We start from the raw sequence: 57,671 nt of genomic DNA, 5'->3' as shown, positions 1-57,671 counted from the left end.
CTCATCATCGTAATATACGCTTTGAATTCTGGCGTTTCATATTGATTGACAACCTTACTTCCATCTTTTAGATACAAATCTCCCGGGGTCTTCGAATCGCCTAATGTTTCAAGTCCGAACATCGGYGGAGCCGTTAGGAAAGGATCGACCGGTTGGGAATATGCCCACGGTATCAGATYAGGCTCGTTCTTCTTCACCGTTTCCAAGAAAGGCGTCAGGTCAGATAACTTGGTCACGGACTTCCAATCTAGTTTGTACTTATCTGCTAMCGTTTTCTGTATGAGATAGCCGTATCCTGCGGTCGATTGTTGGAAGACAGGTACGCCATATGTTTTTCCTTTCACCTTAACTGCATTCCAGAACATATCTGGAATCCCTTTCTTCATATCCGGATATTTGGCAATTAAATCATCCAACGGTGCATAAGCGCCATTCGCGACATTTTGAAAGTAATTGTTGAAGCCTGCTGCTGTCCAAACGAGATCGTAAGGTTCACCAGAAGCCATGCTAACTTTCATTTTTTCTTCGTAAACCCCCCAATCAATGCCCTTAAGGTGAACCGTCGCATTAATTTTCGGCTTAACGAGCTTATTCAGGGCATCTTCTACGGTCTGCATATCTTTCTGAGGCCCAGCCGGGAAATAGTACGTAAGTTCAACTGGCGCTAATGGGGTTGCTGTTGGTTGAGCTGTTTGAGCTGCCGCCGTACTCGGCGCAGGAGTTGCAGATGGCGTTGACTCAGCCTTTGGTGAGCTGCACCCCGTAATTGCGACAGAGATACCAATACTCAACATAACAAGGGAACGTTTCATTTTCTTTGATTTGTTCATTGTTTGACCTCCATATTTGTTTTTATATGCTTAACGGGTTGAAACCCGGCAAAGCCAATCTTTAAGATTTCACTGCGCCTAAAGTAAGGCCTTTAACGAAGAATTTCTGTAAGAAAGGGTAAGCGAGAATAATCGGCCCAACGGATAGGACGCATGTTGCCATTCTGGCTGTCTCGTCTGGTTGGGCAAGTGCGGCTTTCGCTGTTAACGTATTGGCTTGAAGGAACGCGATGTTGTTCATGATCGATTGAAGGAGAAACTGCAGCGTATACAGCTTGCCGCTCTCGACGAATAAGGCGGCAGTAAACCAATCGTTCCAAAAAAATACAGCTGTGAAAAGACCGATGGTTGCGAGCACTGGCGTCGATAAGGGGAGTACCAGCCTTAAGAAGGTATGAAACTCTCCTGAACCGTCAATTCTAGCAGATTCTATAATCGATTCAGGGATTGTATGCGTAAAGAAATTTCTCATAATCAACACATTTACTGAAGACACCAAGTACGGTATGAAAAGCACATAGATCGTATCTTTCAGATGAAGGTATTTCGAGAGCAGTATATACCACGGCACTAATCCTCCACTGAACAGTAGGCAGAATACGACCATGAAGGACACGATGTTTCTATACTTCACTTCTTTTCTTGAAAGACTATAGGCAAACAAGGACGAGATCATAAGATGCAATATCGTACCGACGAGTGTTACGATGATAGTAACGGCATAGGCTCTTAGTATGGGAGAATTACCGTTCAGAATATATTCGTAAGCGTTTAAACTAAATTTCAAGGGAATCAACCTATAGCCAGACTGGAAAATCGACTGCTCATCGGATAGAGAAACAGAAAGTACAACCAGCAATGGAATCAGGCATAGTGCGCAATACACCATGAAAATACTATTAAGAATAAAATTAGGTAACGTAAGCCGTTTGGTCATCTTGTCATCCCCCTAGAACAATGCACTGTCACGATCATAAAGTCTTATCAAAAAGTTGGATACAAGTACGAGGATAAATCCAACACAAGATTGGTACAGCCCTACAGCGGACGACATGCCGAAGTCACTCATACTTTTCAAAGATCTGTAAACGTACGTATCGATGACATTCGTGGCACTGAACAACACGCCTGACTCCTTAGGCAGATTATAGAACATTCCCCAATCCCCAAAGGCGGCGTAAAAAATTTTCCCCGCTTGCAGCAGCAGCAATGTGAGCGTGATCGGAGCCAGCATCGGAATCGTAATCTTGATGGCTTGCTGGAACTTGTTTGCCCCATCCATTTTGGCAGCCTCATAATACTCCGTGGAAATCCCTGCTATTCCTGCTGCAAAAATGACCGAGAAATAACCAACATTTTTCCATACATAGCTTGCTGGTAATATAAACCACCAATAGAACGGTTCGGAATACCATTGAATAGGATCAACACCAAACTGTGCTAGCAGACTGTTAATTAGGCCTTTGTCCATACTTAGGAATKAGTAAAGCAAATATTCAGCTACTACCCAGGACAAGAGAAAAGGAAGGAGCAAAATGCTTTTGTAAGCTCCTGCTAGAAAGCGATTGCCGATTTCATTGATGAGAATCGCAATGACAAGCGATAAACCAAGACCAAATACAATGAAGATCAGGTTGTAGACGATTGTATTGAATGTAATTTGAAATAGGGCATCGGATTGGAAGAGAAACTTGAAATTCTCGAAACCAATCCATTTACTCTTTAGAAGCCCTTTAATCGGGTTATATTGTTGAAACGCAATGACAACCCCGAGCATGGGTAGGTAATACATGACAATGATGAAGATCAATCCGGGAAGCATCATGAGATAAAAGATTTTGTTTTTAATTAGTTCGCTTATGACGGGTATGACAGGCGCTCTCTTATTTATGGTTGTTTTCGATTCCACAAGCATTCTCCTTTGCGTGACGGCCATGATTTGATGTTCCTATCATAAGTCGGATATGAACGATCTGAATACAGAAAAAAACCATCAAAACACCGATTTTTAATAAAAATAGGACTACAATAACTGATCAAATCTCTGAAAAATGAACCAAGATGGGAAAATTGCACTTTAAATGCGAAAAAAAGCCGATCCCTTACAACCAAGGATCGGCCTGTTCCAGTCTAGCTATGTGATTTCAACTCCTCCATATAGTCAGACAGATGAATGACCTTGCTTTCCAAACGCGACTTCTCTGCAGCGAACGCCATCAGATGGCTTTGCACTGAAATCCGCGCGCCCGTAAGTCCGGCTACTTTGCCGTCATTTTCCACCAGCCGTACAAAGTCACGCATAATGCCGTCGTCGCCGCCCCCATGCCCTTCGATTATCGAATCGATTTCGATGATCTTGGTCTCTCCGGTAATAAAACTGCTCAGTTCAATCATGTTTTTTTCCATTGAAGCGCGAATTTGTCCTCGTGTGCCCATTAGCTTCATCGTTCGGCCGCCTTCTTTCGTGAACGCGCACATCGTGAAGGCTACCGTTACTTCATTGGCAAACTCCAAGTTGACCACCTGATGATCCACGACGTTGTTGTCGCAATGAAACACGCATCGGCCATACGGACCGTCCTTCAACACTTTTAGCACGCCTTCATAGCTGTCGTCGTTGCTGATGATCCGACGCCGGAACATCGTTTCCCAGTCATCTTTTTCCAAATAAATTTTGGGCGCATAGTACGGACATTCATCTTGCACGGGACAGCCGTCCAAACAAAACTTCGGCGCTCCCTCCGGCGCACTCTCGGAACGAAAATGCGTCAGCGATCCGAACGAGGATACCTTCGTGCAATCAGCCCCCGCCAGCCAGAGCAAAATATCCATATCGTGGCAGCTTTTCGCTAAGATCATCGGACTGGAAGTTTCAGAGTTACGCCAGTTGCCACGTACAAAACTGTGCGATTGATGCCGATACTCGACATTTTCGGTATGCTGAATCGAAACAAGCCGTCCTATCTCGCCATCTTCCAGCAGTTGCTTCATTCTTTGGTAAAAAGGTGTGTACCGCAGCACGTGGCAAATGGAAAACACACGGTCGTATTTCTCTGCATATTGGCCCATAATGACACATTCTTGCGGATCAGGAGACATTGGCTTTTCCAACAGTACGTGATAGCCTTTCTCCAACGCTTTAATAGCTGGCTCAAAGTGCATTTGGTCCTGCGTGCAAATGAGAATGGCATCGGCCAGCTTCGGCCCAGAGAGCAGTTGCTCCCAGCTTTCGAACGCATGCGAATTTTCTATGCCGTGCGCTTGCTGGAATCGTTCTTTTCGCACCGGATCCATCTCGGCCACCGCTACGAACTTCACTTCTTGCGGATGTTTCAATGCATAAGTAGCGTACGAATCCGCGCCTCGTTGTCCGGCGCCGATCAAAGCTGCAGTAATCGATGTCATTTTGAATTATTCTCCTTTTGCATGTATGTTTTAACGATTCGGTATAACCAGCAAATGCATGAATTGTTTCGCCGCCAGCACAACATTTAGCGTGCTTTGCCCAACATCGGCCAGTTCCTCTTGAATTTCTTCCAATACGTTGGTGCGATAAGCGGATTTAATAGAGGAAGATGGGAAATGAACCTTAGCTTCTACCTTCTCTTGCTTGCAATTGCTCAGCCGCAGCACGACCCCTGTTCCGTCACTCGACAGCCCCACATGAAACACTTGAATGCCTTCACCGTTGACTTGCAACAGCTGATCGGCTTCCTCTTCGCTGCAGTGAACAGCAGGTACAGTGTACATCTGCGACACTCCCTTTACGGCGGTTTCCAGAACAGCCGCAGCGTCGAACTTTTGGAACGTAGAAAGTCTATAAGTAAAAGTCGAGAATCCTGGCTGACGCGCCCGGAAATTGGTTTCCCAGTAGTTGTTCATTGGCCACGCCAGCAGAAGAGGGTGCGGTTTCTTCAAAATACTTTTTTGTTCTTTGCCAAAATTAAAGTCTCCCACCTGAACGAGAGGCGCATCCGGACAAACTAACGTAACGCCATGCTCGCCGTCATAAACCGAAACACTTTTATCGATGGTTATATAATCACGGCTGACGCCAGGCAATTGCTCGGCATCCAATTCGACGAGTGTTCCGGCCGTATCATAATGACAGCGCCACGCTTTGACGTTTAGCGGAATGGCAAAATAAGTGCCTTCCGGCGTCGTGATGTCCTGCTTGTAGAAAGAAGCTTTCATCTCGATATCCGGCCGATAGCTGAAAAACGTGAATCTTTGCTCGAATTGGTCGACGCCAGGCGCTTCGAACGCAACGATTAGCGAGGCGGAATGTGCGCTTCGTTCGATACGGCAAGAAGTCATCGCTGTATAGCTTCGTCTTATCGCCTTCCATTCGTGATTCCAACAGCTGATGCTGTTGTGCACTTTCTCCTGATCGGCTTGAAAGAAAACACTGCGGTGATTGGGCTGGTCTGTGGTATCAATCGTTTCCTGCACATATTGAAATAGACTCCACGGACTGCTTTGATCAACGACTTCCCAGTTTTGCACTTTGTCATATAAACTCGTGATTTGCCCTGTCGACCGATCGAAAGTACACCTGTGGAACGGTGTTTCAATACAGTCAGCTTCAAGGGTTATCATGTCATCGAAAGGCGCCTCAATTAGCGTTTGAAGCGGTATTTTGCGCCAACTGAACGGAGGCAGCTCTACTACCCCATAGCTGACATCGGCATGATTGACTTCGTTATTCATAAGTACATGACGCATACGGTCTGCGCTTAGGTGCTTTCCTTTTACTCTGAAGCTGGACGGTATACGAATCGGATGCTTGACGGTAACCGAAGAAGGGTTAAAAACGAGCACGCCCTGAGGCTCTTGCGATTGTAGCGGATTATTCGCCAACTTCTCCATCCGATCGCCTAGCAAATAACCAGTCAAGCTATTGCCGAGATAAGCATAATGAGCTTTATGCATCCATTGAATATCCACGTTCTGATGATCTGGCTGCGTCACCGAGTTGAATGCGCCCCACGTATGCTCGTCGTATAAATCGATCCCTTCAAACGCTTGCTTCAGGGGCCCGGCGCCTGCGACATCTGTCTCGCTTTGAAAGGCACTCAACAACTCGACTGCTTTCATACCTTGCTTCGTATGACGATTCAACTTCGTTTCCTTGGCGGAGCTGCCTGAACCGAAGTTCCAATAATCCGTCCAATCACCGCCGTGAACCGGAAGCTGGTCGGCTTGCTTTTTGACACGGGCCATCAGCTGCTCTGGCGTGACATATGAAATCGTCAATCCGCGCTTTTCCGCGTTCCAACGTTTAATCAATTCCGGCAAATCCTGGTCGGGAGGACTGTTGTCACAAAGCGGCAAGTTGGTCGCCGACAAATAAATAAAATCAAACGGATAATCTGGATCGGCATCTATTTTATTTAAGTACTTAGTTAATCCTTCCGCCATTACATCCGTATTTCTCTCATTGACTTTGCCTATTTCACTAAACAACGCATACTGCTCGCCGTTAAATGTCAGCAGCTTACGATCATCCGGCGTTTGCCAATGAAATGCACCCGGCCTTTTGAAAGGGATGCCTCCAAAATGCGCATTAATTCCCATAATAAAAAATTCAACTCCAGCATCTAGGAGCAATTGACTATATGTCCATGGCTGACCGTTGATATCGTGATGAATCGCCGTGTTAATCGGAACCCCGAATCTGCTGCGCAACTCTCGAATAGGCTGCAACATGCGGGCAGCTTGCTCTGCAGATACGAGCGGAGACGTATGCAAGTAAGAAGCCGATACGCTTAATTGGCCTTTGCGTAAGTAATAGCTAAACTGCTGGATCTGTTTGTCACTTGCCGTTTCCAGCCAACGCAGAACCGGATAGCTGGATTCACACGTCCAGCGAAATTGATTTTCCTCAGCCCAATCCTCAGTTAACGCGCACATTTGCAGCGCCTGATCAATGTACTTTTTTTGCAACTCCAATAAAATCGGTTGTGCATGCGTATAGCCGATATCCAAGTGGCTGTGGTGCAGAACGAGTACGTCTTTGATTTTTGACATCTTCTTCTCTCCTAACAAGTCATAGAAATAATAACTAAGTTCAAATATCTTAAAAACATAATCACTGCAATTGAAAAAAAAGAGCATTCACCGAAATTTAATTTCATGGAGAATGCTCTTAGAGAACTAATCTAGTTTTGAGACAATATATATTGCGCGTCTCGAAGCAGATATGCTGCAGCTTCGATTGAAATGTGTTTCCCGGTTTGCGCCTGTACATGATTCACAAAACTATTCAAATTATTTCCCGCCAACATCGCCTGTAGACTATTTGCTATGCCGATACTATCAATCAGTATACTGTTGTCAATCTGTTCGCTGTTAGCAAAGTGTGTGACCAATGCCTTTATGGAATCGATGCTAGCGACCGTTTGGAATTGAACGGTCTTGCTTCCCACATTACCTGCTAAGTCACTGAAAGATACAATAAACGTATGCATGCCTAGAGGCAACGTATAAAGCGGGATTGAAGTTCCGATTTGGTATTGATGCGAATCGAGCTCAACCGTGGTTTTATTTCCGTCCACACCGGACAAGATATCAGCCAATGTAATTTGAAGTGCCAAAGCACCGGAGTCTTCATAGTTTTTACCATCCTCAGGCAGGGATACAACAATATCAGGAGCGGTCTTGTCGATGCTAATGGAAACCGTATGCTCTTGTTCCGCGTTACCCGCGTGATCAACACTCCAATAAACGAGTGTATGAATTCCCTCTGAATTAAACTCTATCGTTTTGCCGCTTTGTTGTTCGCCTCCATCCACCTTAAAGTAAGTTGCTGCTATTCCTGAAGTGGAGTCAATAGCGTTTAACGTGACCGTCTTATCAGTTTTGTACCATCCGGAACGGGCATCGTCTGTTGTAACCGGAGCTGTAAAATCAATGATGACATCATAGGAACCTTGTACGGCTGAACCGTCTGCAGCTGTTGCGATCACTTTCACTATTCCTTCTTGTTTAGCCGTAAGTAATCCATTGGCATCCACCGTCGCTTTATCTGTTAACGTGACGCCATCTGCTTCAAAAACGCTCCAATTTACACTTTTATTGGTGGTGTTTGGTGGAAGCACATCAGCATGCAATTGCAATGTCCCATCCTTACTGTTAATCGCATTCGCTCCACCTTCACCGCTTACTGAGATCGAAGATGCCAGTATTTGCGGAGCTGTAAACACCTGCGCTTCAACCCAACTATCAGAATTAATTTTATTGTTTCCGTTTATCCAAAATCTAGCATATCTTGCATTGACTTTAGAAAATGAAATAACTTTCCCCGAGGCTGATTCCGCATATTCGGAATCCGTACCTGCTCCTAGTCCTGCTGAATTATTCGCATCATTGTTAAACACCGTTGTAACACCATTTCTGAAAGTCGGATCATTGGATAATTGAACGATAACGTCTCGGAATATTCTCCCATCCGCGAAATAATGCCATAGCTTAATTTTATCAACATCATAGTTTTGTCCGAAGTCAATCTGCATCCAACCTAGTCCAGCCGCATTCGTACCAACCCAATTGTTAGAATTATTGCTTAAGCCGTCCGTTGCATAAGCAGCCGACTGTGAAAAGGGTCCGCTAAAGGTTGGAGTTTTCCCTAATGCAACATTAATTGGAGGCGGTGTAAAACTAATGATGATATTACTGGAGCCCTGTATGCCGGTTCCGTCAGTTGTTGTCGCAACCACTTTCACTGTCCCATTTTTTTTAGCTGTAAGTAACCCATTGGCGTCAATCACTGCTTTATCCGTTGGCGTTACGCCATTAGCTTCAAAAACACGCCAAATGATATTACTATTTGCGCCAGTTGGCTGTACTGCAGCCTGCATTTGCAGAGTGCCATCACTGACAGTGATGGTATTCGCGCCGCCCACGCCACTTACAGAGATCGATGAAGCAGGCGTTTGTGAAACAGAATAGACCTGCGCGTCAACCCAACTATTGGCATTAATTTTTGAGTTACCATTCGCCCAAAACCTTGCATATCTGGCATTTATTTTTGTAAACGTCATTGTCTTTCCTGCAGCCGATTCTGCATATTCGGAATCCGTACCCACGCCTTGACCTGCTGAATTATTCGTATCATTGTTAAACACCGTCGTAACTCCGCTGCTGAATGTCGGATCATTGGATAATTGAACAATGACGTCGTGATACGTTCTTCCATCGGCGAAATACTGCCACAACTTAATTTTATCAACATCATAGCTTTGACCGAAGTCGACCTGCATCCAACCGAGTCCTGTCGTAGTAAGACCTACCCAAGCGTTCGAATTGTTGCTCACCCCATCGGTTCCATTTTCCGCCTCTTGGGCAATCGGTGAGCTAAAAGTCGGAACTTTATCCAATGCAACATTGATTGGAAGACTGAAGTCTGGCGTATATACGGCCGTATTTCCTACGAATACGTCCTCAGGCGCACCTAGAGGAGCTCCTGAACTGTCCGTTTGCTGCAAGCGCCATTTGACACCTGGTTCCACGACATTCAATGTCCAATAAGAATTTTTGGACCGCATTCTTACGCGTTGGTCTTGCGTGAAAGCTCCTAAATTTCTAGCTGTTTCCCATTGTTTAATTTTATCTATAAACACACTTTGGTTGGCCAAACTGCCTACGCTAGTTTGGAAGCCGGCTCCTGCATTCCAGCTTGCCATTTTAGACAAATAATATTCGAGCGTTACGGTATTGTAATTGCTCAAATAAAGCCACCCGATCATCTCAGGTAATAAGTTGCGTTGCATGTATTCCATGTTCGTGTAGAGCTGCGAGATGCTAGTATTGGATTCACCCCAACTTACTCTCGTTACATAATCCCAAAGATTAGCTGACATCCCGCTGGCTTCCGTAATGAAATCATTCGGATTAGTCAAATTGTTATACATATTGGACACGATCTGACTCATGCCGTAATTATCGTAACCTGAAAGCATTGCAGCTTCTAAACCGTCAAACGACATGGCTCTAATTCCCGTATTATTATAGGCTGTTGCCATACGCTGTGAAATCGCATTAATCAATTCGGTTCCTGCTGCTAATCCGCCATATTGGTTGACCCACAATCTGGATACCTCMTGACCCGCTGAATACGACGACGCCGAAGTTCCATGAATATGACGAGCTACGCTTAGCCTCCATTCCGCCTGGCTGATCTGTGTTGTTGCAGAATAGCTAAGCAATTCATTATTGATCCGAATCTTATTTCCAAAGCCACTGACAAAAGGGTCTAGGCTGCTTACATAAATATCTGTGCTCGTTGCATCCAGGCTTCTCGTCAGTGTTGCGCTTCCTGCGGTGGCAAGTCCTGAATCTGGTGTAGGGGTCACGTAGCCGTCAGAGGTATCAATAAAATTGGACAACGTATGAACGCCGTATTTAATACCATACGTTGCAGCTGTGTTGACTGTTTGCTGCACACCCGCATCTGTTCCGCCTAATTTGGACTTAAACTGAAGATGACCATTGGTGTTCCAAGGACCCCCTGCTCCTTCAAGGGAATAAACATAATTCAAACCGGCATTTTTCGCATATTGTGCAGCCTGTGCCATATTGGACGAAGAGATGTCACCTAAGACTAAAAAGGACTGGGACGATTTTTGCGATTGTCTAGTCCACTCACCATCGAGGGTTGGATGAAACAATCCTTCTCCTGTCTGGATACTGGAAATCGTATTCAAAATATTCGACTTCGCCGTACCGTACAGGGCGATTTTCGAGCCTTGCAATTGACCGTCCGATCCTGCTAACGGCGCAACGGGTTGGTTCGGCTTCTGATATCCAACATTCCGGTATCTAACTTTCGTGTGATCATACGTATATGATTGAAGCAAGCTCCCCCAAGAGGTACGCGCAGCGCTGTTCCACATGAAAGGCATTCTGTCTGGGCCAATAGACGTATGGGTAAGGTTCATATATTCAATCGGCCACCCGCCGATTGTCTTAATGTTCAATTGTTTAATTCCAATTGCAAAATTATCGTCGTAGGCAGCGCCTAGCGATTCGCCGACCGTTTGACTGATCGTAGTAGCAATTGGTCMCCATAGTACAATTTGAACGTCTACACCGTCGGGCGCAGTGACGGAGGTAACCTCGAATGTCGCGTAATCTGATTTGGATTGAACCTTAACGACGACTTGAATGTTTTTGGGATCGAACTGGAAGGAATAACTGCTCGTTGATGATTCGTAACTCATGGAAGTAGGTAATTGCTCCGCACCATCGGCTACGAGCTTGAACAAATAAGATGGATGATTGCTTTCTCCATACTCGGCATTGTTAATCTTGCTCTTTAAGCTTGTGATTTGACCTGAGTCATTTAATGAGATGATTAATTGTCCCGCATCAATTTGATACGGCGATGAGGCAGATGCGGTAGTCGATCCGACGCCACCATAACCAATTGTTGTAAAAAGAAATACAAATATGAAGCAATATACTAAAAATTTATTTCTCATAAGTACACCTCATTATTTGAATTTGAAGATCAACTTTTAGAATATGAGCAGTTATTACCGTCTTTGCCAACCTTGTATTTTTTTAACTGAAATACTAGAATCCTCGTCCTAAGAGTAATTAGTTGCTAACCACCTTCTTTCAAGGATTGATATCGCTTACAATGATCACTTATACTTAAGATAACACCACCTATTATCGGAAGGAATGTGCTACATGCCAAAGTTTTTGGACTATATGATCAGCAACAATCCAATACGCATAGAGGATCCCAAAATTGATAAATCCAAATTACATATTTCAACTTTAACCATTACCGCAATGGGCCATTTACCAGGAAGGACTTTGCAACGAAAGAGTACCACATTCGACAGCTGGGCATTTCTATATATTGTCGGTGGAATAGGCTATTATCAGGTGAATGATGGCCCGGTGCAGCAAGTAGAAGCAGGCAGCCTGTTTTTTGTATATCCTGGTGCTGTATTTCATTATGGGCCTGAAGATCAAGGATACTGGGACGAATATCATATACGATTTGAAGGCAGTCGAATTGGGGAGTGGCTTGAGCGGTGGCTTTATGATACGGATACTGTCAAACAAGTTGGAATGACTGAAATGGTAGTCAATAAGCTTGAAGTCATTTTCTCCCTATTAGAGAGCGGAGTTCCTATAAATGTAGACCGCAGTTCATTAATGTTGGAATCACTTCTATTCGAATGTATCCTGAATGCTGACAAGCCGCAGCAAAAATTAACAAAACAAAATATTAATCAAGTAGTCGAGGATATTGCGGGAACGATTTATCAATCCTTAGATGCAAATATAATTGCCAAACGCAACCATATATCGATTCCAACATTAAGGAGAATGATTAGTCAGTATTCGGGTTATCCGTTTAATGAATATGTGCATCGTTTGAAAATTTCCGAAGCCAAACGTCTTCTGCTTAACACAGATTGGCCAATTCATGAAGTATCTGATGCTTTATGTTATAAAGATGTTTATTACTTTTCAAGAGTATTTAAGAAGTATGCAGGGATTTCCCCGCACAATTATCGCAAGAGCATTTAGGTCACCCCAATATTTACCAATAAAAGAACCCCCGAAATAATCCTACGAATCGTAGAATATTTGGGAGTTCTCAGTAATTTGAACCAGCTTATTTGTTTATCGCTTTCCAAGCATCCAATTGCTTCTGCTTCTCAGCAATAATATTATCGGAGCCTGCCTTTTTCAACTTATCCAGGAATAGTGGCAAATACTTCTCAGGGTCTACAGAACCACTCGCGATCGCATAATAAAGTTCATCGATGACAGCGTCAACATTAGCCTTCTCTGCTTTAACCGATGTAAAGTCAAATACGAATCCCAGTGCAATTGAAGGTTTTGCGTTTTTATTGAGATCTACCCACATTTGTGTATACTTCTGATCGTTTCCTTTTGGATCACCCTCTGACAAATAAGAGAGTGACATATTGCCGAACTCCCAAGGAGAACCCAATTGAAAGCCGCTGTCTCTAATCATTTCGATTCGGTTATCCGCAACTTTCTTGTAATGCTTACCCTCAACGCCCCAAACCAGTGTGTTGTAAATTTCTTTGTCGGTGTTAAGCAGATTTAGGAGCATCATGGCTCTTTCTTTGTTTGGCGAATTCGCAGAGATCGCTGTCATGGTTGCTGCAGCTTTATCGGTTGTGAGCAGCGGCTTCACGAACTGGAAGTCGTAAGACTTGGTATCTGGATTTGCGTAAGACATCCTTCCTGGCGCATCCATGCTAGCTGCTGCAAAGGCCACGGAGTCAATATCGATCTGGCCTAAAGCTAGGGCGCCATTTCCAGCTTTACTACCGGCCGTAGYATCTTTCAAGRTAGCYGCGTCTTTCCGTAAATATCCTTTCGTGAACCAGTCTCTCATCATCGTGATATAGGCTTTGAATTCTGGCGTTTCGTATTGATTTACAACCTTACTTCCATCTTTTAGATACAAATCTCCTGGGGTCTTCGAATCTCCTAAAGTTTCAAGCCCGAACATCGGCGGAGCCGAAAGGAAAGGATCGACCGGTTGGGAATATACCCAAGGTATTAAATTGGGCTCGTTTTTCTTGACCGTTTCCAGGAATGGCGTCAGGTCCGATAACTTGGTCACAGACTTCCAATCTAGTCTGTACTTATCTGCTACTGCTTTCTGTATGAGGTAGCCGTATCCTGTGGTCGATTGTTGGAAGACTGGCACTCCATAAATTTCCCCTTTCACCTTAACAGCATTCCAGAACATATCTGGAATAACTTTCTTCATGTCAGGGTATTTGGCAATCAAATCATCTAACGGCGCATAAGCGCCATTCGCCACATTTTTAAAGTAATTGTTAAAGCCCGCTCCTGTCCATACGAGATCATAGGGTTCGCCAGAAGCCATGTTGACTTTCATTTTCTCTTCATAAACACCCCAATCAATCAGTTTCAGGTGAACGGTGGCGTTGATTTTTGGCTTGATGAGCTTATTAACAGCATCTTCTACAGATTGCAAATCCTTCTGAGGCGCGTTCGGGAAGTAATACGTAAGTTCAACTGGCGCTAATGGTGTTGCTGTAAGTTGAGCTGTTTGAGCTGCCCCCGAGTTGGGTGCAGGCGTAGAAGTCGTTGGTTCAGCCTTTTGAGAGCCGCATCCAGTGAGTGCAACAGAAATACCAATACTCAGCAAAACAAGCGAACGTTTCATTTCCTCTGATTTGTACATTATTTGACCTCCATGGGTAGGTAAAAAGCAAATACTAACGATATGAGTACAGAAAAAAACAGTAAACCACCGAATTTTAATAAAAATAGGTCTACAATAACTGATCAAATCTCCAAAAAATGAACCAAGATGGAAAAATCGCACTTTTAATTTGAGTTTCTATGGGGGATATAATAAAATTGATTTGCATCGTACATCCTTAGATAGAGGTGGTAGCATGTACAAAAAATTACTAATTTCATTCGTAGCAAGTATCACTGCCTTGATTATAATCCTTTCCTCGCTTTTGTACTACAACTACACTTCTTCTTCTATTGAGACTATAAAAGAAATGAAGGGAAATATTTTATCTAATATCAGCTACAGCTCTGTATACATGGATAATATTGCAAAAAAGTTTTGCCAATCTTTAATGCTTAACAATTCCATAATGTCTTTTGCATACAGCAATGAACAGGATATTCTAAATATCAGCGGTGCTATTAAAACATTGAATAATTTAACGATCCCGAACAGCTATATTTACTCTACCTATATATACAATAAAAAAATTGATACCTTTCTCACTACGAACACGTACTATGACAGTCAAGATTTTTATGATAAAGAGATCGTTACCATGTTAAAAAGTCCTCAAGCAGCCAAATCGCCAAGTTTATATCCAATCCCAAGAAAAATTCCAGTGACAAATGGTTCAAAAGTAAGCGATATCAATGTATACACCTATCTTTTGTTTGATACAAATAATAACAAAAGCGACTTCGACAGTGCTATCGTATTGAACGTGGATGCGGACTGGCTAAGACTCACTATCTCATCCTTGGATAACAAGATGGGGAAAGATGGGAATGAAATTTTCGCCTTGGATGACAAGGGCGATATCGTAAGCCACTACTCGCCTGATATGTTCAAGCAAAACATCTCAGATCAGAGTTATATTCGCGATGTTCTTCAAACAGCAGCCCCATCTGGAACCTTTTTTAAAACATTGCATAATAAAAAGTACGTTGTTTCCTATGTTTCTTCGGCAGAATTGAAATGGAAATTTATAAGCTTAACGCCGTATGATACATTTTTTTCAAGTGTTAAAAAGAATGGTGTAATTACCCTTGCCTTCGGTCTCATCGTTCTTATACTGGGACTATTATTTGCCTTCCTGGCATCTAAGAAGCTATACCATCCTATTGAAACGCTGACGAAGGGGATCAAACAAAAGCTGGGGCAAGATAGCAAACCGGAGAAAAACGTCGATGAGGTTAGTTTTCTCTCAACTGCTTTCAATGGCATGATCGATAAAACCATCCTGTTGGAAAATATGAAACGAAATACAGCTCCCCTTCTTAAAAATGATTTCCTGAAAAATTTAATTATTGGCCAAACGTATCTACCTCTTGAAAAAATATTGGCCAAAGAAGAAGAACTTCAAATCGATCTAAATCTTGAAAACAATCTGTTCTTGTTTATGTTAAAAATTGACTTTTATAAAGATTTCGTCGACCAGCATAATGAAAAAGACCGTTCCTTATATAAAATTGGGATTTCAAATATTGCCAGGGAAATAACAAACGAGTATTTCAGAAATGAAGTTATCGAGACTGGATTCGATCAATTTACAATTTTGGTTGATATTGGAGAACTTACTGAGGAATCAGATGCATACAGGGACATCTTTCATGACATCGTGACTAGAATCCAATTCTGTGTCGCCAAGTATTTGAACATTTCATTAACTGGAACGCTTGGATATGTAATCAATTCGCCGGATCAAATCAAATACGCGTATGAAAAAACACTTAACTTGTCCATGTATCGTATTAAACTAGGCCATTATAGCGTTATTACCTCTGAGATGTTAAATGATTTGGATGACAGCACTTTCCAATTTCCAGCATCCAAAGAAAAACAGCTCATTGATTCCCTGAAGTTAGGGAACAGTGAAGCTGCGAAAGAGGCCTACAATGACATTATTAAAGCCATGGAGCACTCCTCTTACGACACGATCTTAACATCAGTTATCTATTTGTTTTTCTCCATTTACAATTCGCTAAATCGAATCGTCGAAGGCTCACAGTCTACATTCAATGCGATTTCGATCGACTTTTTCAACAAAGTAGCTGGGTTTGAGACCTTAGAAGAAATCGAAAAAACCTTTTTCACGTTATTCGATGATATTATTCTTTTAAAGGATGGTACCAAAGATAAGAAAAAGAATATGATCGTAGATACCGTCATCGACATGATCCATGCTAACTATTCAGATAAAAACCTTACGTTAACAAGCTGCGCTGAAGCGTTGTCCATTTCTTCCGTTTACCTTGGCAAGCTGTTTAAGAATGCAACCGGTAAATCAGTAGCCGAGTTCATTACGACAGTTCGCATGGAGAATATCAAAGATTTACTGGGACAAACACAAATGCCGATCAATGATATTTTAGAAAAATGTGGCATCGAAAAATCGAACTACTTTTATACTAGCTTTAAAAAATACTTTGGCGTCTCGCTTACCGAATACAGGTTACAAAATGTGAAGGTAAACAGTGAAAAAGAGATTTTATAAAACAAAATACACCCTTAACTCTAAGTTTAAGGGTGTATTTTTGTTTTTAACTTTTATGGCGTCAGCATAATACAATCAAGGTCAGGCGCATATGCAGTGTCATTGTAAAACTTCAATGTGTTACTACCTGCGTTAAGGTTTACATTAAGCGATAATTGGGTGCTACATGGTGATCGCAGGTGTTCTCATTTTTTCATGAACTAGAATACACGCTGAACCGCCCAAACCACGCCGAACGCGAATATGACGGCCGACAAGCCGATTGCAAAAGGCGAATACCATTTCCGCGAGCGCGCTAGCAGCAGTAAAGGCAGCACCACCGCGACGATCGCCAATTGCCCGATTTCAATTCCTGCATTGAAGCTTAGCAGCGAGCTGATAAAATTACGGCTCGGAAGACCGGTCTCCTGCAATGCACCGGCGAAGCCCATTCCATGCACGAGACCGAAACCGAATGTGAGCATCCATCGGTAACGGGGGGCGTTTGCCTTTCGGCGTATAAACCAATTTTCCGCAGCAACATAAGCTATGGAAAGTGCAATGACGATCTCGATCAGGCGCGAGTTGACTCGAATCGTTTCCGTTGCTGTAAGCAGCAGCGTTACACTATGTGCGGCGGTGAACGCCGTTACAATGCGCACGGCATCCCGCCAGCCGGCAGCGACAATGAGCAGGCTGAGCAAGAACAACAGATGATCATAGCCCTGCCAAATGTGCTCCATGCCAAGCCAGGCGTATTGAAGGAGCGTGACGAACGCACCTTCTTTGCCCGAACTCTCGTATCGATGCATGCGGATTCCCGTATCAAAAAAAGCATTTACCACATCGTCGTCTTTCGCAATTGTTAAAAAATTCAAATGCTCCTGATCGATATCGTCAAACATAGCCGTATAATGAACAGCAAGATTGTCAATCGCATACTTGGCAGTATACTCCAACAGCATCTGAACGCCGGGGTTTTCACCCCGGTCGGTCAGCTCCGCAGAGAGGAAGCGAAATGATAACGGTTCATCGTTCTGCTTCAGCTCTACATGCTGCTGTACGTAGTATTCGAGCCGGTCCCGGCCGCTCGCAAGGGCTGCAGACGATGATCGAACACAAAGAAATTACCCTTTATTTCCTTTTTATTAACAAAATCATAAAACATGCCATACACTTCGCTGGTTGCTTGCTTCAACTCTAGATAGGGCAACAAGCTTTCATCTGTTGATAATCGAAATGCCTCTTTCTGGTAATAACCTATAATATTCTCTACCGTTTCTGTTACTTGCGCATTGACTGAAATGTTCCGTAAAACAACCGTCTTGTAAAAGCTGTAGAACAACAGGAAATAACTGAATACCGCGATAATTATGACCGGTATAAGCGCGTAACTAATAAATGATTTCCTAATATCATCTCTATAATGCTTATAATTTGTTATCATGTTCTCAMCTTATCATTATGATATAACAATTATAGTCGATGTCATATTCAAAATACATAGAACAAAAAAAAGAACGATCCGCCTCTCGTTCTCCGTTATTGCAACGAGCATTAACATATTCAAAATTAATGATGATCATGCTGTCGGGCCATTTGCATTTCCAAGACGCGGCTTCTGGTGTCGGCGGGTCTGTAATGTTGTAAGAACCCGTGGTCATATGTAAAAAATGCGTAAGCATCTCTTCTGCCGATTTCAATGAAATGCTTCCCCTCCTCCACAAAGAGGGATGAGTAAGAAGGTTCTTCTTTAGCCGTATCAGGGAAAAGGCTGCTATCCCATTGAAGAACCATTGTTTCGAAACGATTATTTTCTGCTACCCAACGATCGATCTCCACAGCAGGCGGCACCCAATCCGTCTGATTACCGACCCATTCAGGGACACCGTCACTGTCGAGATCTATCGGAATGGCGGGATGTCTTTGAAAATCGACTACGTTCCATGCATCGGTTGTGTGATGATAGATCAGCAACACATTCAATGTACCCATCGTACCAATAGGGATTTCAATAGCCGCGCCAGACACATCCCCGGTTAGGAAACTCAAGGGATTGATCGAAGATTGGTTTTCATTAAAACCGATCAAGTCACCCAACTTCCATACCGAATTCCTCCCCTTGAGATACCCAATATATTTTGGGGTGGTATCACCACCAGTTGTATAAATTTGAACTTCCGCTTCAGAGCGAGGTAGCGTAAAGCTTTTAATAAGCTTCGCCTCAGATGGAGGCATGCCTGACTCTAATGGTTGTTCCCAACTTTTGCCAAAAGGGATGAATGTACTCTCAGGAAACAAGTCAGGTCTATAGACCAGTTGCTGGTCACTTTGTCGAGAGTTTGCTGTTGGCATATCGGCTTGATGAACTTGATCGTTGTTGCATGCGAGAACGCTAAGCAATATCGGTATCATTATGCAGGTAAGTCGGATTATTTTCTTCAAAATATTAACCCTTACTTTCCTCTGACTGACTTAAAACAGTAGTTATAAAAGAATCAACGATGCAGTGTGTTGAATTAAAGGTGGAACTTAATTGAGGAACAAATAGCGTGCCGATGAAGAACTTATGCTCAGGTAGTTCAATAATTCTTGGGTTGCCAATGGAATCTGTACCGACTATTCTTAATCCGGCATCATGAATTTGTTTTTCATATTCCGAACTGAGACCATAGTTACATCTGAACTGTTCAATTACATTTTTAAGTTGATAAATATCAAAGATTCTCGAGGGCTTCTTTACTATGACTTTACCTTTTTTACCGACTAATGAGCAAGCAAGTTTACTAATAACGATTTGATTAGCGTGTGGATCGCGTTCTTCGTGCCCTGCATTCTCCAGTTTCATTTTGTTTCTTGCATATTCCATTATGATGTATTGAAAACCACCGCATGTCCCTAGCAATGGTATATTATTTTCGCGTGCAAATTGAATAATGCTAAGTACACCGTCAACGGAATCTGGGAACCCGGGGCCTATCCAAAAACCCTGATAAGACTCCTTGATGGTATTCAGTTGATTAATTATAGTAGCAGTAGGAATCCACTCAACCTCGATAAAAATCCCTAACTTCCTAGATGAATGCATAAGCGCATCGTTAGTAGCCATCTGTGAAGGATATTCTGGACTAAAATCACCAACAATCCCGATCTTCATTTCATATGCTCCCTTCAAACTCAACTAGGAATTTATACCATAAGTTTACAAATGTTTCAATGCTTTTAGCTAGACTACTAAGCAAAACGAAAAGAAGCCCAACATTAAAAATGTAGGCTTCTCGACCACAATCAGTGAGTTATCAGCATAACCCGGCGATATTCCTCCGGTGACATGTCTACGAATTGTTTGAAATTGCGATAAAAGGTTGCCATGCTCTGAAAACCGCATTCATAGCAAATTTCGGTCACAGGGATGATCGTCGTCGCAAGCAAGCGCTTGGCGTGTTGAATCCGAAGGGTAGATAGGTAATTCTTAAACTTTCTACCTGTTGCTTCCAGAATTAAACGGGACAGATGCGATTGACTAAGATGAAATAACTGCGCTAACTGAGATAAGTTAACTTCCTTCTGATAATTCTGATCCATATACTGCAGAACCGGTCTAATATGCTCATAATTCCGCATGCCATCGATCCAGGTCGTTTTGCTGATTTCTTCTTTGGACATTCGGAGGAGCTCGACGCAGATCGACATCAGCAAGCTCTTGACCGCCGTTCGATACCCTGGAGCGCGTTGTTCCTTCTCCGTATAAATTTGCTGAATCATTAGGCGCAGCCGTTCCATAACTTCTGAGCTGCCTTGTAAGCGATTGCGAAAATGAAACGGATAATAGCGAAAGGGAACCATAAGCTCCGGCTCTTCTTTAGCAAGCAGTCCTGCATCAAAATTCAGGAATAAAAACTCACAAGGAAGACCATGGTCGGATTGGGCGATATGATTTTCTAATATATTAACGATGAAAATATCTCCAGGAGATACGGGGTAGACAGTACTTCCGAAATGGAATTGACCGCTGCCAGAAAGGCACATCCCCATCTCAAAGCTTTGATGATGATGCTGCGGTTCGAGTTCAACACTAGGCGTCCATTTGAATATATTAACCGGAAGCTCGTTATCCTCGTATGTAATGTGCAAGATCAAGTTCTGTACCTTCCTTTCGCCGAGAATCCATTTACTGCAATTCATTGTAACAGAAAAGCGCCCGAATCGGGAATAATCTCCCTACTCGGACGCAAATGGAACCTTTCAATTACGTGTTATTTCCTTGAAGCTTGCTGCTCTTTCAGTTTCTCAAAGACTTCATGACTTCTTCGTGCACATTCTGAAATCGCGATGGGATGGAATCCGACAACTTCAGAATATAATGTATCGTGCAGAGGTTCTACCCAATGGCTCGGCAACAGCTTCGCACCAAGCGAAGCCCCCATAATTGAGCCTACGGTAGCTCCATTACAATCCGTGTCCCAGCCCCCTAAAACCGATGTGGAAATGGCCTTCGTAAAATCACCTTTCGCAAATACAAGGGACGCTGCAACTAAGGCTGCGTTATTATTCGTATGAACGGGATCATAGTGTTTAAAGGCATCCCAAATCTTCTCAACTAATGTAAGCTGATCATCCGTATGTTTGGCAATATCTATAGCTTGATGGATGTCTTGTGCCAGACGGCAGTTAGCAGGAATCCCACTAAGACCTATTTCGACGATTTTAAGCGGATCGGACTCCACAAATGCAGCGGCAATCATGGCGGCAACGAACATTTCGCCATAAATGCCATTGCGGACATGCGAGAAAGAGGCATCTCGCCAAGCGAAATCGGCTGCCAGCTCCGGCTGGCCTGCTGCTCCATAAGCGAAGCCGTCTGCACGGATTTGCGCGCCGATAAATTCACGATACGGATTTAAATATGTACGCACCCACTCTTGCTTTTGATCCCAATCCGCCGGACGCCCGTTCTCGCCATAATGAAAGGTCACTTGGGCGAAATTCAAATAAGCCTGTGTTTCAGCCGTACACACCTGACTGTAGGACAAAACCTCATGCCATAGCTTGCCAATGTCCCAGGAATCCCAATCCAACCCTTTTCTCTCTAGCATCATTAAACCAAGTACCGTGTATCGAATATCATCATCCGTTTGCATGAAGGAAATACGTTCCTTCGTACTTGCCAAGCCATAATGGGCCAGATCAATGCCATATGCCTCTTTCGCCGAGGAATGAGCAGGTGTATAATCCGTAATCGGCCACGCATTGGCACCTTGAAACCAGAGAAGAACATTCTCCCAGCCAGCTCTGCCATGCGAACCCGCCATAAAGTCCGGCCATTCCAACGGTTTACCTAACGCACACCCAATGGATCTCCCCAACCAAGCACCGTAAAACTTATCAGACCACTGTTCCTGGCTCATTTCACTGTTAAGCATACGCGGACCTTGCGGACGAAGGCGGCGAATTCCCTCTAAATCATTAGGCTCGTCTACATTTGGAAGTTTGGGTGCCAACGTATTTAATTCCGCATAAATCGCCATTAATGCCGTTTGATCATCCCCTGATGCCTCAATGCGTTCCAGAAATCCATCCACTAAGCATGCTTCATCTCTACGCTGCTGTACTTCCGCAATTAACAAATCCTTTAATCCAACCCATCCAGCCATCTTCATTCCTCCACTTTGGTAAGATCTTTAATTCAAAGTCTACGCGAGCTTGACTTAAAGTGCTTCCCAAATTATGCAAATCATTCTCATTTCTTGCGAAAGGCTCCGGTGAAGAAATAAACTTTGACGAACGGAGTCAGGGCAAACTATAATTGAACATGTTAAAGGCGCTCGCCTTGACGACGGTTTAAGTCATTTTTTCCGTCCTCCGTTTCGCTTACGTTGGCGAGTGTAACATTAAAGGGATCCACCGGTTAATCCGGTAGATCCCTTCTTTTTCGTGTTTCTTCCCCTCAATGCTCACTATTCTTATACTCGCTAGGAGAGAAACCCGTATATTTTTTAAAACATTGACTGAAATATTGCGATTACTGTAGCCAACTTGCTCTGCTACTTCATAAGATTTCAATCCACTCATGCGAAGTAATTCTACCGCAGATTTCATACGCGTATTAAGTAAGAAATCACTGAATGTGATCGATTTTTCCTTTTTGAATAGAAAACTAAAGTAAATTGGGCTGATATGTACGTGACTGGCAACCTCTTGAAGGGATAGCCCTTCTGTCTCATAATTGCCTACAACGCCCGAGTCCTTCACATTGGCTTCGCTCTTCGCCAGCGTATTATCGAGTTTAGATTTTCGGTACGATCTTGTACTTGATTCCCACACAAGTTGAGAACGTCATGCAACCTGCGTGTTCCCCTAATGTAAATGCAACTTGTCCGCCGTCTTCATCCAACACCTGCACTGGCATTTGAGAATAAACCGTACACAGTTCGCCGTTCAAAGAAACAATCTCCGCTTCGATCAGACTGCCATTGTCCCACCGCATACTGACAGTGAACCCTCCGCGGGCTCGCAATCCGTTTACATGACCGGAAGTCCACGCTTCGGGGAGTGCAGGCAGCAAGTGCAGGAACCCTTTATGCGACTGCAGCAGCATTTCCGAAATGCCGGCTGTAGCGGCAAAATTACCGTCGATTTGGAAAGGCGGATGCGCACCAAACAAATTGGTGTAAACGCCGCCTTTCTGCGGTTGCCCGTCATCTGTCTTCACGAGTTGCAACATGTTAGAAATAAGCCGCAGCGCGCGATCGCCATCTTGGAAACGGGCCCATAAGCTGATTTTCCAACCGAGACTCCAGCCTGTGCCCTCGTCCCCTCGCCGCTCCAAAGACGTTCGCGCCGCCGTGAACAAATCGGGCGTGACTTCCTCATTCAATTGTCTGCCCGGATACACCCCGAACAAATGAGAGACGTGACGGTGATTCAGGTCCTCATCCTCGAAGTCCCGATACCATTCCTGAAGCTGGCCGTGCCGTCCAATTTTCAGCGGGAGCAGCTTACTTCTCGCCAATTCGAGCTCAGATCTGAAAGCCTCATCAACATGCAGAACTTCAGCAGCTTCGAGGCAATTCGTAAACAAATCCCAGATCAAGGATAAGTCCATCGTCGATGCTGTGCTTACAGAAGCTTTCTTACTTTCGCTAGTGACAAATTTATGTTCCGGCGATGTGGATGGGGCTGTGACAAGATGTCCATCCTGATCCAGAATCAGCCAATCCAAACAAAACAGAGCGGCCTCCTTCATAATCGGATACGCCTTCTCGCTAAGATATGCCTTATCTCTGCCAAACGCGTAATGTTCCCACAGGTGCTGGCAAAGCCAGACGCCGCCCATTGGCCAGTACGCCCAAACTGGGTCGCCGTGTCCATAATCACCTACAGGTGCGCTTTGAGCCCAAATGTCCGAGTTATGATGCGCCGTCCAGCCGCGAGCGCCATAATTGATCTCCGCGGTAGTCTTTCCGTTCACCGACAAATTCCCGATAAAATCGAGCAGCGGCTGATGGCATTCAGGTAAATTGCAGATCTCTGCAGGCCAATAGTTCATTTCCGTATTGATGTTCAATGTATAATTGCTGCTCCACGGTGGCCGTGTCTCCTTATTCCAAATACCCTGCAGGTTAGTTGGCTGCGTGCCCGCGCGCGAGCTGGCGATCATCAAATACCGGCCATACTGAAATAATAGCTCTACTAAGCCCGGATCCTGAGCCCCAAACTCTGAAATCCGCTTGCCAGTCGGCTGATCTGCAGGGCTGATCGTCTCCCCCAGATGAATGCTGACTCGATCGAACAAGCTGCGATAGTCGTTGACATGACTGTCGCGAAGCTCTTGATAGGCATGGTGCATTGCCTCTTTCAAATAAGCTTCTGTTATCACGCCTGGATCCTTGCCTTTTCTGCCAGGTGAACGATTAAAGCCATTAAAGCTCGTGGCGCTACTTACGTAAAGCGTCACACTCGTGGCTCCGCGAACATGCAGACCAGCTTGGTCTATATGTGTGCAGCCATCGTCCGAAACAACCGAGAGTCGACCTTCGAAAGACATCGCCTCTACATCCTCTTCCTCTTCGTATACAATCGGCTGGTCGACACAATAATAGCTGGGCGCCACCTGCACCGGCGCCTTTCCACGTATGATCCATTGACCGTTCTCATGGACCATATTAATTCGCAGCCTGCTATCCAGTCGCGCAGTAAAATTCAATGATCCGACTTGGCTGCATGCCAGACGTACAGCAATAATCTGACTGGGATAAGAAGCGAACATTTCTCGCGTATACAGCACATTACCGACCTTGTACTCGACGCGGGATACTCCTTCCTGCAAATCCAACTCTCGGCGATACGAATGCGCGATGTCCCCATGATCAAATACAATGGAAAGATCGCCTAACGGCAAGTACGATTGCGTGTACGGCCCCATCATATCCTTACACATTTGGTCGGCCTCTACATATCTGCCTTCCGCCAAGAGTCGACGCACCTCCGGCAGCACTTCTTTGGCATGAGGATTATTCCAATCCTTCGGTCCCCCTGACCAGAGCGTATCTTCATTAAGTTGAATTTTTTCTATTTCGATTCCGCCGAAAATCATGGCGCCAATTCGACCATTGCCAATTGGCAGCGCGTCAGTCCATTCTTTTGCCGGACTTTGATATAACAGTCTCAACTCGCCTCATCCCTTCGTGATTCACAATAATAAGCTGCAATGCTCCGAATCAAAACTTTCTCTATGCTAGCCTCCATCAATTGTAAGATAAGAAAACCGGAAACTGAATGTATAAAAATAAGAGGTATTTGCACATTATTAAGCTATTTTCGTGAGGGTGGTAGTGGTTTCCCCGTTGATTTACATAGAAAAGGTGTGAAGCAATGTTGTTGATTTGCTTCACACCTTTTCTGTATGTTACACACACAGTTTCATGAATAGTACCTTCATTATGTATGATTAAGCTACAGCCCCTTACCATGCTTTACCCTCTCCGCAAGCAACGAAAGATCATGCCCTTTTAATGCACCTTCCATCAATTCCGGGAGCTTCTCGGGAGAACATCCGAAACAAGGGATACCGTATTGAGCCAGCTTTTTGGCAACTGCATCGTCAAATGAGGGCACGCCCTGGTCAGATAAAGCGAGTAAGCAGATCGTCTTCACGCCAGCCTGATGCATGTCGACAAGCCTTTGAATCATCTCAGTCCGATTGCCGCCTTCATATAAGTCTGAGACCAAGATAAACAGCGTTTTCTTCGGTTCCGTGATAAAAGGCTCGCAGTAAGCGATCGATTTGTTAATATCTGTTCCACCGCCAAGCTGAATCCCAAACAGCATATCAACAGGATCTTCCGCACACTGCTCACTTAAATCAACGACCTCGGTGTCAAAAGCAACCACTCGCGTGTCCAGAGCCGGCATACTGGCGAAAATAGAACCAATTATAGACGCGTAAATAACGGAACCCGCCATCGAGCCGCTTTGGTCAATATCTAGGATAACCGTCCACTCTTTGCTGCGGCGTGCACGGTCAAAGAAGTAGACTTTCTCAGGCAGCAGGAGACCTCGCTCCTTGTTATAGTGCTTGAGATTTCTGCGGATGGTTGTGTTCCAGTCCAGTCCCGTGGACGACGGCAGTGGCGAATGCTGCCTGCGATTCAAGGCACCAGTAACAGCTCGGCGCAAATCCTGCGAAAGCCGCTGCATGATTTCATCTACAACGGCCTTCACTAATAGTCTTGCTGTTTCTTTCGTTTTCTCCGGTATTTTTCCTTTGAGCGCCATTAACGTAGCAACCATTTGGATGTCCGGCTTCACTTGGGAAAGAAGCTCCGGTTCGAAGAGCAGCTGTTTCAAGCCTTTGCGCTCAATAGCATCGGACTGAATAACGGAGACCACGTCCGGCGGGAAAAAGGTACGGATATCGCCCAGCCATTTGGCAAGCTTCGGGGACGAAGGCCCCAGCCCTGCTTTGCGGGAGCCGCCTGCGTTCGATCCATCATCAACACTACTACCGGATGTCTCATCATAGATCGCGGCAAGTGCTTCATCCATGAGTCTCGACTCCTCGTCGAGCATTCCGTCGTCATCAGTGCCAAAGGACTGTAGCTTCTCTTCAGAAGCTGCACCTAGAATTAATCGCCAACGCTTTAATTGTTCTTGATCTATCATTGTCATAAGCTACAAATCCCCAAAATCAAAATCATTGAGCTCATCCAGCTTCTCCTTCTCTTCCTCACTTAACGGCTGCTGCAAAGCAGTTCCGGCACGATCTGCTCCAACACCCCAAATATCGCCCATCATCTCGGCCACAGAAGCCTTCTCCCTCGGTTCGAATGAACCGAAAGCTCGGCGCAGAAACACAAGGGAACGTTGGAATGCCACTTTATCCAGCGATCCGATATAACTATCAAGCTGCTGCCACAACGATACCCTAGACAGCAGCGCGTATCGGTTGCGCATCGACATGCCTTCGAACCATCCCGCTCCCAGATCAACGGGAATCCCTGGTGACAAACGACGCGAAACTTCCATCGCAACACGCTCATCCGATATTTCATTTCGTTCAAGCGATATAGCGAAAGCGAAGCCCGACAGTTTAGCATTTCGATCATCACGCGAAGCTAGCTCCTGCAGTTTATTCAACCATAAACCATCATCTACCGATTCAAAATGGTCTTGGGCAATGGTGTGCAGCGATTGAATTGCTCGAACCATACCCTGAGCGGCGTCATCGTTGCAGCCCGAGCTGTCTACGAGAAGCAGAGTTCCGCGCAGGAACAACTGCTGGAGAAGCGGAACAAGGGTATCCGTTTCGATTCGGCGAAGCGATCCATAACGGATCAACACCGACAGCTCATAGGCCGCCCCTGCGACCTGTTCGAAGTTGCCCGCATCCACCGCAAGTCCTTGCAGCGTGGATTTGGCCTGCTCCATCAGCTCGGTCAGCGCGCAATCACAGGCTTCCCGAATGATGCGCGAAGCTTCCGCGATATCGTTGCAAACGTCGAGCCGCTCCTTCAATACAAAAGCCGCCGCCAGCTCGATCGTCTCCCCCTTCAAGGTCGACTCCACCGCTTGGATCTCAGCTTCTGGAGTCCACCGCAGCACCCAATTCTCCGCCCATGATGCGGAGTCTTGATTCACTCTTTGCTTCTTGGCAAAGTTAATGCCCAGCAGTTCCAGTCGGTGTAAGAGAACAGACCGCTTCAAATCCAGAAACGCAGCTTCCTCCGACTTCACTCTGCGGTTTTCACGTAAATCCAACTCTAATGTTGCAGCAACCGTAGATTTGAATTTCTCCAACTTGAGCCGCTTGAGTTCTCTATTCAAGTCATCTTGAATTGGCGTCTGGCTGACTCCTTCTGGCAATCTGCCGATGGCCGTGCCCACATCCGTCCTTGCCAAAGCTTCCGCTATTGTCGAAAGCTCCCCATGACCAAGACATACAATTGCTGCGTCCCGAAGGTCTTTCCAGGTAGGATGATTACCGTCGTGTAAAGCAGCAAGAGCCTCTGCCAGCCTCACTCCTTCGATGATCGAAGCTGTGGATCTATAAGTGCCATGTTCCCTGAGATAGGCAACTACCTGAGAAAAATACAAAGAAGGAAGCCTGCCCAAGTCACCTTTTTGGAGGCACTGCCAGAACAATTCGAAATAAGCTGGTGCCTGATTCCCTGCCCCATAGCCCGAGTGTGAAGACAGCTTGTAGTAAGAATAAGGCATCAGCGTAAGCTTGGTTCTTGTCTTGGGCAGCCCCTTCATCTCTTCGTCCGTCATCAACGGAAAGCGGAAATCTAATGCAGAGGCATGATGCGCGCCTGTTACGACTACAATGTTCTCGGGAGCGTGCCCAGCTTCAATCGTATCCTGAATTTTGCGCCGCATGTAAGCTTCCCGAATCTCATTGTAAGCCGCTTCTTGTGGCGCAAATTGCCACTCCTGCTGCACGTTCAGCTCCCGCATTTGAGCCGAGAATTGATAAATGCCATGGCGGTAGGCGTCTTTTTGCAAATTATGTTCAAAATGCCGTTCCCAGTAAGCTTCATAATCCGGCTCTTCCGACAATTCAGCAAGCTGCTGATACAGTGTCCTCTGTCCAAGGACATAAGTCTGAAAATCGTCGTCCTCAGTCTGATTGATCTCACCCTCTGTAGTAGATGACCTATGAGCATGCCTTTGCTCGTATAGAGCCAAGGCATGTTCGGAGGGCAGATCGATAAATTCAGCCTGTGCTCCGTTGCGGCTAGCCCATTGAAACGCCTGATATTCCGGCGAATAACTAGCATAAGGGTACAATAAGGTCCTTACGGGCAGTTGATCCGTATACGCTAAAATAGCAATCGGCGGGACAACACCATGAGAGGTTAATTCAGCTATAAAACCGCTTGCGTCGCTAGGTCCCTCAACGAGCACTGCCGTAGGCTTCACTTCATCTAAGAAAGCAAGCAGGTGGAAAGCACCTGCAGGAGATAAGTGCCGTATACCGAAAACATGAAACCCCTGACTGCGATCTAGTTGTTCATCTCCGAGCACGCGAAGTACAGATTTCTCCATGTCGATCCCCGCTTTTTCATCACATTTTCTAGATATTCCTTCCATACGAGGCGGTCCTTCTCTTCGTCTTTCACAATAGCTCCCTGAAGCCCGGCGGCGATATCTTCTTCACTAATCTGTCCGCTCCCAAAGCTTCCTGCAAGCGCCATACTACCCGTTAACAGCGAGATTGCTTCAGCTGTCGAAATCACGCCACTTGGCCCTTTCACCTTCTCTTTGCCGTCGAGTGTCATCCCGCTGCGCAGTTCGCGAAAAATCGTTACAACCTTCCGCACCGCCTCCTCCTCTGGGAGCGACGCTCTTAACTCATAGCTCGTCGAAATCTCTCTGACACGTTTGCGAACAATCTCTACTTCCGTCTCAATATCCGATGGGGATGGAAGCACAATAATGTTAAATCGTCGCTTCAAGGCGGCTGACATCTCGTTTACTCCACGGTCGCGCGTGTTAGCTGTTGCAATAATAGAGAATCCCCGTGCGGCGAACACTTCTCTGCCAAGTTCCGGGATCGAGATCGTCTTCTCTGACAGGATGGAGATTAAAGCGTCCTGTACTTCGGATGCGCAGCGTGAGATCTCTTCAAATCTGGCGATCCCGCCTGTTTCCATCGCGCGGAAAATCGGGCTTTTAATAATTGCTTGATCAGAGGGCCCTTGCGCCAACAGCATGGCATAATTCCAAGAATAACGAATATGCTCCTCGCTCGTGCCTGCCGTTCCTTGAATGACCTTGCCAGAATCCCCGTGGATCGCTGCTGTCAGATTTTCCGAAAGCCAAGACTTAGCCGTTCCTGGTTCCCCAATCAGCATGAGAGCTCGGTCTGTCAACAGCGTAGCTATTGCCATTTCTACCAGCCGCTTGTTGCCAATGTATTTCGGCGTAATTGCGACCCCTTTTGCATTTCCACCAATCAGAAACGTCAGTACCGCCTTCGGAGAAAGCTGCCACCCGGCTGGCTTCGCATCTTGATCCAATTTCTTCAAAGCTTCCAATTCTTCCGTGTATAAACGTTCAGAGGGCAATCTTACGACATCTTGCTTTTGATCCATCCCCATAATCCCTGTCCCTTCTCTTCGTTATCTGACGGTTCGGTTTGTTCCGGCTTCGCAGCTATCGTTTCCGCGATTTCTAGCAGTCGATTTTTCATTGATTCGTTAGACACGTTTTGCGCAAAAAGCTGCAGCCTCTCCGCATAGGATCGCGGTAATAATGTCAGGAGCACATGTTGAGTGTGATTTAAATAATAAATCTGTTTCTTGCCGCCCTCCAATATTTCCATTAGAAGCTCAGGAGTTCCCTTGTACTGAACACGGAATAACGTAAGTAGGCAATGAATCGTAATATTGTAGAAAAAATCAGGCTTTTGCCGACATGCTTCTACCAAGTAAGAAGCTATTTGTGAATCCCTTTCTCTCGCAAGTCTGCAAACGAGCTCAGTTTCATCCATTTTCACAAACAAGTGCACCCATCTAGGATCCCATTCCTGATGCTCGACCTCATTCTGGTCGGAAGTACCGTACATTTGATGCTCCAAGGACGGAAACATAGTACGCAAGACCCTCAACAAATCCTTAGCGGCCGTCTGTCTTTTATCCTTAAGATCATGGCAAAAGCGTTCGTAGACGTCCTCTGGAGGAAGAATCTTGATGGCCGCTCTAAAGCTGTATGCAATAAATTTGCGATTGTACAACTCATGTAAAGTAACAGCAAAACGGTCTGCCTCAGGCAGATCTAATCGCAATAGAAGTTCAGCTGCAGCCTCCTGTACGGCTTCCGTTTCCGTAACAATAAAACTAGGCGTAGACAGCAATTTTTCTAGAAAATCTACGACTTCCGGTACTCTCTTGCCTTGTAAGCTGCGTATGTCCGCCAACAACTGTTGTGCGGAATTTTCCACGTCTGTACGTTGAATGATTCGCACCAACACACTTTCCGCATGCCCGATGACACTGAGAGTCAAGTCATTTGCCTTGCATAGTTGAATGGGCTCTATCGCAAGATCCTGATCCTTCGAACCCAGTGCCTTGTAAAGGCGAGCGATGGCTTGCTCCGTTCCAAGACGAGATAAGGCGAATAAGGCGGCTCTGCGTATCTCTTTTTTCTTATCATCAGCCTGCTCTAGAATGAAATCCTCTTGCTCCGGATAATCGCCCAGAAGCTCAATCGCCGTRGAGCGGACCTCCGTTGAACCCTCTTTGGCAGCTTGAAGAAGGAGATCAAAGTCAGATAGGGCAAGCAAATCATGGATAAGTTCCAATCTGCGGGCGTCACCTTTCCCGCCATCCAGCTTAAATTGCTGCTGAAGCGCAGGGAGAGCCTCCATTCCGAGTGCGGGCAGCACCTTTCGATGAAGATAATCGGGTATTTCTACATAGCTATCGTCTAACGCGGAAACAGCAGCAGGTATGACGCGAAAATCATGAAAAAACCCATCGTCGTACCCTTGACGAATCTGCTCCATTCGGCCCTGACCTTTTTGCGTCAATGCCTCGATAAGTGGATGCAGCTTGCGATAAGCTATTGACGTCGAAAGCTTCGCTCCCGTTCCTTCCACCGGTACGAGTTCCTCTTTCGTCTCCGTTTTCCCTTGCGTGTATAGCACGGAATTCAAGAGTGTTCCTAACTCTAAAAGTCTGCCCGCTGAGCTACTCTTCTCCGCCTCAAGAACTTGACTAACCGCCTGAGCCATTCGGTTAAACACCGGCGCTGACTCGCCAAGCTTCTGAAGTTGGGGAAGCATTTTCTGCAAGCGTAAATCGCCCGTCGCCATTCCACTACCTGCTATAAACAAGCGCCGCACCTCGTGCTGCAGCTCAAACAATAGATCTATACTCATGAGTTTGTCTCCTAATTTTATTCGTCAATAGAGCAAGCGAACGACTTCATTTGTCGTTACGATGCTTAACGGCTGCGCCTCAAGCCTGTTATGCTTCCAATTGTGTTCGAACATAACCAGAATCGCCTGATTCTGTAAGAATGCCTTATTTAACATCGGCAGCAAATGAGTCGTAGGTTCGCTGAGATATGGAATATCTGCAAGTGGAAGCTGCTTACCTTGTTCATCTAATAGCACAAAGGAAGTTTCCGTCTTCTTGATTTCAGCAAATTGCAGCAGAACCACAGGGTACTTGTCCGAAAGTGGATTTTTAATCTGATTCTTCACTTGTTTAATGATTTCTGGGAATGACTTGTGAGCTGATGAACGGATTTTCTGAAAATCTTGTGAGTCGGCTTCGCGGAACGTCGCTTCCTCCCAACGCACCCTCGTGCTAAGCTCCCCGGGGTATTGTGCAAGTTCTTTCGCTTCGACGACTTGAAATACAGAATCTTCTTCACGTATGTATTTCGCTGCACGGAATGGCCGATACGTTCTTGTGAAGTGGAGCTGTCCGCTTTGTAAGTCCGACCAGTACCCTTCATCTATGAACTCGCCTCTCGCCTGATCCGTATAGGATCGGAAAGACAACTGCAATAATTCCGAGGACTCGCTGCGAACGCGACCATGCTCCCTCAGTTCTGCGATTTGCCAGGCATGCCCAATCCATTCTTCCAATGTTGATTCCGTATCCATAGGATGATCTGGATTTTCCAATCTACTGTTGAGGTACTCTCCGCTTTTCTTGATCAATGCTTGCAGTGTGCTAAGCTGCTCAATCACGTTTGAATACACGGTCTCCTGGTCTTCCTGCGCTCTTAACCGAAGCGTCAAATCACGAAGTGCCGTTTGAACCCCCGGGATATAATAGTTGCCGAGCTGTTTTGCCTGCTCTTCAGCGGTTTGCAGCGCCTTTTTGTCCAGGCTTCCTAGCCCTGACTGTACAAGCTGCAAGATAAGCTTCTCAGCAATGCTGATCCCTTCCAGCTGTGCAGCTATTTTCTTCATTAAAGCTGACTTGTTCGTCTTTCGCTTAGCAACTGGAGCATCTGGGTCGACAGGTTCTTTCTTCTTTTCCTCCCGCTTCTCAGCCTTTCCCCTTTTATCCACGATATCTTGTGGCACGGGTGCAGTGATGAAGGTCTTGCCTGACGTATAGGCATACATCAAACCTAGATTGTGTTTGCACGGAAACTGGCGGCTCGGGCATGAACAGCGGAATATGGGATTCCCCTCTCTCGCCACATCGACCGAACATTGATACGGGTCCTTTCCACTACCTTTACACTCTCCAAAAATAATCGTCCCGTCCTCCGACTGACAGAGCAGCGGAAAACTATTTTTCTTCACCAAATCCTTGCCGTTCTTGATCGCACCGCTATTCAGCGCCAAACTATCTACATACGACTCCGTTAAATAATTCATCTTGTACCCCTCATAACTTGGTTATAACAATAGTTTCCACACCATGCCTAATTTTCCTTTTTCATGGGCGTGGAATTAAAAAGAGGATACCCCCTATGACTTTTTGTACCACCTACACAACTAGGAGGTTGAAGCCAAAGAGGAAATCCTCACTTACTAAATGAATTCAATCCAAAAAAATCCTTTGTTGTTTGTGCAGTTGAATCAGCAACTTCCTCGATAGTTATACCAAGGCATACAGCAACTGTCGCTGCGATGTGAGGAAGAAAAGCAGGCTCATTCCGGCCATCCTGCGGCTTCACGGGCAAATCCCTCGGTGTAAGAAATGGGGCATCTGTTTCTAGCATTAACCGATCTAGCGGTACTTTCTTCACAAGTTCACGCAAGTGCTTGCCTCTACGTTCATCGCAGATCCAGCCTGTGATTCCGATATAAAATCCTAGCTGCAGATAAACATGAAGTTCTTCCAGAGATCCCGTAAAGCAATGGACAACAGCCTTATTGATTGAACCGACATACGGCTTCATAATACGAACGAAATCGTAGTGAGCTTCTCGCTCATGTAGGAAAAGCGGCATTTGCAGCTCGCAGGCAAGCTGAATCTGTTCCTCAAACCATTTCCGCTGTACATCGCGAGGTGAAAAATCACGGTTGTAGTCCAGTCCACATTCACCAATAGCAACCACTTGAGGCAGCTTCGCCAATTGACGCAGCTTATCAATCGTATGCTCCTTGCAATTACGCGTGTCGTGCGGATGTATCCCTGCCGTTGCAAATAATTTCCTAGGAAATTTACCTGCATATCGCGAAGCTTCTTCGCTACTTCTTATACTTGCGCCAGTCAAAAGGATTGGGGTCACTCCCAACGCAAGCGCCCTTGTAACCACATCATCGCGGTCTTGATCAAAAGAGCGATGCATTAAATTAACACCAATGTCGATGAGTTGATTAGTCATTGTGCTGCACCTTCTCTGCATTTATCATGTAACATCTCAATCACGTCCTATAATTAAATTCATATTTAATATCACACCAAAAAACCAACCTTCACATCCGTATCCTCTTTCATCCATGACATCGTCTGCCCTTTATGCAGATCTGACTTGAAGCTTGATTTCATAAGCACGGTCGAATCACCCTGCCCGGTTCATAAGTGCCGGATCAATTTCCCCCGGATAATTCGTTGTCCCAATGAGGAATATACCTTCTTTGGAATTTTCTTTCATTCGTTTTGTTCCTCTCTATTTCCTTATTATGTGGACGCAAAAAAGCCATAGACCAACATCGTCTACGGCTTAATCATGTCAAATTTAAACTAGGCTTACTCAAAGAGTATCTACGTATTCGTCACAAGTCCGGTTGAGACCGATGGTATGAATTGTTTTTCATTTGTCAGGTTATTTATAGAAATTTGATTGCGAATCATATCGTCGGCCTCCTTTCCATTCATTTACAAACATCTTACGTGTCTAACCTAAGAACTGTCAATCCATTTACGGCGGAAAGATTAATTATAATGATCATGCCTATTAATAAAATTTATCAATTAGGTTTACAGACCGAAGTTCTCGCAGCCCTCAAAACTCATATGACAGGAAACGTCAAACTTAGGAAATGGCATGTAATTGTTCGATACATTGCCTTTATCACCGCGCATCAGGAAAATCTGAAAATTATCCTTCTTGACTTTCGTGCTTGTAGGAATATAGCGAATCGTTAAGCCAGCACGTCGGTTCGGTGACAGGTTCGCCTTGGAACCATGAATGATATTCGGATGGTGGATGGAGACACTCCCCGATTTTAATACAAGATCTACGGCTTTGGATTCGTCTACGAATTTCTTCTCGATTTCAGAACTGAGAACATTTTCAACATCGAAGCTGCCTTTCATCTCTTGTAGCGTCAAATTATGTGTTCCAGGAATGACTCGTAAGCAACCGTTCTCAACCGTAGAATCATCAACGGCCAACCATAAAGTTATGACTTTCATCGGCTCCAAAGGCCAATAGCTTCCATCTTGATGCCAGAGGACAGGCTGGCCGGTAAAAGCTGGTTTACAAATATAATGGGAGGCAAACAAAGCAATGTCAGGTCCAATAAACGATTGAGCAATATCTAGCATCCGATCGTCGCTAACAAGTCGCAACCAGAATGGATCGTTATGAATTAAATTGGTATGGAGCTGCTCTGGACGAAGATCTGGATTTTTATTAATTAGCCATGAAATATGCGCTTGAGCTTCTTTCATCAAATTGGCATCCAGTACATCAGGAAAAACAAGGTACCCCTCCTTTTCATATTTTTCTACCAACTCTGAGTTTACTACCGCTGTCATGACCATCGACTCCTCATTAATATTGCAATATATTTCTTACTTCAAATTTACTAAAATAACTGTGCAATGTCTTTGTATAGGTATGCCCTTGTTTTGTACCAGTACGCCATCATATAATAGAAATGTTAGTTAAGAAACGGAGGTTGTCCCCATGAGCATCCATGATCTCAACACGTTCGCTCTCGAATTCCAAGTACCAGAAGCGGCCTTCCGTGTCCATTATTGGGGCGATATACCGAAACATTTTACCCATCCTCTTCATAAACACGCTTTCTTCGAGTGTTGTTACATAACTAACGGCGAGGGGTTCTATATCGATAATGGCGATCGTTACGATTTGTATCCTGGTGATTGCTTTCTCTCCAAGCCAGGTGTATGGCACCAAATAGAAGGCAACCCCGGTGTAGGCATTGGGCTGGTCTACTTTGCTTTTGAACTACTGGAGCAGAGTTCCTCTGCCGAGTTCGTAAGCGGCTATCACCGCTTGATGCAGACAGAACGAGTTCTGGTACAAGCTGAAGTACCGTCCACATCGGCAAATTTATGGCGAACGTTGATAAGTGCTAGACAATCGGGTGCAGGTAATCGGCAGATGGTCAAGCATATTGCTTTCTCCTTGATCTTATCCATTTTTCAATTATTTCTTGAACATGAAGACGATGAGAAAAGAGCGATCAAACCAAGCGAGTCGATCCTGCTGAATCAGGCTAAACTATATATTCGCGACAACTTATCAATACGAATCAAATTTCAAGATTTAGCCAAGCATTTACATATTTCTGAAAGGCAGCTCTCTCGTCTTTTTAAAGATGAGCTCKGTGAGTCATTCTCTGATTACTATCGGAAGGTGAAAATTCAGGTCGCAACCTTTCTTTTGAAAACGACAGGCTCCTCCTTAAAAGAAATCGCTGAATTAACGGGTTTCTACTCCATACACCATTTCACGAAAGCGTATAAAGAAGCTACAGGATTTAGCCCTGGGCAATTGCGTAAAATGTAAGCAAAAATGCCGTTTCAACAATAGTTTTTAAAATAAAACGCTCCAGCTTTTTTTTACATCAGTACGCCAACTAAAAAAAAAGCGCAACGGTATTAAACCGTTGCGCCTCTTTTGTATGTGACAGGGTACATGTCGCCCTGAGCGATATCGCCATCTTTACCGCCAGCAGCGATGAATTCATTGATCGAGATATATCGGACACTCTCATCGTCCCGAAAGGTCGTTTCGCCGGTCATTAAGTGAATCGCCGACGAACGGCGTACGCGATCCGATTTGTTTGGTCCGCTTCCGTGTATGGTCAAGCTGTGGTGGAAGCTGATTTGTCCTGCTTTCATTACGATAGGTGCAGTCCGAAAATTTTGCCCTTCAGGCACATTTATCCCCTGCTTGATTTTTTCTAAATTTTGTTCGTGAAAGTCACTGCCATTTAGAAGTCCCCAGTGATTGCTGCCTGGCACCATCTGCATACAGCCATTCTCTTCATCAACGTCATCGTATGCCACCCATGCCGTAAGGAGCGTCTCCGGGTTGTGGAAACATTGCCAATAGGTATAATCCTGATGCCAGCCGACGTTAGAGCCTTGTCCTCCGGATTGTTCTGGTTTAAGCAGCAATTGATCTGCCCAGAAACGGATTGTATCATTTCCCGTCAGAGCAGCAGCAATCTCGCCGATCACCGGATCGAGAGCAAGTGCGCGAATTGTTAAGTCGGCATAACTTGCCATATCTGTTTTGCGAAGCGTTTTCGGGTGGCCTTTCTCATAGCTCCATGCGACTTCAGGGGGCGTTCCGGTTTCGAATTCTCCCCGGTAAACTTTCTCCATTCTTTCGCGCAGTTTTGCAAGTCTTTCATCGTCGATAACTTTCGGAGATACCCAGTAGCCATTTTCTTTGAAAAATTTAACGTCATCTTCCGTTGGTATTCCATTCGCATTTGGCACTACAGCTCATCCTCTCGTCGCGAATTCACTCTCGCTTTAATACTATTATGACTTAATTGGGGACATTCTGTCTTTGTCTGAAAATATTCAATTTATCCGTTTGTATGATATTATTTAGATAAAGGTTGGTGATTACGTTGAACTCTACATTTGTTTGCCCTTTTGTACGATTCTCGATCCGTGTACCCTTACTCGCTGGCGATCGGTATGGCCCTCGGTTCTGTTATGTCCCTTCCATATATCTCATCGAATCGGGCTGTGGCGGCATCATCTACGAAGGCCGACCGAATCTACAGTTACAGCCAGGAACTTTGTTCTTCATCCAGCCTGGCGTATCCCACACTTGGGAGGTGGATGTAGATAGTCCGCTAACGTTTCGTTGTGTATTCTTCGAGTGGTCCTATCGACCGAAGTTTGGTGTACGGGTTCCCAGTGATTTATTGTGTCAACATACGGAGGAAGCAGACAACCGTTTATTGGACGAGCAGTTCGACTGTGGAGTTCCTGAATCGCTAGTCGTGGATTCGATCAGCGTATGGAAAGGATTATTCGAGGCGGTAATGTCTGAGTTCGAGGCTGTATCTCCCGATTTATCGGTTCTCGATCACGAGCATTATCCGAATTCACTAGCCATCACGGGTCATTTCCACCTCCTGCTTAACCAAGTCTATCGGTTGGCAAAGCGCCAGTCTGATCTCACAGACCCGCGTATAACCAAGCTCATGGCCTCGATGGAAAGGCTGGCAGGGGGTGAATACGAGGACGTCGAGGGTTGGGCGGAGAAGCTAGGACTCAGCCGCAGCCACTTCCATGCGCTTTTCCGGACGCATACCGGCTTTACGCCCAAGTGGTATTGGAATCGGTGCCGCATCAACAAGGCTAGGAACGACCTGCTTAGTACGAACGATACGGTAACGGTGATCGCAGATCGTTACGGTTTTTCTTCGGTTCATGCTTTTACCAAATTGTTTCAAAAGATGGAAGGCGTAGCTCCGACAGTCTTCCGTCGTCAATATCGATTGATCTAAAAAAAACAGCAGTTAACTCAAATAAGTTAACCGCTGTTCTTTATTTTTTTCCACCCCTAGCTACGAACCAGCTTCGTAATCCGCCCGTGCTGCGTCCATTCAGCAACATATACGTTGCCCTTAGGATCTACGCACATACCATGTGGGGAACTGAACCGATTGGTACGGAAGTAACTAGTCTCCAAATTCGGCCATCCTGGCTGTTTGTAAGCCTGTTGGTCTTCACCCAGATGAGTAATCAGCTTGTCATTTCGATCAAAGATCGTTATGCGGCTATGCAAATCCGGGAAATAGATCTCATCTCCAAAATAATAAAAATTGCAAGGCATATCCATATTCTCGTCAATAAATCGTTTGTGCTGGCCATCCAACGTAAAAACTTGAATCCGGTTGTTACCTCGATCCGCCACATAAAGTTCCGGCTCATTACCGCGCAGGTCGACAGATATTCCGTGTGGGCACTTCATTTTACCTGGTTCAGTTCCAGCGCCGCCCCAAGATTGGATGTATTCGCCAGTGGCTGAGTAACGGTGAATATAGCTCTGCCCATAACCATCTGCAACGTAGATATCACCATTAGGCGCAACAGCAACATCAGTAGGAACGAATTTTCTTTCGGTATCATAAATGTTCGGGAGATCCGGTGTGCCAAGTTCCATTAAAACTTCACCATCTAGTGTCGTCTTCACCATCCTGCCTGCGGTATCTGTTAGATAGAGAAGTTMRCGATCTCCTTCCTGATGCAAATAAAACCCATGGGCACCACCAGCATATTCATCTCCCCATGAAGATATGTAATTGCCATTTCGATCGAATTTCAAAACAGTAGGAGCATTGGTGTGGCAAATGTAAACATTTTCCTCTGAATCTACAACAATGCCATGCGTGTAGCCCAGTTGAATTGAATCTGGGACCTTTGCCCAACCTTCCTCAACCTGATAAACATGCGATCCACTTCCAATTTGTATCAAAATAGACATCCTCCCCAGTCATTGATCCTATTTTCTTATCGCCAGCAAATCATAACTATTTTCCTGACAAGCGCGTATCGCTGTCGCAGAATCATTATACGCTTGATTGACATCGATCGTATAGCGGAACTCGTAAAATCCGCCACTAGAAGCTTTAAAATTCGTGTCCCACTTATTGTTGGTAAGCCATGAATATAATGGCCCTGTTGGTTCGATATGGTCTGAGTAATCMCACTGGCGAAGCTTACCAATATGAACCATCGGGGCATCCAGTGTCGTAACCGATATGCCAAGGTCGTCTCCTACTAAAGAAGCACCGCTTTGAACCGAATAATAGTCGCAACACGCACCCGGTAGCTGATCGATGCACGGCCGAATAGCTGCACCTGCTTTATCCAGATACCATATTCCTTGCTCCGTTTGAAAAGGGAATGCCGTATACATACCATCTGGATCCAAGATGTTCTCCTTGTTCAATCTCACGGACAAGTCGAAGCGAGAGCCAGATCTGTAAAATTTAAATTCAACTGCATAGGAGTGCGCCCCGCGAATATCGTATTCGAACTCCCATGTCTCGTAGAAGCTATTGCTTCCCGTATTCGTAATTCGCTTAATAGTTCCCTGAAAAATTTCACTGCTAGGAACCTCACGACCGCTATAACCAAAGCCTGCCGCCTTCCCTCGGTTGCCCCCTTCAAAAATCTGGTACAAAGGTGCGCCTAGGCCAGCTGCTCCGTCCTCTAAAATTAAAGTATCGCTTGGCTTATAGATAAGGGTATGCACACCATTCGTATCGTCCCACTCCACGCGCAACACGTCATTCTCAAAGCGTCCTGCTCCTTTTAGCTCTTCGATTGCGGCAGCTACTTCAGCCTTAGGGGATTCACTGGCTACATTTATTAACTCGAGTTGGAATTCACGCTCCTCCATAGGTGCCATTTGGAGCTGGATACATAATTCTTGTCCTCGTAAGGAATGATTCACCCGTTCAAAGGGATATTGACGCCCCTCCCTATCGACCACACGAACCTCCTGTTCAAATATAGGGGATTCCCAGTAATCTAGCAGCAAATAAGCAAGCGACATTTTTGATTCAATCGAAGGATTCATAACCTTATACGTAAAATTCCTTCGAGCGGTAAAATTACCTTGGCCCTTGCCGTATAGAACTTTGTCTAAAGCGATGCAAGCGAGTTCATCCGCTTCAATCGCATACTTGGTTTTGCGTAAAAGCAGCTGCTGTACACGGAAATCATAAGGCCTGGTCAACGAGGCGGAGTGACCCCACGTATGCTCGGCATACAAGACAAGCGCATTCGTCGCAGGTTTCCATTCTTCTTCCGTCACATACTTCCGCTCCGGATCCAACCGTTCAGCCACCCGCTTCATACGCTGTGCGTTACGGAATAAGGATGTTTCCAGCGCCGTAGAGATAACGCCGTCTGTCCACCAATCGTTCCAATCACCGCGATAGACAGGAATATCAACCACCGCGGATTCCAAATACTCAAAATATTCAGCTAATGTTGCGGTGCGCAATTCAATCTGATCGCCATGCTTGTCGTTCCATTGCCGGATCAAATCACAATACGAGTCAGTCGGAGGACTGTTGTCGGTGTAAAGCCCAGATCCCATGATTGGAATAAATCCATACTCATAACCGGTCGTTCGCAGCCCTTCCACGAGTGGAAATAAGGATTTCTCGRCATACCTCATGTCCTGAATATCGACATATCGATAGGCATCTTCAATGGACATGCCCGGAATCAATGGATTGCCGATCATATTGTAGCCGGGCATAATTCCTAGTAAGTTAGCTTTGTGATACGTCAAACCTTGCCATACCAAAATGCGGTTCCCTTGCGGGGACTCCCAATAGAACGGCACGTTTGGTTTGCCAAAAGGACATCCGCCTTGATGAGTATTAATATTGGTAGATAAATATTTCACGCCCGCATCATACAAGGCATCCACCATTCCCCATGAGAACCCGTTCACATCGCAAGACATGGCACTGACCACGGAAATGCCTTCTCTTTTGGCAAACTCGAGCGCTGGCTTTAACGTATCTCTCACATGTCCCTCATCCAGAAGCTCGGATAAGTGCAGATAGAATGCCGTCAGTTCAATGTTTCCGCTCTTTAAAGCCTCAACCAGTTTGGCTCTTCCTGCAATGCCTGTTTTATTCAAATATTTCTCTACGGCCCAGAATCCCTCAAGCATAAACTTGAATTTGGTATTCTCGTCCCGTGATGATTGTTCTGGGGAAAGTGCCAGTTCAACAGCTTGCTCCACAAACTGCGCTTGATATTCGGTGATCACTTCCTGTCGTTCCGTATAGCCGATATCAATATGCGCATGTTGAATGATGAAAATAGTGAATGGTTTATTACGAGTCAAGCTATGTCCCCTCCATTTCGATTATAAGATCACTAAGATAATGGGCCCATTCATAAAGATGCGGACCCTCCATTTATGCTATGTTGTCCTAAAGGAAGGAATGTCGATATTCAGAACATCGCTCTGACGGAACGCTTTCTCTGGGGTATTCCATTCTTCTCCCCATTGAAGCCGGTACTGAAACTCGTAAAATCCGCCTACTGTCGCTTTGAAGTTCGTTTCCCAGTAGTTCGACAATACCCAGGCGTACAGGGGATGCTCAGTTTTACTGTCTTGCTGCCCTTGGAGGAACCTTAGCCCATGTTCGATCGGTCCCGTCTGAATGAGCGGCGTGTCGGGAGCTGATATAATAAGTCCGGTCTTGTCGTTAATAAAAGCTATCCCTTCCTGAATGGCGTAATAATCGAGACAGGTTCCCGGAAGCTGATCAATTCCTGGACGCACACTAGCGCCCATTTTGTCTAGCCACAATTGGTCTTCGCCTGTTCCCGTTCCGAAAGGCAGCGATACGTACACGTTCTCAGGATCCCATACGCTGTCTTTGTGGATACGAACGGAGACGTCAACTCTCGCAATATCCTGATACACCTTGAGATAAAGAGAATAATGGCTCGTTCCTTCGAGCTCAAATCTTAACTCAACGACACCATAGATATCACCTTTAGTGACGGTTCTCACGCCAGTTAAGTTTCCAATGTACCTGCGAACGTCCTGGCCTTTGCGGTTTCGGCCCATACTCCCCCGAACCTGTGCCATCTTATCTTCGGAAGGTGCTTTGGTTACTTCATAGACCGGTGTGAAAGCGCCATGTGAACGGTCTGAGCGGATAAAGTCGCGTCCAGTAGTCTTGTCAATCCAAGAAACAATCCCTTTGCCGCTATTCCAGCGAATACTTACGTATTCAGATTCGATGTGGTTCTCAGATACGATAAGCTTGCATTTGAGTATCTCTGCGTGAAGATCAATCAGATCGGAAATACGTTCTTGACCCATCAAACGTGTGCTGCTCGTCGTCGTTGGCTTCTTCGCGTCGTTCTTGCGTATACGGTAATACCGCTCTTCTTGCGGCGCAAGATCCACAACAATGGAAATTTGATTGCCGCGACTGACGACTTCCATCTGATGAGGAACGACGGATTCCCCGCCTTCTTCCTCGTATACTTCGTAACCATCCGGGAACATGGAAGGTTCATAGGCCTCCAAATATAAGTGTGCAATTCCCTGAATAGCATGTTCGTAAGGGTTGATAACTTTGTATCGAAAAGGGATTTCGGCAGATTGCAGCGCTTCGCCCCTTTCATGCAGTACTTCGTCCAGCATCGTGTATACGCTGCGGCTCGCGTTGGCCGCATACGCTTCTTTGCGGACGGCTAACGCGTGAACCATTGGATGCCACGGTTCGCGAACGGAGGAATGATAGCCCCATGTATGCTCGGCGTACATCATTAATTGATGTTCCGCTTCGGCAATCCGAATCGGATCGAGGGACGTACTGTCCTTCCCGAGTTTCTTGACCAAGCGCAGCGTCCGCTGAGCATCACGGAATACCTGAGTTTGCACGGCCGTCGAGGAGACGCCGTCCGTCCACCAATCGGGCCAATCCCCTCGATAAGTCGGGATTAACGCTGGTTGCGCGCGTACAAGGTCAAAGAACTGGCTTAATGTCGTCATCTCGATCTCGATGTAATCGCCGTGTTTCTCGTTCCACTGTTTAATAAATGACATAACGCCTCCGTTAGGGGCGGCATTGTCACGCAGTACTCCCATCACGTTAACGAGAGCGAAGTCGTAAGGATATTCCTCAGACTCCAGTTGCGACAGGTAGCGAGAAATTCGCGTCTCTGCCAGCTTCCAGTGGTCTTTCGCCGTACCAAATACTTCAAATTCATCTTGAATCGTGTACGACAGAGCGGCTCCTGGCGATAGTCCCAGATCGTTGCCTAACATGTAATGCTCACCGTTCCAGACAAGCAGCTTATCGCCTTTCGGTGTTTCCCAATAGAAAGGCGTCTGTTTGCGTCCGATGGCAAAGATACCATGATGCGCATGCACACAGGAGAGCAGATTGACAATTCCCGCATCATGCAGCGCCTGTGAATATCCCCAGCTATACCCGTTAATGTCAGCTGTCATCGCCGAATTGACCTTCAGTCCGATCGAACGGGCGTAATCTCCAGCCGCTTTGGCTTTCTTGGCGGCGATATCAAAGTCGATCAATTCGGTCATGTTCAAATAAGTGCCGGACAGCTCGATGTCCCCTCGCTTTAAAGCGACGGCGAACCGTTCCGCCTCTTCTGGCGTAGCTTTCTGCAGAAACTGCTCCACCGCCCAGAACGTCTCGCATGTCCATTTAAACCCTTGCCAATCCGGGCGTTCGCCAGAATGAGCCTTTTCGACGATCCGGATCGCCTGACGCACGTAATCGACATGATATTGCTCGATTTTTTCTTGTCTCTCAGTATACCCGATATCCGAATGTGAGTGATGAATGGCGTAAATTTTCCATTTGCGTTTCAATTCTAACATCGCTGCACTTCCTGTTCTACTTGTTTATATGCTATTTGTAACGATAAGCGATAGTACTTACATCTCTTTAAATCTACTTCATTTCTACTTTTAAGTCTTTGTACTAAAATGCCTAATATTTGTACGAAGACGCCATCATAATGCCGATGTCACTGCTGTGAGAGCATTGTATTTTTTAATTTACTCTTCAAGAATTACACGTAAATGCAGCATTTGTTTGGCTTCCAGCTTTACCTCAAGTGTTCCATGTTGAATATCCCGAATCTCCATCTGATTCTCTTCCAAAGCATTCGTCCTGAACGCCGTTTTAATTTTGCTAGACGGAAAGATCAGCTGTGCATTTACGGACTGTTCTGTGCAATTGCTAAGGCGGACAATGATACCTTTCCCCTCTTCAGCCGGCTTTACGTCAAAAATTTGCACACCAGTTCCACYTAGTTGAATAAATTGTCCGGAGACATCTTCCCTACAATTCATAACTGCCGTTGTGTATACAGGCGCTATGGCTTGTGCGGACGATTGCAACACGTTTGCCGGGTCAAAAGTTTGGAAAGTTGATAAATAATAGGTAAATGAATTAAATCCAGGTTGATGCGCTCGGAAGTTCGTTTCCCAGTAATTATTCATGGGCCACGCCAGCAATAGTGGACGACTGTCTCTATCGATTTTGTGATGCTCACGACCGAAATTAAAATCCCCCACCTGCACCAATGGCGCATCGGGACAAACCAAAGTAACTCCATGGCTGCCATCAAAGATAGATACGCTCTTATCCACCGTAATGTAATCTCTGCATACTCCTGGCAATTGCTGCTCATCCAATTCTACGATTTGACCAGCAGTATCGTAGATACAGCGCCAATCCTTCACATTCAGAGGTATAGCAAAATAGGTGCCTTCTGGAGTCGTAATATCTTGCTTCACATAGGAAACCTTCATTTCAATATCCGCACGGTAGCTAAAGAAAGTAAACCTCTGTTCCAATCGATCCATTCCTGGCGCTTCCCATTGCATAACTAAAGTAGCGTTATTCGCACTTCGCTCTAAGTGAAAAGACTTAAAGCGGGAATACGTCTCTCTCTTGGCATGCCAATCATGATTCCAATTACTGATGCTATTTTTACTTCTTTCAAAATCGCATGGGAATAACGTACTTCGATGAACTGGATCATGGATTGGATCTATCGTTTCTTGAACATATTGAAACAATGTCCATGGACTAGATACATCCAGCACTTCCCAATCGTTCAGCTTATCATACAAACTTAAGATTCTACCTTTGGAAGGATCAAAGATGAATCTATGGTAAGGCGTCTCGATATATCCGTTCTCACTCGTAATCGTTCCAGCTACCGCATGATTCACACTAAATTGGGCAACTATTTCATTCATCTTGCCTGGGTGTGACGCGATCTCATTCGCGAGATCCACTTTTTGCAGATTCTGAAATGGAAACTTGCGCCAACTGAAAGGAGCCAGTTCAACGATTCCGTAGCTTTCGCTTGCATGATTGCGGTCGTTGTTCATGAGCACGTGACGCATTCTGTCCGCGCTGAGGTGTCTCCCTTTGATCCTGAAACCCGATGGGAATTGAATATCATGTTTTACTGGTACGGATGAAGTGTTAACAAGCAATAATCCTTCTGGCTCTTCCGATTGGAGCGGATTATTCGCTAACCTTTCCATCTGGTTCCCTAATAAATAGCCAGTCAAGCTATTAGCCTGATACGCATAATGGGATTTATGCGACCATTGGATATCCACATTGAGATGATGAGGATTGTAGATGGAGTTGAATGCTCCCCAAGTGTGTTCATCATACAAATTGATTTGTTCCCAAGCTTGCTTTTTTAATTGTTGATGTGACTGATCCTCTTCCCCCTGAAAAGCTTCCAAGAGCTCTACCGCCCTCATGCCTTGCTTCGTTCGACGATTCAATTTGGTTTCTTTGGCAGAGCTGCCGGAACCGAAATTCCAATAATCCGTCCAATCCCCAGAATGCGTATGCAGCTGTGTCTCATGTTGCTTGACTCTTGCATATAATTGTTCGGGCGTAACGAATGTAATGGTCTGCTCTCGCCCCTCCCCATTCCAGATTTTAATGAGTTCTGCCAATTCACGATCTGGCGGGTTATTATCATAGAGCGGCAAATTCGTCGCGGTCAAATAAATAAAATCAAACGGATACTCTGGGTTCGCTTCAATTTTTTGCAAATACTTATTCAAGCCGTTCGCCATGATATTCGTATTTTTGGCGTTCACATCGCAAATTTCGCTGAAGAGTGCATAATGTTCGCCATGGAAGGTTAGCAGCTTACGGCGATCCGGGGTTTCCCAATGAAATGCGCTTGGTCTTGCAAATGGGATAGCGCCCATATGCATATTAATGCCCATAATAAAGAACTCAACGCCTGCATCCAGCAGCAATTGACTATACGGCCAAGGCTGGCCGTTAACATCATGATGAATCGCCGTCTTGATCTCGATATCGAATTGGCTTCGCAATTGGCTTACCGGATATAGCATTTTAGCCATTTGCTCCGCAGAACATAGTGGCGTAGTATGCAGATGGGAAGCGGAAATACTCATCTGACCTTTGTGTAGATAATGCTTGAATCGGTCAATCTGACTTGCTTTTGCCGTTTCCAGCCAACTCAGCACAGGATAGCTTGACTCGCAGGTCCAACGGAATTTGTTGACTTCTGACCAATCCTCCGTTAATTCGCACATGTGTAACGCTTGGTCGATATATTTCTTTTGTAATTCCAAAATGATCGGCTGTGCATGCGTATACCCGATATCCAAATGGCTATGATGTAGGACCAATACTTCTTTGATCTTTGGCATGCTTTTCCCCGCTTTCATAATTAGTTTCCTGTATTTATCTTAACAATCACTACCTCTAAAGAGATAGTTCCAAGAAATAAGAAATGGTTCAAAGCCGAAGTTTAAATATTGCGAATGAGTTTAAATAGTGCCGAATAAATCAACTTCGTATGTCAACATGTTACGGATATGCCACAACGTAAAAACCGGGTAGCGATATTCTCGCTACCCGGTCCTTAGAGGATCCTTCCTTCCATCCGGTTCTTGTCTTTTCAATTACTGAATGTTCACATCGTCAAAATATACCGTTCCAGTGTTCGACGTCCACCAGTCGCCCATCGAAATCTGAATGAAGCTTGTTACCCCAGTTGGAGAGGCGACTAGTGTGCCGTCAATATACATATCGACCTTCGTGCCGGACGTATAATCCCACTTGAATTCATGCCATCCTGTCGTTCTCGTGACTGATGTTGCTGTAAAAGTGCTGCCGAGACGTGTCACATACTTCGATGTGGATGTTGGCGTATTGACGCCAAGCGCTCTAGTTGCGATCCCGTCATTGGCATCACCGATCACTTGCATCGAGACATCGGAGGCATCATCGTAGAACCACATGGTTACGATTTTATTATCGCTAGCAGGAAAGTTGTGATAAATGACATCTGTATCTTGATTGATCACATAGCTGTAAGACCCTGAATGAGCTTGAGCTGTACTGAGTGAAGCCGTTCCTTTATATGTCGTCCAGTTGCCTAATCCATTCTCGAAATTATCGCTCGTGAATGGAGGATCCGACACACTAATATCATCAAAATATGTCGCTCCTGTGAATCCTGGAACACTCGACCACAAATCACCCATCATAATCACCTTGAAGTTGGTTACACCGGTCGGTGAGGCAACAAGTGTGCCGTCGATATACATATCGACCTTAGTGCCTGACGTATAATCCCACTTGAATTCATGCCAGCCTGTCGTTCTTGCAACAGAGGTCGCAGCATAGGTGCTGCCTAAGCGTGTCACATACTGCGTTGTCGAAGTGGGGGTATTGACGCCAATCCCTCTCGTTGCGACGCCGTCGTTCACGTCCCCGAGCACTTGATTCGAGGTGTTGCTGGCGTCATCATAGAACCACATCTTAACGATTTTGTTCAGGTTGTCGGTGTAGGAATGCACAATAGCGTCCATATCTTCATTGATCACATAACTATTTGATCCTGAATGTGCTTGAGCCGTACTAAGCGACGGGGTTCCTTTTCCTGGATATACCTCCCATTTGCCCAACCCATTCTCGAAACCATCACTCGTTAATGGCGAATAATCCTTTATCGTGACATCATCATAATATACCGTTCCTGAGCTGCCTGACCACCAATCGCCAAGCGAGATGGATTTGAAATTTGATACACCGGTTGGAGAGGCAACGAGTGTACCATCAATATACATATCGACTTTGGTACCTGACGTATAATCCCACGTGAGTTTATGCCATCCAGTTGATCTTGCGACGGCTGTTCCAGCCCATGTTCCTCCGATTTTGGTCACATAGATCGATGCCGCAGTTGTAGTATTTACACCAATCCCTCTACTTGCTACGCCATCATTCACATCTGCAACCGTCTGCATGGAGGTATCGCTGGCATCATCATAGAACCACATCGTTACATATTTATTATAATTGGTGTCGAATGTTTGACCAATGACATCCATATCTTCATTGATCATATAACTATTGCTGCCAGAATGCGTAACTGCTGTGCTGGTCGATGGCGTACCTTTGCCTTGAACGGCGGCCCAATTGCTAAATCCGCTCTCAAATCCGTCAGATGAATACATCGTTTGATAGACAATTGGTTCTGCCAGCACAAGRCCCGCGTCATCTACATAGGCTTCACCTGTTGCCGATGTTTTCTTAAAGTAAATTGTGGCGCTCGTACTCGATGAACCCGTTGTAAATCGGATCGTCTGAAAGGTCCAAGTGGAACTCGCGGAAGATGCCGTTACATCTGAACCGCCGTAGCTTTTCACACCCAGTGCAGCTGTTTCGCCAGCAGGTGTTCTTATCCACCCTCCAGCTATATAATCCGTATTCGGTTGTAAGCCAGTAATCGTCTGCTCGACACCGTCTACACCTCCGCTTAACTTCACGCCATAATTTTGAGAACGGGACATGCCTGCGTTAGCAGCCTTCCCCCAGTGACCATCTAGCATGACGACGGCATTATTGGCATCCGTCTTCGACCAAGCCGTTAGGTCGCCTTTCTCAAAACCTCCGTTTGTGACTCTATTCATATACGGTGTAGTGATAGACGAATAGGTCGGGCTTGGCGAACTCGAGAAATTATGACCTGCCGTCCAGTCTGTTCCTCCATACTCATAGGCTCCAATATCTGGTGCACTTCCGACATACCCGTCTGTAATGCCAGGGACCACCATACCCGTATCTACTGCACCCGAAGTCGATAGCAGATGATAATCGCGTGTACCTTCATTCACAAATCCAGGTGATGCGGTGAGATTATACCCATATTTGGAATACGCAGCAGTTTCCGCATCGTACCCTTTGATAATATTGTTGAAAAACCGATCCCCGTACATATCCGTTGCAAACGGATTGCCTGTAGCATTAGCCTGAATAGTTGTCGCACCCGTCCAAATCGTGTTGTTATAAACCAAATTATAACTGGAAGGAATATTAAGTTGGAGCCCGTCGTTGTTCCAAGTCACATTATGATGAATAATAAAGTTGGTCGTATAATTGTCGAGGTAAATACCAGGTTTTCCAACGGACGCTTTGTTATCGTGTACATAATTGTGATGAATTTCCGTGTTTTGACCATCCGTATTTGGTCCATACAGCATGCCAAGGTCATTCGTCAACCAACCGGCATTGAAAATATTATTGTACTGAATGCGATTAGCGCTCATACCACCGAAAAATACAGTAACCCTGCCGGCATCGCTCACGGTATTGTGGCTGATCAGGCTGTTTGCCCCTTGAAGGTTCACTAGTCCCTCCCAGGAAGGAACATATCCGCCGTCATGGATATAACTGTTAATGATATTGTTGTACGAGCCTCTTACTGTAACTAAGCTCCCCGAACTATAAGCAAGCTCGCTGTCGCGGATTTCATTATAACTTCCGTCCAAGTAGATACCTAGGCCAGTTTGCTCATAAGCCGAAGTATTTAATTTCGTATGAGAAATGTATTTGCTCACAATGCCTTGTAGCAAACAATGATTCGTAAGACTATCCATTTTGATCCTGGAGGCAATGGTTTGAATACCTTTAATATCTACATACCCCTTGCCGGACAAGTCGAAAGCGTCAATCCTCTTCTTCGCTTCCACCGCATGGGTGGATGGGCTCCCCCCGCCTGGGGACCATAGATACAATTCAGAAGCAGCCGCATCGTACCACCACTCCTTCTCTGTATCCAAAGCCCCCTTGATGCCAGACAAGTAATATTTATTGCCGGAATGTATATTATAATAGCCGTTTCCAAATCCGGGATAATTAGTGGTCAATGTCAAATTCTTAGCAGCAGAATTATAAGCGGTAACAGTAGGTGTCCCAACAATCCAGCCGTCTCCACCGGTTACCCATACGGTTGCTCCGGTCCAAAAACCATCACCGCCAGGGAGATTTCCGTCTACAATACCGTATTGGTTCGTGCCTGATCCAGCTGTTGCTCTTGTGGGTTGCAGTAAGGTTCCGGTCTGATTTGGCCATCGAGCTTCATCCATCAACGCTCCATCAACAAACACCTGATTGCCTGCGCCCAGGCTCCAGTTCATGGACGCCTTGTAAATATTGCCGCTGTCCAGTGTCCATCCCGAGACTAGGTCATTACCGCTAACGACGACTGTCTCGCTGTTGTAGTTCTGATAAGTAATTTTGTTGCCTGCCGTGCCGGAATTTGCGGGGGTCACTGTCTCCCGATAGGTACCACCTCTGATGTAGACAGTGTCACCGACTTGCGCAATATCAGCGGCTTTCTGAATCGTTTGGAAAGGCGTGCTTAGCGAGGTGCCATCGTTGGAATCGCTTCCACTAGTGTCTACATAATAACTAGTTCCCGTCGCGCTGACGGTTTCAGGTAGAATTGCTGTAAACATGGAAGTGACGAGTGTTGCGGAGAGAAGGAGATTCCTTACTTTGTTTTTCAAATCGCTGTTTAATCCGAACATAGTACCATCGCTCCTCTTTCATTTTTTTGTGCGTTTTAAAGCAACAAAAAATCTTTTGTGAGTGCTCTGAGCTGCTCGATCTATATACCTTTAATCACACCTCCCTTCCATCATGTCAATGCAAATCATATAATGAATATCCAGCTCGGGGACTTTAATGGTAAGTATGGAATCCTCGATGAGATACTCAAGCACCTGATTAGAAGGCTCCAGGGTTACACTGCTTACTTGCTGCTTATCTCTCATCCGTAGTCGGAACTCCATGCCAGATACAGGAACGACTTCTTCCATATGAATCATTTGGCCTGATCGCTTTTGAGCAAAATAATTAACGAAGTGCACGATGATCCGATCTGCCCCTGTTGTGCCTATGGGTTGCCGCATGACCGACATCTCAACATGAAGAGGTTTGCGTACCTGGATTAGCGGAATGCTATCTTGCCATAAGATAGCCAGGCAATTATCAATCCAAGACCGCAATAGACGATGTCCCTCTTGGTAATAGAGGGCGAAGAGATCCACGGAAACGTACATCGCTTTACCTTTTCCATATTCATTCAAAGTTATTGCAGGGCCAGCAATCGAATCACCTGCAGGTGCTGCACCAAACACCGTATACTGCCGCCAATTCTCGCGGCTCTTCACGCCGTTGGCCCAGACATCCTTTACGGGCTCGATCAGCTCTGCAAGAATGGACGCCGTATGCGGACGGACTTTCGTAGCGACTCCCCATGCCTGTAGAAGATTAGGCTCGACGAGTCCCTTTTCCAACCAGTCCGTCGACGGCTTCAAGTAATGAATGGGGGCGGGGAGTTCGCCGTCACGTTCAACTCCTAGCAAAGCAGCAAGCGGATCTTCCGATCGCCCCCGTCCACATTCGTCATACAAACCTGTACGCCCAGTCACCAGCAACTTACCGCCCTCGCATACATAGTGTTCAAGTGCCTTAATTGTTGTTTCATCCAGGATCAATTGGTCAGGAATGATGACACACGATTGCTCTGCCAACTGCTCGGACAGCGTCCGTTCGTCATAAATCAGGTGTTGATAGCCGAGCTCGATCAGCGCCAGATGCGCCCCGTTCACTCGATCGGTACGAGCTAGCGACCGCTGATCTATGGCGTTGGCTCTTCCCCAATCCACACCGCCTACGGGTCCTATCACATTAGAGGCCGCACTAGCGAGTATGGCCATATCCGGAACTGGCGCCGCTGCAACGACGAAGGGCTCGCGCTCCCGCACAAATCCATACACGTCCCGCAAAGCTGCGTACACAGAAGGCTCCAAAGTTCCATCCGGATTGGGTTGATCAGCAAAAACACATCGCGCACCTACCGCGAGCATCGTGGCCGCCTCAGCTTTCCAATCGGTTGGCGAGCGATACTGCCACTCCCCCCAAGCATGGAACCGCTCGTTCATGAATTCGAACGGCAAGCCCAGGGTCGACTGGTATCTCCCCTCTCTGCTAAGAATCATACTGTGGTTCCCTCCCATAGGAACTGGGTCACAAGACAAATAAGTCACGCCCATTTGCTGGGGAGACAACCATTCCTGTACCTGACTTTGATCCGTAGAAGGGACCCCGAAATAATATTTGCCCAAATTGTTATCCGCGATATTGGTATCCGGTTTGACTGCTCTTACGGCATCCGTTATCTTACGGACGTAACTGCCGATTTGGCCTCGGCGCCATATTCGCCATGCCAGCCAATCCTCGTCTTGTAGTTCTTCCTGCGGGCTCGCTTGAGGCATAACTGGAAGCGCACGCCCCGTGTTTTCCAAATATTGCGCATGGCAGTACTGACAATAACATGGCACGTCGATCATCCAACAGCCTGCATCTATCCATACGCCATCCGGCTCGTGTCTTGTAACCGCTTCTTGCAACAACGGAACGAAATACCGATCCATGTACGGTGAGGAAATGCAAATGTGCGAAGCATCATGAGCCAGCCATGCTCCCCTTGGATGCGATCCGTCTGGAAGTGTTATTAACCAATCTGGATGTGTATCGACAAGGTGAACTGAGGTTAAGGCATTTAAATACAGCGTCACTTTAAGTCCCTCATCTTTAAGCGCGCTGTTCATCAGCCCCGTATAATCACTTTGCAGCCCCGGATGGCGGGGCGCAATTTGAGAGGGATAAAACGCTTGACCGTAATGGTCATAAGCGAAAATTTCTACTGCTTCAATGCCCGCTTCCTTAAACATCCGCGCTTGACGACGGGCCTCCTCCTCCGTGAAAGCAGAAGCAACGCCAGTCATCCAAGGCGGTTGGTGATAATCCAAGTGGAGCTTGCGGTATGTCGTGTCCATCCAATTGTTATCAATTTTCATAAATAATCACCTTTCTCATGAATGTTCGACTTCAAACCGACATACCGATACGACTTCCGATGCAGGGTTTTGACAGGACAATACCACACGATAAAATGAATTCGTATGCGAAGCACTCTGTACAGGTTCTACATCAGCCGTCCACTGATCAGGATTATAGATCAGCGTTACGGTGTTCATCCGTATACGTCCAATTCCTATATCTTGGGGCAGAACACTGCTTATGAACACTTCTTGAAAGGATTCAGGCACTTTAGAAAAACTTGCCTTATCCGTAATGATTAATTGTGGATTCTCTTTCTCCGGACGTCTCCATATAAATTCTCGAGTAAGCAGCTCCAACGAATCGCAATCGTATGCCTTCGTTAAATCCAGGACAAGCTCAACTTCATCTTCGGAAGTCTGACTAGAAATAAGATTCGCACGATACTGTTTGCCAAAGCTCTGTCTGTAACCGTCTACAATAGGAACCGAATGTCCATGAGAGCCTGCGTTTATCATCTCGTACCGGTATTGGGGTTGAAAATATTGTTTGGTATATAGATATACGTCCCCGAGACCGATATCCGCGAGCACGTTTTCACCATCCACATGCAAAATAAAATGACCCAAATCATTATGATTATGCGGTTCTTCGTTATGTCCGCCTTTGGCTGCAAATGCGGACAATCGTCCATTGGATCTCTTTACTTTCGAAATGACCCACTGATTCCCGGTGAAAATCCGTTCTTGCACTTGGTCTCGATCTCCCGCTGAAACCGATGAATCGGAGTCCGGTGTCCAGAGCATAAGCCTTGCAGCATCAATCCAACTATTCGGGGCTGGGGCCGCTTGGTATGCCTCGGAAGGCAATTGGAGCGCAGGCACATAGTCTTGCAGACGATGAATGAGTCCGATATTGAATTTAACCATATCCGATGAATCCGAGAAATTGACCACTTTCCCATTGGATAGCATGCATAGTTGCGGGAACTCCGAAATCCTTTCGACCTTCTCGTCTGTGAGAAGCGAGATCTTTCCATGCGTGCGTTCTTTCAATAATTCAGCGAAATAAACAAAAGGAGTGAACCCCCCCTGCGCATATGCGGGTCCTTCTGGTGTCGCACCTTGCTCGTCAAAGCCAGTGAAATAATTCCGAAGCACACCAAGTACGCGCCATAACATACCTTGAAGCTTTTCACTATCTTCGATTAAATAAATGGCTGCAGCTCCAATACAAGATGCGCAGCAAGCTGGCCAATTGTTCGTTTTCAGCTCCCAGTTTTGTGGGTACGGGCTATGAAAATAGACCTGAAAAATACGACGTTCGATCTCTTCCTTCACCCGATGAACGACCCAGGGATGCAATTTCTCTTTATGTAAGTGAACGATTTCCGCGAGGGCAAATGCGGTGACTCCAGCAAAGAGGTCAACGGTTTCACGAGGCGGAATGGGTTGATCCCAGATGCCATTCGGATAATCATTATGATATAAGCCCACATGGGCAGGCAATACCCACGTATACTCGTTGCATATGGTCCAAATCGCATTGTTAAGCGCCGCTCTCCATTCTTGTTTATCTTCCGTCATGAGCAACATGCTGAACGTATGAAGTCCAGCATACAACTGATTCCACTTCGACTCGTATATGCTTCTGTCGCCCGTATCGCCGAATAAGGCAAATTCAGAAAATAGCGGTGATCGGACGGGATTTTCTATAATTTGAGCTGCTTGTTCCTCCAACTTTCCCCAAAAAGCAGCATACTGGTCATTCGATCTAACGCGTTTCCACCGTTCTGGCACCCTTGCCTCCGCAAAAAAGTCGTGAGGCAAGTGCTGCGTTTCCTCCAAAGCATTCTTAAGCTGCCTAAGTGTCAATTGATTCAGCATTGTTATCCCTTCTCTCCCCAATAATCAATAATGAGGGAACCAAATACTTCTGGGTCCCTCATTATTAGTCATGCTATTATTTTTGTGTGCTGCGCCATGCATCAATTTGTTTTTGCAGTTCGGCCATTACTTTATCAGCCCCGGCTGCTTTCCGTTTATCCAAATAAGCCTTCAAAGTTTTATCCGTATCGTCAAGACCATTGTTAAGAATAGCGCCGTATTCGCCAGCTGCCGCATTCAATTGAGCTAGTTCATTCTCGACTGGTTTGCGATCGAATACGAAACTGATGAGTGGGTCAACTAGTGAAGAGTCATTCAACTTCTTGGTTTGGTCCCAAACGTCGTCGATTTGCCCAGGTATTACGAAGCTGTTAAATTCGTTACCGAACAACCAGCCTGGCAACGCGTAACCATCCTTCTTCTGCTCAATTCGGTTTGCAGACACTTTCGTATAATCCTGTCCTTCAATACCAAATTTCAGTAAGTTAAATAGATCTTTATTCGTATCAATTAGGTTGATCAGCATCATAGCACGCTCTGGATTTTTGGATGTCGTGCTAATAGCGTTTAACGTACTGGTTACAGAACCTTTACTAATAACCGACGGACCGACAGGGATCGTCACAACTTCAAATCCATAAGCATTCTTAAGGTCGGCATCAGTACCCGGTTTGAAACGGTTATAACGGCTGAAAACTTTACCGGCCTTAATTAAAGATAATTCATCTTTCATTGTAGCTACGTCCTGCGGGAAAAATCCTTTCGTATTCCACTCTCTCAAGGTCTTGTACTGATTTACCAATGTCTCCGGTGAGGAATATACTTTCCATGTTTTCGTATCGACATTGAAGCCGCCTTCAACAGCTGGTACATATTCATTGAATGGCATTACACCATATCTTTCTGGAATGACATCCTTTTCTCCGTCTTTAATTGTCTGGAAAAGTGGAGTAAAATCAGTCATTGTTTTTGGTTTAGTTAAGTCGATCTTATATTTATCGACAAGATCCTTCTTAAACCACATGCCAGGCTGATCCCCCATAATTTGATTGTTCGGAACTCCGTAAATTTTCCCGTTGACTTTGACCCCATCCCAAATTTCCTTCTTGAACATGTTCTTCAAGTCTGGATATTTGTTCAGCAGATCGTCGACTGGAATATAAGCTCCTTTGATGGCATTGTCAGCATATTTATTGCCAATCCAGCTTGCAGCAAAAGCGATATCAAACTCTTCTCCGGAAGACATGACGAGCTGCATCTTGTTATCGTAATCACCGGGATTGATATATTTGAACTCAAGCGTTGCATTGATTTTGCTGCTAATGATTTCATTGGCTTTTTGCATGACGGCAGCTGCATTTTTTGGCTCCGCGTTTCGGATATACCAAGTCAGCTTTACAGGCTTTAACGCTTCCACTTTCGCAGTGGCAGCCGCACTTGCTGCAGGACTTACCGCAGGGCTCGCCGTGCTAGTCTCATTCCCTGAGTTAGACGAACAACCCGACAACACCAAGCCTAAACTCATTACAGAAGCAAGTGCAATGGACAATTTACCTTTTCTGGAAACCATATTAACCCCTCCATCAATTGTTTATATTCTCAAAACCAGAATCCAAGATTCTAGTCTTAATTCGAATTCAAGTTCAACCCTTTACCGAACCAACTGTTAATCCTTTAGCAAAATACTTTTGGAAGAACGGGAATACAAACAACATGGGCGCGATCGCCAGGATACACATCGCCATACGGGTCGATTCTGTCGGAAGCTCTTTTAATGTCGCCATATCAACCTGCGCACCTTCTTGCATTCTTGCAT

Annotated in this window: 34 protein-coding genes and 3 pseudogenes (1 of these 37 running past the window's edge); 4 read left to right on the top strand and 33 right to left on the bottom strand. The window is 45.5% G+C overall.

Annotated features, from left to right (window positions below):
* From AC1DVJ_RS18715 to AC1DVJ_RS18690, 6 genes are all read right to left on the bottom strand, one after another.
* A protein-coding gene (locus tag AC1DVJ_RS18715) for an ABC transporter substrate-binding protein (RefSeq protein ID WP_477592742.1) crosses the window boundary here: on the bottom strand, positions 1–830 show its 5' portion. The gene continues 751 nt to the left of window position 1, outside the view; the window shows 830 of its 1,581 coding nt (coding positions 1–830); the start codon lies at positions 828–830; the stop codon falls past the left edge of the window.
* Positions 831–891: 61 nt separating this feature from the next.
* Positions 892–1,767, bottom strand: coding sequence for a carbohydrate ABC transporter permease (locus AC1DVJ_RS18710; protein WP_477592741.1), 876 nt, complete (start codon positions 1,765–1,767; stop codon positions 892–894).
* 12 nt (positions 1,768–1,779) lie between these two features.
* Positions 1,780–2,745, bottom strand: coding sequence for an ABC transporter permease (locus tag AC1DVJ_RS18705; protein WP_477592751.1), 966 nt, complete (start codon positions 2,743–2,745; stop codon positions 1,780–1,782).
* Between the two features lie 215 nt (positions 2,746–2,960).
* Positions 2,961–4,235, bottom strand: coding sequence for a Gfo/Idh/MocA family protein (locus tag AC1DVJ_RS18700; RefSeq protein ID WP_477592740.1), 1,275 nt, complete (start codon positions 4,233–4,235; stop codon positions 2,961–2,963).
* A gap of 30 nt (positions 4,236–4,265) precedes the next feature.
* Positions 4,266–6,860, bottom strand: coding sequence for a glycoside hydrolase family 38 N-terminal domain-containing protein (locus tag AC1DVJ_RS18695; protein WP_477592739.1), 2,595 nt, complete (start codon positions 6,858–6,860; stop codon positions 4,266–4,268).
* Between the two features lie 131 nt (positions 6,861–6,991).
* Entirely contained in the window at positions 6,992–11,311 is a 4,320-nt protein-coding gene (locus AC1DVJ_RS18690; protein ID WP_477592738.1) for an OmpL47-type beta-barrel domain-containing protein, read from the bottom strand.
* A gap of 235 nt (positions 11,312–11,546) precedes the next feature.
* Here AC1DVJ_RS18690 and AC1DVJ_RS18685 point away from each other — a divergent pair, with 235 nt between their 5' ends.
* Complete coding sequence (locus tag AC1DVJ_RS18685; protein ID WP_477592737.1) at positions 11,547–12,380, top strand: helix-turn-helix domain-containing protein; 834 nt, start codon at positions 11,547–11,549, stop codon at positions 12,378–12,380.
* 88 nt (positions 12,381–12,468) lie between these two features.
* Here the strand turns inward: AC1DVJ_RS18685 and AC1DVJ_RS18680 are convergent, their stop codons facing one another.
* A complete protein-coding gene (locus AC1DVJ_RS18680; RefSeq protein WP_477592736.1) occupies positions 12,469–14,046 on the bottom strand; it encodes an ABC transporter substrate-binding protein in 1,578 nt (525 codons plus the stop codon).
* Between the two features lie 430 nt (positions 14,047–14,476).
* Between AC1DVJ_RS18680 and AC1DVJ_RS18675 the strand changes: the two genes are divergently transcribed.
* Entirely contained in the window at positions 14,477–16,603 is a 2,127-nt protein-coding gene (locus AC1DVJ_RS18675) for a helix-turn-helix domain-containing protein (RefSeq protein ID WP_477592735.1), read from the top strand.
* Between the two features lie 200 nt (positions 16,604–16,803).
* On the opposite strand, the gene AC1DVJ_RS18670 is transcribed toward AC1DVJ_RS18675, so the two are convergent.
* From AC1DVJ_RS18670 to AC1DVJ_RS18590, 17 genes and pseudogenes are all read right to left on the bottom strand, one after another.
* A complete protein-coding gene (locus tag AC1DVJ_RS18670; protein WP_477592734.1) occupies positions 16,804–17,547 on the bottom strand; it encodes a HupE/UreJ family protein in 744 nt (247 codons plus the stop codon).
* A gap of 83 nt (positions 17,548–17,630) precedes the next feature.
* Entirely contained in the window at positions 17,631–18,029 is a 399-nt protein-coding gene (locus AC1DVJ_RS18665; RefSeq protein ID WP_477592733.1) for a hypothetical protein, read from the bottom strand.
* A 125-nt stretch (positions 18,030–18,154) separates the two neighbouring features.
* On the bottom strand, positions 18,155–18,997 hold the full coding sequence (locus tag AC1DVJ_RS18660) for a hypothetical protein (RefSeq protein ID WP_477592732.1): 843 nt from the start codon (positions 18,995–18,997) through the stop codon (positions 18,155–18,157).
* A gap of 34 nt (positions 18,998–19,031) precedes the next feature.
* Positions 19,032–19,739: a CTP synthase C-terminal region-related (seleno)protein gene (locus tag AC1DVJ_RS18655; protein WP_477592731.1), complete on the bottom strand. Its 708-nt coding sequence runs from the start codon at positions 19,737–19,739 to the stop codon at positions 19,032–19,034.
* Between the two features lie 131 nt (positions 19,740–19,870).
* The gene (locus AC1DVJ_RS18650) at positions 19,871–20,767 is read right to left on the bottom strand and encodes a helix-turn-helix domain-containing protein (protein ID WP_477592730.1); all 897 of its coding nucleotides are present in this window, start codon (positions 20,765–20,767) and stop codon (positions 19,871–19,873) included.
* A 71-nt stretch (positions 20,768–20,838) separates the two neighbouring features.
* Positions 20,839–22,236: an ADP-ribosylglycohydrolase family protein gene (locus tag AC1DVJ_RS18645; RefSeq protein ID WP_477592729.1), complete on the bottom strand. Its 1,398-nt coding sequence runs from the start codon at positions 22,234–22,236 to the stop codon at positions 20,839–20,841.
* A gap of 293 nt (positions 22,237–22,529) precedes the next feature.
* A pseudogene (locus tag AC1DVJ_RS18640) lies at positions 22,530–22,604 on the bottom strand (AraC family transcriptional regulator); the annotation flags it as partial.
* Positions 22,605–22,612: 8 nt separating this feature from the next.
* Positions 22,613–22,834 (bottom strand): annotated as a pseudogene (locus AC1DVJ_RS18635) (AraC family transcriptional regulator); the annotation flags it as partial.
* Positions 22,835–22,868: 34 nt separating this feature from the next.
* Complete coding sequence (locus AC1DVJ_RS18630; protein WP_477592728.1) at positions 22,869–25,253, bottom strand: glycoside hydrolase family 95 protein; 2,385 nt, start codon at positions 25,251–25,253, stop codon at positions 22,869–22,871.
* A gap of 284 nt (positions 25,254–25,537) precedes the next feature.
* On the bottom strand, positions 25,538–26,752 hold the full coding sequence (locus tag AC1DVJ_RS18625; protein WP_477592727.1) for a VWA domain-containing protein: 1,215 nt from the start codon (positions 26,750–26,752) through the stop codon (positions 25,538–25,540).
* A 3-nt stretch (positions 26,753–26,755) separates the two neighbouring features.
* Positions 26,756–29,131 (bottom strand): DUF5682 family protein, encoded by a 2,376-nt coding sequence (locus AC1DVJ_RS18620; RefSeq protein WP_477592726.1) that lies wholly within the window; start codon positions 29,129–29,131, stop codon positions 26,756–26,758.
* Positions 29,089–30,180, bottom strand: a complete 1,092-nt coding sequence (locus tag AC1DVJ_RS18615; RefSeq protein WP_477592750.1) for an ATP-binding protein — start codon at positions 30,178–30,180, stop codon at positions 29,089–29,091. Before AC1DVJ_RS18615 ends, AC1DVJ_RS18620 begins: the two co-directional genes overlap by 43 nt.
* Positions 30,156–31,967, bottom strand: coding sequence for a HEAT repeat domain-containing protein (locus tag AC1DVJ_RS18610; protein ID WP_477592725.1), 1,812 nt, complete (start codon positions 31,965–31,967; stop codon positions 30,156–30,158). Before AC1DVJ_RS18610 ends, AC1DVJ_RS18615 begins: the two co-directional genes overlap by 25 nt.
* 24 nt (positions 31,968–31,991) lie before the next feature.
* Positions 31,992–33,431, bottom strand: coding sequence for an SWIM zinc finger family protein (locus AC1DVJ_RS18605; protein WP_477592724.1), 1,440 nt, complete (start codon positions 33,429–33,431; stop codon positions 31,992–31,994).
* 149 nt (positions 33,432–33,580) lie between these two features.
* Positions 33,581–34,387 (bottom strand): TatD family hydrolase, encoded by an 807-nt coding sequence (locus AC1DVJ_RS18600; protein WP_477592723.1) that lies wholly within the window; start codon positions 34,385–34,387, stop codon positions 33,581–33,583.
* A 180-nt stretch (positions 34,388–34,567) separates the two neighbouring features.
* Positions 34,568–34,645 (bottom strand): annotated as a pseudogene (locus tag AC1DVJ_RS18595) (hypothetical protein); the annotation flags it as partial.
* A 338-nt stretch (positions 34,646–34,983) separates the two neighbouring features.
* Complete coding sequence (locus AC1DVJ_RS18590) at positions 34,984–35,766, bottom strand: phytanoyl-CoA dioxygenase family protein (protein WP_477592722.1); 783 nt, start codon at positions 35,764–35,766, stop codon at positions 34,984–34,986.
* A gap of 151 nt (positions 35,767–35,917) precedes the next feature.
* Here AC1DVJ_RS18590 and AC1DVJ_RS18585 point away from each other — a divergent pair, with 151 nt between their 5' ends.
* Positions 35,918–36,766, top strand: a complete 849-nt coding sequence (locus AC1DVJ_RS18585; protein ID WP_477592721.1) for an AraC family transcriptional regulator — start codon at positions 35,918–35,920, stop codon at positions 36,764–36,766.
* A 92-nt stretch (positions 36,767–36,858) separates the two neighbouring features.
* Here AC1DVJ_RS18585 and AC1DVJ_RS18580 read toward each other — a convergent pair whose 3' ends face one another.
* Positions 36,859–37,707, bottom strand: coding sequence for a phytanoyl-CoA dioxygenase family protein (locus tag AC1DVJ_RS18580; RefSeq protein ID WP_477592720.1), 849 nt, complete (start codon positions 37,705–37,707; stop codon positions 36,859–36,861).
* Between the two features lie 137 nt (positions 37,708–37,844).
* Here AC1DVJ_RS18580 and AC1DVJ_RS18575 point away from each other — a divergent pair, with 137 nt between their 5' ends.
* Positions 37,845–38,735 carry an AraC family transcriptional regulator gene (locus tag AC1DVJ_RS18575; RefSeq protein WP_477592719.1) on the top strand — a complete coding sequence of 297 codons (891 nt, stop codon included), beginning with the start codon at positions 37,845–37,847 and terminating at the stop codon, positions 38,733–38,735.
* A gap of 56 nt (positions 38,736–38,791) precedes the next feature.
* On the opposite strand, the gene AC1DVJ_RS18570 is transcribed toward AC1DVJ_RS18575, so the two are convergent.
* From AC1DVJ_RS18570 to AC1DVJ_RS18535, 8 genes are all read right to left on the bottom strand, one after another.
* On the bottom strand, positions 38,792–39,706 hold the full coding sequence (locus tag AC1DVJ_RS18570) for an NHL repeat-containing protein (RefSeq protein ID WP_477592718.1): 915 nt from the start codon (positions 39,704–39,706) through the stop codon (positions 38,792–38,794).
* 27 nt (positions 39,707–39,733) lie between these two features.
* Entirely contained in the window at positions 39,734–42,106 is a 2,373-nt protein-coding gene (locus AC1DVJ_RS18565; protein WP_477592717.1) for a glycoside hydrolase family 38 N-terminal domain-containing protein, read from the bottom strand.
* Between the two features lie 78 nt (positions 42,107–42,184).
* Complete coding sequence (locus AC1DVJ_RS18560; protein ID WP_477592716.1) at positions 42,185–44,632, bottom strand: glycoside hydrolase family 38 N-terminal domain-containing protein; 2,448 nt, start codon at positions 44,630–44,632, stop codon at positions 42,185–42,187.
* A 180-nt stretch (positions 44,633–44,812) separates the two neighbouring features.
* Entirely contained in the window at positions 44,813–47,479 is a 2,667-nt protein-coding gene (locus tag AC1DVJ_RS18555; protein WP_477592715.1) for a glycoside hydrolase family 38 N-terminal domain-containing protein, read from the bottom strand.
* A gap of 255 nt (positions 47,480–47,734) precedes the next feature.
* Positions 47,735–51,649 (bottom strand): right-handed parallel beta-helix repeat-containing protein, encoded by a 3,915-nt coding sequence (locus AC1DVJ_RS18550; RefSeq protein WP_477592714.1) that lies wholly within the window; start codon positions 51,647–51,649, stop codon positions 47,735–47,737.
* Positions 51,650–51,739: 90 nt separating this feature from the next.
* Positions 51,740–53,986: a beta-galactosidase trimerization domain-containing protein gene (locus tag AC1DVJ_RS18545; RefSeq protein ID WP_477592713.1), complete on the bottom strand. Its 2,247-nt coding sequence runs from the start codon at positions 53,984–53,986 to the stop codon at positions 51,740–51,742.
* 15 nt (positions 53,987–54,001) lie between these two features.
* Positions 54,002–55,855, bottom strand: coding sequence for a heparinase II/III family protein (locus tag AC1DVJ_RS18540; protein ID WP_477592712.1), 1,854 nt, complete (start codon positions 55,853–55,855; stop codon positions 54,002–54,004).
* A gap of 76 nt (positions 55,856–55,931) precedes the next feature.
* On the bottom strand, positions 55,932–57,425 hold the full coding sequence (locus tag AC1DVJ_RS18535) for an ABC transporter substrate-binding protein (protein ID WP_477592711.1): 1,494 nt from the start codon (positions 57,423–57,425) through the stop codon (positions 55,932–55,934).
* Positions 57,426–57,671: the final 246 nt, after the last annotated feature.

Source organism: Paenibacillus sp. P4_A9 (assembly GCF_056402415.1).
This window is presented reverse-complemented; position numbering and strand designations above follow the sequence as displayed.

Coding starts and splice junctions, on each gene's coding strand:
- AC1DVJ_RS18710 (WP_477592741.1), bottom strand. CDS start 1,767: ATGACCAAACGGCTTACGTTACCTAATTTTATTCTTAATAGTATTTTC.
- AC1DVJ_RS18700 (WP_477592740.1), bottom strand. CDS start 4,235: ATGACATCGATTACTGCAGCTTTGATCGGCGCCGGACAACGAGGCGCG.
- AC1DVJ_RS18695 (WP_477592739.1), bottom strand. CDS start 6,860: ATGTCAAAAATCAAAGACGTACTCGTTCTGCACCACAGCCACTTGGAT.
- AC1DVJ_RS18685 (WP_477592737.1), top strand. CDS start 11,547: ATGATCAGCAACAATCCAATACGCATAGAGGATCCCAAAATTGATAAA.
- AC1DVJ_RS18675 (WP_477592735.1), top strand. CDS start 14,477: ATGTCTTTTGCATACAGCAATGAACAGGATATTCTAAATATCAGCGGT.
- AC1DVJ_RS18670 (WP_477592734.1), bottom strand. CDS start 17,547: ATGCTGTTGGAGTATACTGCCAAGTATGCGATTGACAATCTTGCTGTT.
- AC1DVJ_RS18665 (WP_477592733.1), bottom strand. CDS start 18,029: ATGATAACAAATTATAAGCATTATAGAGATGATATTAGGAAATCATTT.
- AC1DVJ_RS18660 (WP_477592732.1), bottom strand. CDS start 18,997: ATGATACCGATATTGCTTAGCGTTCTCGCATGCAACAACGATCAAGTT.
- AC1DVJ_RS18655 (WP_477592731.1), bottom strand. CDS start 19,739: ATGAAGATCGGGATTGTTGGTGATTTTAGTCCAGAATATCCTTCACAG.
- AC1DVJ_RS18650 (WP_477592730.1), bottom strand. CDS start 20,767: ATGAATTGCAGTAAATGGATTCTCGGCGAAAGGAAGGTACAGAACTTG.
- AC1DVJ_RS18645 (WP_477592729.1), bottom strand. CDS start 22,236: ATGGCTGGATGGGTTGGATTAAAGGATTTGTTAATTGCGGAAGTACAG.
- AC1DVJ_RS18625 (WP_477592727.1), bottom strand. CDS start 26,752: ATGACAATGATAGATCAAGAACAATTAAAGCGTTGGCGATTAATTCTA.
- AC1DVJ_RS18620 (WP_477592726.1), bottom strand. CDS start 29,131: ATGGAGAAATCTGTACTTCGCGTGCTCGGAGATGAACAACTAGATCGC.
- AC1DVJ_RS18615 (WP_477592750.1), bottom strand. CDS start 30,180: ATGGATCAAAAGCAAGATGTCGTAAGATTGCCCTCTGAACGTTTATAC.
- AC1DVJ_RS18605 (WP_477592724.1), bottom strand. CDS start 33,431: ATGAATTATTTAACGGAGTCGTATGTAGATAGTTTGGCGCTGAATAGC.
- AC1DVJ_RS18600 (WP_477592723.1), bottom strand. CDS start 34,387: ATGACTAATCAACTCATCGACATTGGTGTTAATTTAATGCATCGCTCT.
- AC1DVJ_RS18590 (WP_477592722.1), bottom strand. CDS start 35,766: ATGACAGCGGTAGTAAACTCAGAGTTGGTAGAAAAATATGAAAAGGAG.
- AC1DVJ_RS18560 (WP_477592716.1), bottom strand. CDS start 44,632: ATGTTAGAATTGAAACGCAAATGGAAAATTTACGCCATTCATCACTCA.
- AC1DVJ_RS18545 (WP_477592713.1), bottom strand. CDS start 53,986: ATGAAAATTGATAACAATTGGATGGACACGACATACCGCAAGCTCCAC.
- AC1DVJ_RS18540 (WP_477592712.1), bottom strand. CDS start 55,855: ATGCTGAATCAATTGACACTTAGGCAGCTTAAGAATGCTTTGGAGGAA.
- AC1DVJ_RS18535 (WP_477592711.1), bottom strand. CDS start 57,425: ATGGTTTCCAGAAAAGGTAAATTGTCCATTGCACTTGCTTCTGTAATG.